Here is a 57,671-nt window from a genome sequence, read left to right as displayed (position 1 = left end):
CAGCGAACAGCTCAACCGCCTGGTCGAGGACTCGGGCCAGGCCGGTCTGCTGGAACCCGGCGAGCAGGAGCGCCTCGAAGACGCCCTGGAACTGGGCAGCCGCCCGATCACGGACGTCCTGCTGCGCAGGGCGACCCTGGTGACGGTCGACCCGTCGGTCACCCCGCGCCAGATCGAGGAGCTGACGGTCCGCACGGGCTACTCCCGCTTCCCGGTCTGCGCGAACGGACCCACCGGCGCCTTCATGGGGTACGTCCACGTCAAGGACGTCCTCGACCTGGACGAGGCCGAGCGGGCGGTGCCCCAGCAGGTGTGGCGCCCGATGACGACGCTGCGCGCCGAACTCCCGCTGGACGACGCCCTGTCGGTCATGCGCCGTGCGGCCACGCACCTCGCGCAGGTGGCGGACGCGACGGGCCGTGTGCTGGGGCTCGTCGCGCTGGAGGACGTACTGGAGATGCTGGTGGGAGAGGTACGGGACCCGGCGCACAGGGTCGCTGCGCCGGCTGCACCGGTGTCTGCTCGGCTTGCTCAGCCGAGGGTGGAGGCGGAGTCGGGGGTGCTGGCGGGGTAGCGGGGTGCTGGCGGGGTAGCGGGGTGCGGATGGGTGGCCGCGCCTGCGGCGGGCCGGGAGTCTTCGTGCGGGTTCGTTGTGGCTGGTCGCGCAGTTTCCCGCGCCCCTTGATGCCGGCCCCGTGCCCTTGACGGGGCACTTCAGCCCGTCCGGCGTTTGAGGGGAACCACGCCGCAGGCAACCCGCACCACCCACCGCCCGCACAGGCCGTCCCCCTACCCCTCCCCCTGCCCCCTCCCCACCGGCCCCCGCCCCGACAGCACCTCCCCGTACGCCTGCATCAGGTCCGGCAGTCGCAACGTCGACAGATCGTCCCGCGTCGGCGTCGACGCATAACCCGACAGCCGCAGGTCCCGATAGGCGCAGCTCTTCTCGTACAGCGTCCGCAGGAACCGTCCGTTCCCCAGCTCGTCGATCCATCCCTGGGCGACGACGTGCCCGCTGACGCTCCGCAGCTCCTCCAGGGACTCCTCGTCCCACACGTCCCCGTTGTCTCCGGCCAGCACCTCGCCGATGCTGGTCAGCTCCAGCGGCCGGTAGCTCGGGAAGTCGACCCTCGTCGTGAACCGCGACGACAATCCGGGGTTCGCCGCCAGCAGCCGGTCCATCCCCTCCGGATAGCCGGCCAGGATCACCACCAGGTGGTCCCGGTTGTCCTCGGCCCGCTTCAGCAGCACCTGCAGTGCCTCGTCGCCGTACGCGTCACCCTTGCTGTAGCCGGAGTTGGCGAGGCTGTACGCCTCGTCGACGAAGAGCACTCCGCCCATCGCCGAGTCGATCAGCTCATTCGCCTTCACCGCCGTCTGACCCAGGAACTCGCCCACCAGGTCCGCCCGTTGGGCCTCCACCAGGTGATCGCCGCCCAGCAGTCCGAGCGCGTAGAAGACCCGGCCCAGGATCCGCGCGACCGTGGTCTTGCCGGTGCCCGAGGGGCCCGAGAAGACAAAGTGACGTTTCGGCGGCTGGACCGGCAGTCCCTGCCCGGCCCGCAGCCTGGCCATGTTCAACTGGGCCGACAGCGCCCGGACCTGGCGCTTCACCGGCTCCATGCCGACCATCCGGTCCAGCTCCCCGAGCGCCTGCTCCAGGAGTGCCGGATCGGAAGGACCTGCCGGGAACGGCGGCAGTCCGGCCGGCAGCGGCGGCCCCGCCTTCTCCCGTACGCCCGTGGGCGGGCCCGGCGGCACCGCGCCCCCGAACGGCAGCTGGCCCTCGCTGCCCACCCGCAGCTCCCCGCCGCCCTCCACGGAGTCGAACTCGCCCTGGGACTCCACCGAATCCTGGCTGGTCATCGACACCGTCGCCAGCCCGGCCGCCGACTCGTCGTACCCGTCCAGGCCGTCGCCCTCGGAGATCGCCGCGAGCCGGGCCGCGGTGTCCATGAAGGCCGGGTCCACCCGGTGCACGGCCCGGTACAGGGGGAGTGCGGCGGCGGAGCGCCCGGTGCCCTCGTGTGCCCGGGCCAGCCAGTAGCGCAGTTCCTTGCGCTGCGGCTGTTCGCTGCGGCAGCGCATCAAAGAGGCGGAGAGCAGCGGCTCCGCCTGCCCGAACATCTCCAGCCTGACCCGCGCCATCCCGCCGAACAGGCCGGCCTCGATGCCGAGCAGCGGATCGTCGACGAGGGAGTCGGTGTGCCGGACCAGCTGGTCCCAGTCCTTGACCAGATACGCCCGGCACGCGTGCAGGAACCGCACCTGCTGGTCCGTGTCCACCGGCGGCAGACCCGCCAACGCCCGGTCCAGCTCCGGGACATGGCGACCGTCCAGCCAGTGCGAGGCGTGCGCGAGCAGCAGGTCCCGAGGGTTCTCCAGGACCGGCTGCACCCACCAGCCCAGCCAGTACCAGGAGTTGAGCGTCCTGCGGTGTCTGGCGCGCTGCTCGCCGAACCGCTCCTGGTGGCGGTACATGCGTAAGAGCGCCGTCGTCGTGTCGATGCGCAGGGCATGGAGGCCGAGCCAGCCGTCCGCCATCCCCGGATCGAGCCGTACCGCCGTCCGGAATTCCTCCTCCGCCTGCGGATACGCCCCCATGGTGTAGGCGTCCACGCCGCGCAGCCAGGCGAGGTCGGCCGGGGCGTGCGTGCCCTGCGTGCCGAAGTCCATCACGTCCCCCACAGACCGTGCCCCCCGTGATGTGCTGTCGGGCGTGTGCCAGTGGCCGTTTGCCGTTGGCACTTGCCCGAACCGCTGTGTCCCGGACGGGAATTGACCGCACCGAAGGGCATCGTACCTGGGCAGGGGGCAGGGAAATAAGGGTGCCGCAAGGCCTGCGCGAATGGTGACCCTGGGTGAGCGAATGGGGCCTCTGTGCGCCCCGGAACGACCGGTGAGGGCAGAACGAAGCCCCCGATCACGGGGGAACAACCGGGGGCTTCGTGTCTGCGGGCGGCTCCGGAAAGCCGCACATTGAGAACGTAAGACCTGTACGCCCCCCGGGTCAAGCGGAGTTGGGGCACTCGCGGGGAAGGTTTTCCGGCTGTTCCACAGGGTCGGGGCAGGTGGTCACGCTCGGTGACGGAACTGTCCTCTCATGCGGTCGCGGGGGTTCTCTGATGCCACTCGTAGCCCTCGCGCAACTGCCGTACCAGGGTGTCGGCGAACGGACGGGACGGGTCCGCCGAGAAATGTTCCGTCTCGGCCTCCGTCCAGCCGTCCCAGAATGCGGACTGCTCCGCTCCGTCCCGCTCCCGGCCGCGTTGCCAGGACCGCTCGGCGTCCAGATCCATCCAGAGGAGATGGGCGAGGAAGGGGCGCAGCGCGCGGCGCCCGGCCCCCACGCCCTCCATGAGGACGACGGGAGCGGGCGACAGCTCGCGCACCTCGGGTCCGAAGCGGCGGAGCGTCCAGTCGTACGGCGCGTACCGCGCGCTCTCGCCCCGTGCCAGCGACCCGGTCACCAGCGGGAGCAGCCGGTCCGTCCAGGCGAACAGCTCCGCGTGGCTCGCCAGGTCGTCCAGGTGCAGCACGGGCGCCCCGCCCAGCGCGTCCGCCAGACGCCCGGCGAAGGTGCTCTTGCCGGAGCCCGCGTGGCCGTCCACGGCGATCAGCCGCACCGGACCGCAGGACGGCGGCAGTGCGCGGAGCCGTGCGGCGAGAGGTGCGAGAGGTGCGAGAGGGGCGGTGCTGTTCATTCGAACCAGCCTATGAGGGGTGCGGTCCGCGCGCCTCAGCAGGCCACGGGTCCTGGCGGTCGCACTATGGGGCCTGGGCCCGGGCTCCGGCGGGTGCCGGACGCTCCGCCGGGGTAAGAGCCATACCGCCTGCCCGGACCGCGCTCGTCCGCACCCGCATCCGTATTCGCCTGCTCGTCCGCATTCGACTGCGATTCTTCGACTGGGGGTCCTCGACCGTGACCAGACCCGACCCGAACCCGAACAGACCCGATCTGCCGCCCGCCGCGCGCAGGACGGTACTGACCGCCGCGCTCGCCGCCGCCGCCGTTCCCGTGCTTCCGGCCGCCGCGTCCGCGTCCGTACCCGCGTCCGAGCCCGAGCCCGTTCCCGTGCCCGCCCCGGAGGAGGCCTGTTACGTCGACAACCGCTTCTGGACGACGTACACCGACTGGCGCTCCGGAGCGGGCCCCGGCACCCGCGTCGTCGGCGGCCGCCGCCCCGGCCTGGTCATCGGCGCCCCCGACGGGCTGACGACCTACCTCGACCCGCACACCGGGCGCACCGGCACCTACGAGTACGCCGTGTGGACCTCGCCGCTGCACTACAGCCGCGTGCCCGCCACCGAGATCGTCGCCTCCTGGAACGCCGACACCCCGCCCGGCACCTGGATCGCCGTCGAACTGTGCGCCGTGTACACCGACGGATCGCGCACCCCCTGGTACGTGATGGGCCGCTGGGCGGCCGGCGACGCCGACATCCGGCGCACCTCCGTCGACGACCAGAGCGACGGCCGCAGCAGCGTCTCCACCGACACCGTCGGGGTCACCGACCCGGCCACCGGCACCCGGCTCACCGGCTATCAGCTGCGGCTCGTCCTGCACCGGCTGCCGGGCAGCGGCGCGACGCCCAAGGTGTGGCGGCTCGGCGCGATGGCCTCCGACGTGCCGGACCGGTTCACCGTCCCGGCCTCCGAGCCCCGCCGCGCACGCGAGCTGCGGGTGCCGCGCCGCTCGCAGGAGATCCACGTCGGCCAGTATCCGGAGTACGACAACGGGGGAGAGGCGTGGTGCAGCCCCACCTCCGCCACGATGATCCTGGAGTACTGGGGGCGCGGGCCCACCCCCGAGGACCTGGCCTGGGTGAACCCCGCGTACGCCGACCCCCAGGTGTGCCACGCGGCCCGCCAGACGTACGACTACCAGTACGACGGCTGCGGCAACTGGCCCTTCAACACCGCGTACGCGGCGACGTACCGGGACATGAACGCGGTCGTCACCCGGCTGGGGTCGCTGGACGAGCTGACGCTCCTGATCCGTGCGGGCATCCCCGCCATAACGTCGCAGTCGTTCCTCAAGGAGGAGCTGACCGGCGCGGGCTACGGCACGTCCGGCCACCTGATGACCGTCATCGGCTTCACCGGCACGGGCGACGTGATCGCGAACGACCCGGCGTCCCCCACCAACGAAGCCGTCCGCCGCGTCTACAAGAGGCGCGAGTGGGAGAACATCTGGCTGCGCACCAAGCGGTACAACGCGAGCGGGAAAGTGGTCTCCGGCACAGGGGGCGTCTGCTACCTGTTCTGGCCGCTGAACGCGACACCCGCGCAGTGCAGGGCTCTTGAGGCCGTCGGCATCCGCTGAGACGCCCCTCCGGTCCCGGGGCAGTGACCAACGTCATCTGTTCCGGGACCGGGCCCGCTGGCAATGTGGAGGAAGCTGTTCCGCTTTCCTCTCCTGTTCCTCTCCTGCTCTGCGAGATCCGATGACTGCTGCTTCCGCCGCCCTCTCCGCCCGCTCGCGCGCCCGCACCGGCGGCCCCGACGACGACTTCGACGGGCCCAAGCTTCTGGAGCACGTCCTCGGCTGGGCGCTGGTCGTCGTCGTGGCGATGTTCGTCACCGGTGCCGGTCTGATGTGACCCCGTAGCTGTCCGACGGCGGCGCGGGCGGCCCGTGCGGGAGGTTCTCCTCCGCCCGCCAGTGCCGGTGCGGTACGCCCACCAGCCCGTACAGGAAACGCACCGGACTGCGCCTCGGCAGCAGCACCAGACCCGCCAGAACGGCGAACAGGGCGAGTCCCGGCAGCCACCCCAGCAGCCTGATCAGCACGCTCGCGCCGAGCGCGCCCACGAACGGCAGCCCGTACACCCCGGCCCCGGCGATCAGCACGGCGACGAACCGCCCCACCTTGCGGTCCTCGTCCGCGCCCGGCAGCCGCCACCCCTCGACGAGCCAGCCGATCTCGGTGCCCAGCATGGTCCCGACGACGGCGAGCCCGAGCACCAGCAGTGCCAGGAACGTCCCCGAGGTCAGGAAGTCCAGCACGTTGTTCACGAGGCTCTCGCGCGGCCAGTCGCGGTACGCGCGCGTGCTCGTGGTCAGCAGCCGCCGGTAGCCGTTCCCGTCCCAGCCGTGGATCAGCGTCCCGAAGAGCAGGAAGTACCCGCCGACGCTCTGCAGGTACGCCCAGTAGCCCGCGCCCACCAGGACGAGCAGCCGGGCCGCGAGATAGCCGAGGAGCGTGCCGACGACGATCCCTCCCGCGTGGAGGAGCACGAGTCCGGCCCACAGTCCGTCGTGCCCGTCCACCACGTGCATGGTCGCCCAGGACGGGTTCTGCCACAGCAGGAACAGCCCGGTCGGCACCAGCAGGACGGCGGCGAACAGCACGGTGAGCGCCATGTACGGATCGGCGGCGCGGCTTCTGGTGCGCACGCCCTCGCCCTGCACCGACCGTTCCCACCACTGGAGCTGGCGGCCCGCGGACACCGCGAAGGTCGCGCCGATCGCGTACGCCCAGAACAGCGCGGCCTGGATCTGGATCACGGAACCTCCTGCACGACTGGGGTGCGGCGGTCAGGACGCACCGAGCCGCAGTCCGTTCGTCACGATCGAGTCCGAGGTGACCATGGCCTGCTCGGCACTGACGTCGGTCATGTAGACGAAGGGCGGCACCACCGGCGGCACGGGCAGCCCGTCCGGGGTGAAGGTCAGACAGAGCAGCCCCTGCAGGCATCCGCTGAACTTGGTGAGGTAGAGGGTGACGTTGCCGCTGAGGTCCAGGCTGTCGGCGCCCAGGGAGAGTTCGTCCCTGCCGTCGCGGGTCCTGAGCTCGTAGTCGCTGAGGGACGCGGCCCTCATCTTGAGGACCATCACCTTGAGCGGGCCGTCCACGGTCCGCACCTCCTTCACCCCGGCGATCAGGAAGCCGTCGGGGGCGAAGCGCGTCGTGGTGACCGTGGGCGGTGTCCGCGGTGCCAGGGGCTCGGCCGCGGCCGCCTGGGCCCGCTGTACGGGAGCGCCGATCGCCACCAGCAGGACGACGGGCAGCGCCACCGCCAGGGTGCGCGGCCCCTGGTGCTCCCGTACCGTCGGCGCCCGGCGCTCCTCCTCGGCGGGCTCCGCCGCCGGTGTCCCGGGCTCCGCCGGTGTTCCGGGCCCGGTCACCGGAGTCCAGCCGAAGCCCATCGCGCTGCCCGCGATCCCCAGCAGCGTCCCCACCAGGAAACCGCCCAGGTTGGTCGCCGCGAACGAAAGCACCGACAGGATCAGCGCGTTGACGCTGACGTAGTGCCGGGTGTGCGGCAGGAACCACAGGAACAGCGCCGCCGCGATCAGCGCAAGCCCGATGCCGAGCGCCGCCAGCCCGCCGAGCCCCAGGCTCACCAGGATCGTCAGCGGCGACAGCGGTACGAGCAGCAGCTCGGCGCCCGCCAGCGCCAGCAACAGTCCCGCCCAGAACGGCCGCCGTCGCCGCCAGGAGCGGAACCGGCGCCGCCGCTCCGGCCACGGCAGCCTCGCCTCCAGACCCTCTTTGAGGAGACGGCGGACGGAACCCGCCGGGCCGGACCTAGGGTCCCGGTACTTCGGCCCCCGGTCCCCGCGGCCCCGGTCCACGAACCGGTTCAGAAGCACTTCTTGCCGTCCAGGCTCACATCGAGCTTCAGACCCTTCAGCCGGAAGTTCCCGCCGGTCGCCGACCAGGCGTGCGACCGCACCCCGGCGACCTCGATGTTCCCGGCCTGGAGGCCGAACTTGCCCGCCTCGCCCTTGACCCCCGGCACCGCGTCGAGCGTGGAGGCGTCCCGGCCGATCTGCGCCGTCCCGAAGGTGGCGTCACCTGTCAGGTCCTCGCCGTCGATGATCAGGTTGCTGGCGGTGACCTCGCCCGCTTCGCCGCCCGCCGTCAGCTTGAACACCACGGTGCCGACCGGGGTCTTGACCTCTGCCGACTGGCAGATGTCGGAGAGCCGGGCGTTGCCGATGCCGAGCAGGGCGACCGGATGCCCCTTGCCGTCCACGGACCGGTCGGTCTGCACGTACGACGACAGCCCGCTGCTGGTCAGCTTGGAGGAGCCGACCTGGAAGCTGGTGCCCGAGACGGCGAACGACGCGGCGAGCGCGCCCTGGCCCATCATCGCCGCCATCGCGCCGACCGCGAGGACGGCCGGCACGGCCATCACCGCGGTTCTGCGCCAGCCGGTTCTGCCCTCGGGGGACAGCTGCTTCGGCGGCCTCTTTGCTGCGCTCACCGGTTCCTCCCGTACGTCGCGAGATTGCGCAGGGGAAGTGCATGAGGAGCGGAGGGAAGCCCGTGGAATACTGCGGCCATCCTTCCGGACTGGGAGACTAGGGCTTAATTTGAATAAGAGTCAACAGCGCGGAACCAGCGGGAAATCCCTGGCGCGCAGAGCCGAACTCATCGCAACCGGGCGGAAGTTGTTCGCCGACACGTCCTACGACGCCCTGTCGATGGACGACATCGCACGCCATGCGGGCGTCGCCAAGGGGCTGATCTACTACTACTTCGCCAACAAGCGCGGCTACTACCTGGCCATCGTCGAGGAGTCCGTCACCGATCTGGTCGCCAGAGCGGGGAGCCACCCCGAACTCCCGCGCACACAGCGGGTCCGGCGCACCGTCGACGGCTATCTGCACTACGCCCGGTACCACCAGGCCGCGTACCGGACGATCGTCACCGGAGGCGTCGGCTTCGACGTCGAGGTCCAGTCGATCCGCGACGCCGTGCGCGAGCAGCTGATCGCCACCCTCGCGGAGGGTGCGTACGGGCGCGCCGACGTCCCCCCGACGGCCCGGCTCGCGCTGCTCGGCTGGATGACCGGGGTCGAGGGCATCACGCTCGACTGGATCGGCGATCCGGCGCTGCCTCAAGAGGCGGTCTGCGACCTCCTCGTCATGCTGCTGCGCGCCACCCTGGAGACCGTCGCCGTACTCGTACCGGAATGCCCGGCTCCACCTCTCGACGATGCGGCGGACGACAGCGGCGCCGGAGCGGCCGCCGACGGGGCGGTCGGCACCGTCGGCCGCGGGGCGGACGACACGGTCCCGTAACGCCGCCCCGACCTGCCCGGCCTGCGGCTTTTCGACCGGTGACGGAACGGACCCGATCGGGCATACTCAGCCGCCACGGCCCCGGACAGTCCACTTCCGTAACCCGGAGTGGTGCCGCAGGCTGGAGTTGAGACACCCGGCGGCGCCGCCACACCCGGTGCGTGCGCCCGTCGCCGCGCCCGACAGGGCCCGAGAAGTCAGGAGAGCGCCGCAATGTCCGACCGTGCCCCGCAGCCGGTGGAACGAGAGCTGCCCACCGAGGAGTCCCGCGACCTGCTCGCGCTCGTACGCGACATGGTCCAGCGGGAGATCGCTCCCCAGGCCGCAGCCGAGGAGGACGCCGGGCACTTCCCGCGCGAGGTCTTCTCGCTGCTCTCCGAATCCGGGCTGCTCGGTCTGCCGTACGACTCCGAGTACGGCGGCGGCGACCAGCCGTACGAGGTCTACCTCCAGGTCCTCGAAGAGCTCGCCGCGGCCCGCCTGACCGTCGGCCTGGGCGTCAGCGTGCACAGCCTCGCCTGCCACGCGCTCGCCGGCTACGGCACCAAGGAGCAGCAGGCCGCCCACCTGCCCGCGATGCTCGGCGGCGGTCTCCTCGGCGCCTACTGCCTCTCGGAGCCCGCCTCGGGCTCGGACGCGGCCTCGCTGCGCACCAAGGCGGTGCGTGAAGGCGACGACTGGGTGATCACCGGCACCAAGGCCTGGATCACCCACGGCGGCATCGCCGACTTCTACACGGTGCTGGCCCGGACGGGCGTCGAGGGCCCGCGCGGCATCACCGCCTTCCTCGTCCCGGGCGATGCGGAGGGCCTGAGCGCCGCAGCCCCCGAGAAGAAGATGGGCATGAAGGGCTCGCCCACCGCACAGCTGAACTTCGACGGTGTACGGGTGTCCGACGCGCGCCGCATCGGCGAGGAGGGGCAGGGCTTCGCCATCGCCCTGTCCGCCCTCGACTCGGGCCGCCTCGGCATCGCCGCCTGTGCGATCGGCGTCGCGCAGGCCGCGCTGGACGAGGCGCTCTCGTACGCCACCGGGAGGCAGCAGTTCGGCCGCCCCATCGCGGACTTCCAGGGCCTGCGCTTCATGCTGGCCGACATGGCCACCCAGATCGAGGCGGGCCGCGCGCTCTACCTGGCGGCGGCACGGCTGCGGGACGCCGGCCGCCCCTTCTCGCGCCAGGCGGCCATGGCGAAGCTCTTCTGCACGGACGCGGCGATGAAGGTCACCACGGACGCGGTGCAGGTGCTCGGCGGGTACGGCTACACGCTGGACTTCCCGGTCGAACGCCTCATGCGCGAGGCCAAGGTCCTCCAGATCGTCGAGGGCACGAACCAGATCCAGCGCATGGTGATCGCCCGGCACCTGGCGGGCCCGGAGACCCGCTGAGGACGGGGTCGGTGGGGGCGTGCCGCAGTGGGGGCCCGCCCCCTTGCCCACCCGTCCCGCCCCCTAGAGGGCCAAGGGGCAGGCATTCAGGGGCGCGGGGAACTGCGCGACCAGCCACGACGCACCCGCACGTACAACCCACCCGCCCCGCCCCGCACGCGCCCAGCGCCCCGCACTCTGGCTCCCACCCCACCCCCTGACGTACCGTCAGAAAGGTTGCCGGGGCCGCACCCTCCGCGCCGCACCCGTACGCCCCGTACCCGCCCGTACGCCGTACGCACGTACGCCCGCGCCCGCCCGCCAGGAGGAGACCGTGCCCGACGACCGCCCCATCGCGCTCGACGAATACCCCATCCACCAGGCCCCGTTGTCGATGAAGCACGTCGCCACCGGCGACCGGAACGCCTACGACCGCTGCATCTTCCACTTCGTGGACCACACCGGCCGCGCCCTCCTCGTCGCCGGCCTCGGCGTCTACCCCAACACCGGTGTCATCGACGCCTACGCGACCCTCCGCCTCGGCGACACGCTGCACGCGGTGCGCGCCTCCGACGCCCTCACCGACGACCGCATGAACCTCTCCGTCGGCCCCCTGCGCATCACCGTCGACGAACCGCTCCGCCGCTTCACCCTCACCTGCGAGGCCGACCCCGCCGACCCCGACTCGCTCTCGTACGAGATCAGTTGGACCGCCGACTTCCCGGCCGTCTGGGAACCCCACCACGTCCAGTACCGCGGCGACCGCCTGATGCTCGAAGGCCGCCGTTTCGTCCAGGCGGGCGGTTGCTCCGGCGTCGTCCGCGTCGGCGGCGAGCAGATCCTCCTCACCGCGGGGGAGTGGACCGGAACCCGCGACCGCAGCTGGGGGGTGCGCCCCATCCCCGGCGAGGAGGGCGGGCGGGCCGCCGACGAGCACCGCCCCGAGGGCTTCCACTGGCTCTGGATACCGGCCCGCTTCGACGACCGCTTCGTGATGGTGATCGCCCAGGAGGACGCCGAGGGACACCGCACCCTCAATGAGGCGTTGCTCGTCCGCAACGGCGACCGCGACGTCCAACTCGGCTGGCCCCACACCGACATCACCTACCGTTCCGGCACCCGCCACCCCGAACGCGCCGTCGTCCACCTCACGGACCAGGACCGCAAACCCCTCGAACTCGGCGTCGAGGTCCTCGCCTCCTCACCGCTCGCCGTCGGCGCGGGCTACCCGCCCGCCACCGACTGGCAGCACGGCAGCTGGCAGGGCCGCGGCTGGACCGACCGCCGCGCCTACGACCTGTCCGATCCCGCCGCCCACCCCATGGCGGCGTACGGCGTGATCGACCACGCGGCCCGCTTCACACTGGGCGGCCGTACCGGGTACGGCATCTTCGAGCACGGCACCTTCGGCCGCCACGACCCCAGCGGCTTCACCGGATACGACTCGACCGCGCCCTGAGAGCGCTCCCCCCACGGCTCGCCGGCGGATCGCAGATCTCGCAGATCTCGTAGAGGAGTACGGAAATGGCCACCGCACCGCGCCCCCGCACCACCACCCGCGACCCCGAGGACCTGGGCCGACGCCTCACCGCGTGGCTGGACACGCGCCTGCCGGGGGCACGTGTCACCGACGTCCGCGTCCCCGGCTCCAACGGAATGTCGAGCGAGACCCTGCTCTTCGACCTCGACCACCCCGACGCCCCTGTCACCGGCTGCGCGCTGAGACTGGCCGCCGACCCGGCGGCGTACAGCGTCTTCCCCGTGTACGACATGGCCCGCCAGCACCGCGTCATGAGCCTCGTCGGCGAGCACACCGACCTGCCGGTGCCGCGCGTCCTGTGGCTGGAGGAGGACCCCGCGCCACTCGGCGCGCCCTTCTTCGTGATGGCCCGCGCCGAGGGCCGGGTACCGCCCGACGTCATGCCCTACACGTACGAGGGGAACTGGCTGTACGCGGCGACCGACACCGAGCGCGCAGGACTCGAAGCCGCCAGCATCGGCATCCTCGCCCGTCTGCACGACCAGTTCCCGCCCAAGGAAGCGGAATTCCTGCTCCCGGACGTCGAAGGAACACCACTGCGCCGCCACGTGACGGCGCAGCAGACCTACTACGAATGGGTCGTCGACGGCCTGCCCCGCTCGCCCCTCATAGAGGAGGCCTTCGGCTGGCTCGACGCGCACTGGCCCGACGACGAGGGCGACCCGGTCCTGTGCTGGGGCGACGCCCGCATCGGCAACATCATCTACGACGGCTTCACCCCCGCCGCCGTGCTCGACTGGGAGATGGCCGCCCTGGGCCCCCGCGAACTCGACCTCGGCTGGACCGTCTACCTGCACCGCTTCTTCCAGGACCTCACGGTCTCGTTCGGGCAGAGCGGCCTGCCGGACTTCCTGCGCCGCGACGCGATCGAGAGCCGGTACGCACGGCTGACCGGCCACACCCCGCGCGACATGGAGTTCCACACCCTGTACGCCGCGCTGCGGCATGCGGTCGTCATGCTGCGCATCGCCTACCGGCAGGTGCACTTCGGCGAGGTCCGGATCCCGGAGGACCCGGACGCGCTCATCATGCACCGGCCGTCGCTGGAGGCCATGGTGCGCGGAACGTACTGGGCGGAACAGGGGTACGGAAGGAGCTGAGGGAAGGGGCCCGTTCGGGAACGGGCCGCCCGGCAGCGGGCGTTACGCGGCGCGCTGCTGCTCCACCACCTTGACCGGGCGCGACCCCGGGCCACCTACGTGCGAGAAGGGCTGCGTCCGCCAGTCGAGCCCCTGAGGGAGCGTCAGCAGCAGCGCGGTGTCCTGCTCCAGCACCTCCCGCGACTCGTCCGCCGGCTTCGCGTCGGCGGCGGGGCGCCCCGTACCGGCGCAGGCCGTCAGGCCGAACGGGTTCCACGGGGTGGGGCACTTCGCGTGCTCCGGAAGGACGTCCTCGTCCGCGAGCAGCGCGATCGGCTGCGCGCAGTCCGGGCAGATCACCCGGTACATCTCGAAGGTGTCGTACGAATCGGAACCGGGGTCCTCGCCGCCGTCGAAGGAATCGACGGAATCGGGCTCCGGTTCGGTACGTCCGGTGCGCTTCAGGCTCTGCATGGAGACTCTCCCCCTAGAGGTGGGCCGACAAGGCGCTGCGGCCTCGACCACAGCAAGCACTTCCCTGCGCGCCTGCGCGATAACCGCACAAGAGGAGAGGACACGGCCACAGCCATGTGGCATTCGTCACATGCCCGGCGCAGATGCGTGCCGGACACCTCGGGGGTGTGCCCGGTGCCGGCTGTTCCACCAGGCAAGACGCACGGCGCTCGGGTGCCCCGGGTGCCCCCGCGCCCTGTAGGTTCTTGGCCCATGGAGGAGTTGGATCGTCAGATCGTGGACCTGCTCGTCAAGGACGGGCGGATGAGCTACACCGACCTGGGCAAGGCCACGGGCCTGTCCACCTCGGCGGTGCACCAGCGCGTCCGCAGGCTCGAACAGCGCGGAGTGATCCGCGGGTACGCCGCGGTCGTGGACCCCGAGGCGGTCGGCCTGCCGCTCACCGCGTTCATCTCGGTGGCGCCCTTCGACCCCAGCGCCCCCGACGACATCGCGGAACGGCTCGCGGGCATCGACGAGATCGAGGCCTGCCACAGCGTCGCGGGCGACGAGAACTACATCCTCAAGGTGCGCGTCGCCACCCCCCTGGAGCTTGAGCACCTGCTCACCAGGATCCGCACGCTCGCGGGAGTATCCACCCGCACCACCGTGGTCCTCTCCACCCCGTACGAGGCACGCCCGCCCCGCGTCTAGGGGGCCTGCTCCGCGTCCGGGTCGCGGGGCGTGCGTGCCGGGGCACGCGACGGACGCCCCCCCGCACCTGGGGATGCCGCACCTGGGGATGCCGAACCTGGGGATGCCCGCACTCCGTCTCCCCCCGGTCCGGCGGTCGGCCCCTTGGTGCCACCCTGGTCGAGAGCGCCGTACGGGCTGCGCGAGACTGGTCCTCATGACCGAGCGCACCGTCCCCTCGTCCCCCGCCACCCCCTCCGACCGCACCGTGCTGCTGCGCGGCGGCGAGGTCCACAGTCCCGCCGACCCGTTCGCCACCGCGATGGTCGTCGAGCGCGGCCACGTCGCGTGGGTGGGTTCCGAAGGGGCGGCCGACGCCTTTGCGAGCGGCGTCGACGAGGTGCTCGACCTCGACGGCGCACTCGTCACCCCGGCGTTCACGGACGCACATGTGCACACCACCTCGACCGGCCTCGCCCTCACCGGCCTGGACCTGTCCGCCGCCCGCGGTCTGGACGAGGCACTCGCTCTCGTACGTACCCACGCAGCCGCCCGCCCGGAGGGCGAGGTCCTCATCGGCGGCGGCTGGGACGCCTCCCGCTGGCCCGAGCGGCGCCACCCCTCGCGCGCCGAACTCGACTCCGCGGCCGGCGGGCGCCCGCTCTACCTGCCCCGCATCGACGTCCACTCGGCGGTCGTCAGCACCGCCCTGCTCGATCTCGTCCCCGGTGTCACCGGGCTGACCGGGTATCACCCGGACGAACCGCTGACCGCCGCCGCCCACCACGCGGTGCGCGCCGCGGCCCACGGAGCCGTCGGCCCGGCCCAGCGCGCCGAGGCCCAGCGCGCCGCACTCGCACACGCCGCCTCGCTCGGCATCGGCACCGTCCACGAGTGCGGGGGCCCCGAGATCTCCGACGAGGAGGACTTCGCAGGCCTGCTGAAGCTGGCCGCTGACGAGCCGGGACCGCGCGTATTCGGCTACTGGGCCGAACAGGTCGCGAATGCGAAGGACGCCCGGCGCATCCGCGAACTCGGCGCCATCGGCGCGGCCGGAGACCTCTTCGTCGACGGCTCGCTCGGCTCGCACACCGCCTGCCTGCACCACCCCTACGCCGACGCCCCGCACACCGGCACCGCCCACCTCGACACCGCCGCGATCGCCGCCCATGTGGCCGCGTGCACCGGGGCGGGCCTGCAGGCCGGCTTCCACGCCATCGGCGACGCCGCCCTGACCGCGGTCGCCGACGGCGTCCGGGCCGCCGCCGACGAGGTCGGACTCGCGCGCGTACGCGCCGCCCGCCACCGCGTCGAGCACGCCGAGATGCTCACCCCCGCCACGATCGCCGCCTTCGCGGACCTCGGCCTCACCGCCTCCGTACAGCCCGCCTTCGACGCCGCCTGGGGTGGCGACGAGGGCATGTACGCCGCGCGCCTCGGCGCCGACCGGGCTCGCACCCTCAACCCGTACGCCGCCATGCTCAAGGCGGGGATTCCGCTGGCCTTCGGCTCCGACAGCCCGGTCACCCCGCTCGACCCGTGGGGCACCGTCCGCGCCGCCGCGTTCCACCGCACCCCCGAGCACCGGGTCTCCGTACGGGCCGCGTTCACCGCCCACACCCGCGGCGGCTGGCGGGCGATCGGCCGCGACGACGCGGGCACCCTGGTCCCCGGCGCACCCGCCGACTACGCGATCTGGCACACCGGCGACCTGGTGGTCCAGGCCCCCGACGACCGGGTCTCCCGCTGGTCCACCGACCCGCGCTCCGGCACGCCCGGTCTCCCCGACCTCACGCCCGGCGCCGAACTCCCCGTCTGCCTGCGCACCGTGGTCGCAGGGCACACCGTGTACGTACGGCCGAACGCGTGACGCGCGGCGGGTCGCGTACCGCCGATCGGTGATCCGAAGGCTGCCGGACGGTTCTCCGCCGTCTCGGCACTGACCTGGTGATTTGACGAACCGCCGGTAAACGCCGCAGGTCGCACGGGTGTTGACAGAGAGCGGCCAACGGCGGGTAGGTTCGGCCGGGTCCACCACGAAACGTCCGGCCGGAAATCCTCCACGCAGTCGTCGAACGCCGCTGGGTCATGGGAGGCGCGCCACACGGCGCACCCTCCCGGGAGCCAGGTTCAGCGCCCGCGCCTCGGGGGCGAGGGAAGGTTTTTTCGTCCGACGGTGCGACCCGGGTAGGGCCCCGGCGTTCAGTAGACAACGGCAAGGATGTCCGCAGCCGGCGGGCACCTGGTCGGCCCGAAGGACGCCGGGCCCCCATCCGCAGATCGCAGGGACCTTCCCGGACGGGCCCTCGGCCTCTTGTCCGTACACGCTCGCTATGGTGGGTCCTCTGTGTACGGGCGTGAAAAGGGGCATCAGTGAACGACGGCGGTCAGAAGCGTTACGGCCCGCTCGGCAGTGTTTTGGTGATCATTCCGACCTACAACGAGGCCGAGAACATCAAGCCGATCGTCGCGCGGGTGCGGGAGTCCGTCCCCGAAGCGCACGTCCTCGTCGCCGACGACAACAGCCCCGACGGCACCGGCAAGCTCGCCGACGAGCTCGCCGCGGCCGACGACCAGGTTCACGTCATGCACCGCAAGGGCAAGGAAGGCCTGGGCGCCGCCTACATGGCCGGCTTCCGCTGGGGCATCGACCACGGCTACGGCGTCCTCGTCGAGATGGACGCCGACGGCTCCCACCAGCCCGAGGAACTGCCCCGCCTGCTCACCGCCCTCAAGGGCGCCGACCTGGTGCTCGGCTCGCGCTGGGTGCCGGGCGGCCGGATCGTCAACTGGCCCAAGTCCCGCGAGTTCATCTCGCGCGGCGGCAGCCTGTACTCCCGCATGCTGCTGGGCGTGCCGCTGCGCGACGTCACCGGCGGCTACCGTGCCTTCCGCGCGGAGACCCTGGAGGGCCTGGGCCTCGACGAGGTCGCCTCGCAGGGCTACTGCTTCCAGGTCGACCTGGCCCGGCGTGCCGTCGAGTCCGGCTTCCACGTGGTCGAGGTGCCGATCACCTTCGTCGAGCGTGAGATCGGCGAGTCGAAGATGAGCAACGACATCCTGGTCGAGGCCCTGTGGCGGGTCACCGCCTGGGGCGTCGGCACGCGCGCCAACAAGCTCCTCGGCCGCAAGCCCCTGTAACGCTCCGCTGCGGGCCCTGTGCTCCTCCCGCGGGCCCCCTTGCTCCTCCGCGGGCCTCTGCGGGGCCCAGGGCCTCTGCCGGGCCCAGCCTCCGCCTTCCCCGTACTCACGCCCTCTTTACGCCGTTCAGGCGCCCTTCCAGGCACACTGGGGGGCATGACGACCGGCACCCCGCCCCCGCCCGCCCCGACGACCGCCCGCAAGCGCTCCCGCGCCCGTACGTTCGTACCTCTCGGCATCGCCGCCTGGCTGGTGCTGGAGATCTGGCTGCTGACCCTCGTGGCCGGCGCGGCCGGAGGGCTCACCGTCTTCCTGCTGCTGGTCGGCGGGGTCGTTCTCGGTGGAGCCGTCATCAAGAGGGCGGGGCGCCGCGCCTTCAAGAACCTGAGCGAGACGATCCAGCGCCAGCAGCAGAGCGGCGGCGCCTACGACCCGGCCGACGACCAGGGCCGCAAGGGCTCCGGCAACGGCTTCGTGATGCTGGGCGGCCTGCTGCTGATCCTGCCCGGCCTCGTCTCCGACGTCCTCGGCCTGCTGATCCTGGTGCCGCCGGTGCGCGCGGCGCTCGGGCGGTACGCGGAGAAGTCCCTGGAGCGCCGGATGAACGCCGTGCAGCAGCCCGGCAGCCTCGGCGACATGTTCCAGCAGGCACGGATGCACCAGCCGGACGGCAAGGTCGTCCAGGGCGAGGTGATCCGCGACGACTCGCCGTCGCAGTCCTACCCGCCGCGCCGCGACGAGGGCGGCCCCAGGACCCCGCTCACGTCCTGAACGGCTCGCATCCTGAACGGCTCGGGCCCTGGAGCCCAGGGCGAACCCGTAGCGACCGACAAAAGCCGCGGGGCTCCGGCACACACTCGGTGTGCCGGAGCCCCGCGGCTCTTGCGCTGTACTTCTCCAGTGGCCTTTCGTCCTGAGACGTCAGGCGGACTTGCGGCTGTCCCGCGGATGCACCGCGATGTTCATGGCGCCGGAACGCAGTACCGCGAGCCTTTCGGCCAGGACCTCTTCGAGTTCCTCGCGGGTGCGTCGCTCCATGAGCATGTCCCAGTGCGTGCGCGCGGGCTTGCCCTTCTTCTCCTCCGGCCCATCGCCGTCCACCAGGAGTGCCTGGGTCCCGCAGACCTTGCACTCCCACTCCGGCGGAATTTCCGCTTCCACGGAGAAGGGCATCTCAAAGCGATGACCCTTCTCACATGCGTACTCCACCGCCTGGCGCGGGGCCAGATCGATGCCGCGGTCCGTCTCGTAGCTGGTAACCACGAGCCGCGTACCGCGGAGAGCTCGCTCACTCATGAATCGTGCCTCCCGGGCTTGTCGCCCACAGGACAGGTATTTGTCGCTGTCGTCGTCATCCGGTCAACGTCCGGTCGGCGGTAAAGATTCCCGTTGCGGGTCAGTGCGTCGCCCGTCGTGCCGCCCCTTGTTGTACCCACCAGTGACCGCTTTGTCACATCTGACAGCAGATGTCACCCAGTCTTTTTCCTGCGCAAGTGCGCAGTAACGGTCCGCCTGGCAGGCCAAAGGCGTACACTACCGGCCTTTTACTTCAAGGTCTAAATTCTTTCCGGTACGGGGTTTCCCGCCGCCGCCACAGCCTCCCTCACAGGTACCCGCGCGAGCAGGATGAATCCCACCGCGAAGAAGACCACAAGAGAGACGATCGCGTCCCGGTAACTGCCGGTGAGCTGGAAGGCCAGGCCGAACACCAGCGGTCCCAGCCAGCTCATCCCGCGGTCGCTCATCTCGTACGCGGAGAAGTACTCGGCCTCCTTGCCGCGCGGCACCATGTGCGAGAACAGTGACCGGGACAGCGCCTGGCTGCCGCCGAGGACCAGCCCGATCGCGGCGGCGAGCAGGAAGAAACCGACGGGTGCGCCGGCCGGCAGGAAGAAACCCACGCCGATCGTCCCCGTCCACGCGACGAGCGACCCGAGAATGGTCCGCTTCGCGCCGTACCGTTGGGCCAGACGCCCCATTCCCAGCGCCCCGAAGACCGCCAGCACCTGGACCAGCAGGATGGCGACGATGAGGGTCGTCTGGTCGAGCTCCAGCTCCTGCGAGCCGTAGACCGACGCCTGCGAGATCACCGTCTGGACGCCGTCGTTGTAGACCAGATAGGCGAGCAGGAACGACAGCGTGAGCGGATGCCGGCGCATGTCCTTGAGCGTGGCGACCAGCTGCCGCCAGCCCTGCCCCATGGTGGGCCGGGCGCCGTCCGTGGCCACCGCGCGGTCGCGCAGCCGCCGAAGCGGGACGATGGCGAAGGCGCCCCACCAAAGCCCCGCCGACGCCAGACAGATCCGTACCGCCGTCGCCTCGCTCACGCCGAAGCTGTCGTGCCCGGTGTAGAGCACCAGATTCAGTACGAGGACCAGCGCACCCGAGGTGTAGCCGAAGGCCCATCCTCTTGAGGAGACCCTGTCGCGCTCCTCCGGCTCGGCGATCTGCGGCAGATAGGCGTTGTAGAGCGCCATCGAGACGGACAGCGAGGCGTTGGCGACGATCAGCAGCAGGGCGCCCAGCACATAGCGGTCGCCGTCCAGGAAGAACATGCCCGCCGTCGCGGTCGCCCCCAGGTACGCGGCCGCGGCGAGCAGCGGCTTCTTGCGCCCCGTCCGGTCGGCGACGGCACCCACCATGGGCATCAGGACGACGGCGACGATCACCGACAGGGACACCGCGTACGCGAACACGGAGCCCGCCCGGACCGGGATGCCCAGCGGGTGGACGAAGCCCTCCGCGTCGGCGGCGGCCTTCGCGACCGTCGTCAGATAGGGGCCGAGGAAGACGGTCACCACGCTCGTCGAGTAGACCGAGCACGCGAAGTCGTAGAAGTACCAGCCCCGCTGTTCGCGCCTGCGCTCCGCGGGCGTCGCCGCCGGCGGTTCTGCTGTCCCGGACGCCACGTGCGCTCCCTGCCTCGGTCCCCGTGTCGACGCGGGAACGGGCGGAAGGGGTCGGGGTCAGGCCCAGGCCCCCCGCTCGGTCAGCACCGACCGCAGCGTCGCGATCTGGTCCGTCATGATGCCATCCACACCGAGATCGACAAGGGCGGCCATCCGACCGGGGTCGTTGACCGTCCAGACGTGAACCTGGAGACCGAGCGCGTGCGCCGTCGACACGAAGCGGCGGTCCACCACCCGCACGCCGTTCTGCGACTCGGGCACCTGTGCGCACACCGCGCCGCGCCGCAACGGCGCGGGGACGCCCAGCGAGCGCAGCCGCAGCGCCAGCACGCCCCGGACGCCGTACGACGTCGCCAGGCGCGGCCCCGCGAGCCGCTGCGCGCGGGCGACCCGGCTCTCGCTGAACGAACCGACGCAGATCCGGTCCCAGGAGTTCGTGCGGCGCACCAGGTCGACCAGGGGGAGCAGGGCGGGCTCCGCCTTGATGTCGACGTTCCAGCGGGCGTCGGGGAACTCCTCCAGCAGCTCCTCAAAGAGGGGGAGGGGCTCGGCGCCCGCCACGCGTGCCTCGCGCACCCGGCTCCAGGGCAGTTCGGCGATGCGGCCCCCCGCGTCCGTCACCCTGTCCAGGGTCGGGTCGTGGAAGGCCACCAGCGCGCCGTCGGCCGTGGCGTGCACATCGGTCTCGAAGTACCGGTAGCCCTCCTCGGCGGCCCTCCGGAAGGCGGACGCGGTGTTCTCCAGACCGTCGGCCGCCCCGCCGCGGTGGGCGAACGGGAGGACCGGACCGGGGTGGTTCAGATAGCTGTGCCGGAGTGCGTGGTTCACCCCGGAAGTATCGCCCGGGCGTGCTCGTCGTCGGCGACCGGCTCGGGTGCGGGGCACGGCTCGGATCCGGCGTGCGGCTTCACCGGCGGTACGGCGAACACGCGCAGGAAGAACTGGGTGAGGGGGCCGATCGAGAGGGCGTACAGGACGGTGCCGACGCCGACCGAGCCGCCCAGCGCGAATCCCGTCGCGACGACCGCGATCTCGATGCCCGTACGGACCAGCCGGATCGACCGGCCGGTCGTCCGGTGCAGCCCGGTCATCAGCCCGTCGCGCGGACCGGGCCCGAACCGGGCGGCGATGTACAGGCCGCCGGCGGCGCCGTTCAGCGCGATGCCGCCGAGCATCAGTGCGATCCGTCCGCCGAGCGAGTGGACCTCGGGCAGCAGGGCCAGCGTGGCGTCCATCGCGAGGCCGATCACCACCACGTTCGAGACCGTGCCGAGGCCCGGCCGCTGGCGCATGGGGATCCACAGCAGCAGGACGACCGCCCCGACGATGATCGAGACCACTCCGATGGCGAGTCCGGAGCGCTCCGCCACGCCCTGGTGCAGGACGCCCCAGGGCTCCAGGCCGAGACCCGCGCGCACCAGCACCGCCGAACTCACCCCGTACAGCGCCAGGCCGACGTACAGCTGGCCCAGCCGCCGGAAGAGTTGAGTGGTTGACCGTGATGAACCGGACACGCTGCGCCCCTTGTGTAGTGGTGGTGGACCGATGCATGACACTCTGTGGCCCGTAAGGACGAGCCATCCATGGCCAATCCGGGGAAGGTGGACTGATTTCATGGCGCAGTGGACTTCGGCGGTGGGGGCGGCGCAGCTCGCCCGCCAGCTCAACTCACAGTCCCGCCCCACGGGCCCCGGCGTCCGCAAGCCGCCGGCCTACCGGTCGCTGGCCGACGGGATCCGGCTGCTCGTCCTGGAGGGGCGCGTCCCGGTCGCCGCGCGGCTGCCCGCGGAGCGCGAGCTCGCGGTGGCCCTCGCGGTGAGCCGCACCACCGTCGCCGCCGCGTACGAGGCCCTCCGTGCGGAAGGGTTCCTGGAGTCCCGCAGGGGAGCGGGCAGCTGGACGGCGGTCCCGGCGGGCAATCCGCTGCCCGCGCGCGGCCTGGAGCCGCTCCCGCCCGAATCCCTCGGCTCCGTCATCGACCTCGGCACGGCGGCCCTGCCCGCCCCCGAACCCTGGCTCACCCGCGCCGTACAGGGTGCGCTGGAGGAGCTGCCGCCGTACGCCCACACCCACGGCGACTACCCGGCGGGACTGCCCGCCCTGCGGCAGATGCTCGCCGACCGCTACACCGCGCAGGGCATCCCCACCATGCCCGAGCAGATCATGGTCACCACCGGTGCGATGGGCGCCATGGACGCGATCTGCCACCTCTTCGCGGGGCGCGGCGAGCGGATCGCCGTCGAGTCCCCTTCGTACGCCAACATCCTCCAGCTCATGCGCGAGGGGGGCGCCCGTCTGGTGCCCGTCGCCATGGCGGAGGGGCTGACCGGCTGGGACCTGCCGCGCTGGCGGCAGGTGCTGCGCGACGCGGCGCCCCGGCTCGCGTACGTCGTCGCGGACTTCCACAACCCGACGGGTGCCCTGGCGGGCGAGGACCAGCGCCGCGCCCTCGTCGAGGCGGCCCGCTCGGCGGGCACCGTCCTGGTCGTCGACGAGACTATGACCGAACTCCACCTGGACGACGACCTCTTGATGCCGCGTCCGGTCTGCTCCTTCGACCCGGCGGGCAGCACCGTCCTCACGGTCGGCTCGGCGAGCAAGGCCTTCTGGGCGGGCATGCGCATCGGCTGGGTGCGGGCCGCCCCCGAAGTGATCCGCAGCCTGGTCTCGGCACGCGCGTACGCCGACCTCGGCACGCCCGTCCTTGAGCAGCTCGCCATCAACTGGCTGATGAGCACGGGCGGCTGGGAACAGGCCGTCGCCGTCCGCCGCGGCCAGGCCAGGGAGAACCGGGACGCGCTGGTCGCCGCGGTGCGCAGGGAGCTGCCCGACTGGGAGTTCGACGTGCCGGGCGGCGGGCTCACCCTGTGGGTGCGCACCGGCGGACTGTCGGGGTCGCGGATCGCCGCGGTGGGCGAGCGGGTGGGCGTACGGGTTCCCTCGGGGCCCAGGTTCGGCGTGGACGGGGCCTTCGAGGGCTATGTCCGGCTGCCGTTCACGGTGGGCGGGCCGGTGGCGGAGGAGGCCGCGGTGCGCCTCGCGGCCGCCGCGCGGCTCGTGGAGACCGGGGCGGCGTCGGGCGCCGAGGTGCCGCGGACCTCGGTGGCCTAGCGGGGCCGACGACAGAGCCCGTGTCCCCCGTCGAGCGGGGGGCACGGGCTCTGTCGTCGTCGTGCTCGTCAGCCCTCGGCGGGCACCGGGTCCGCGTTCCGGTCCCCCAGGTCCTCCAGGGGTACGGAACGCTCCGGCAGAAGCTCCAGCACCGCCTGCCGGTGCGGCTCGCTCGTGGCGTCGTCGTACGGGTCGGGGGTGGCGGGCACCTGGAGACGCATCACCGGGCCCGCGCCGAGCCGGGCGTAGCCGCGCCCCGGCGGAACGTCCGGCGTCGGAGTGGTGTGCGGCGGGGCGCCGAGGACGGCCTCCACCTCGGCGGGTGCGGCCGGGCCGAGCACCGCACGCGCGCGCGTGTGGGCGCGTACCGAGTCGCTGAGGGTGTCCACCGCGTCGAACTGCTCGGCCACCACCACCGTCACGTTCGCCGCCCGGCCGTGCCGCAGCGGCACCTGCAGCAGTTGCTGGGGGTCGGTGCGACCGTCGGCGGCCGCCAGATGACCGAAGACGCTCGGCCGGTCCAGCAGGATCCACAGCGGCCGTCTGGTGTCGTCGGGGGCGGCGCGGCCCACCTGCCTGGCCAGGTTGGCGGAGATCAGCCGGCGCTCGGTCTCGGACGCGGCCCACTCCAGGCTCGCCAGGGCGCCGGAGAGACCGCACTCGACGGCCAGGACGCCGCTGCGGCCGGTGAGGCACGCGTACTCGCCGGTGCCGCTGCCCTCGGCGATCAGTACGTCGCCGTCCTCCAGCGCCTGCAGGGCGATCGACCGCAGCAGGCTGGTCGTACCGCTGCCGGGCTGGCCGACGACCAGCAGATGGGGCTCGGTGGAGCGCGGTCCGGTCCGCCAGATCACCGGGGTCGCGTCGTACGGCTCGTCGCCGCCCTGGACGGGGACCGTGCGGGGCACGGCGTCGGCGTCGGTGAAGCCGAGGACGGTCTCGCCGGGAGCGGTGACGAAGCGCTGGGCGGCGATCGTCGTGGGGAGCGCGTCCAGCACCGTCATGACGAGCTGGTTGCCCTCCTCGTCCCAGTCGAAGCGGTACTCGCGGCCACGCCCGGACTTGGCGTGCAGCAGTTGCTCGATGCGGGCCCGGGAGGAGGCCTCGCCGTCGGGGAAGTACGCGGGATAGCGGATCAGCAGCCGCTGGGGCCGGCCGCTGTCGTCGAACTCGTACTCGCTGAAGGCCTTGTCCCACTCGCCGCCGTGCGCGAAGAGCGGGTCGGGGTCCTCGGGCACGGAGAAGTACGGCACCAGCGCCTCATAGAGGGACTGGAGCCGCTCCGTCTGCTCCGGGGCGGGGCCGGTCTGCACGGGTGCGCGTTCATGGCCCTTCCAGGCGGCCGCGGCCATCACCGTGATCAGGGCGAGCAGCGGCCCGTACGGGATGAGCGCGACCACCAGGACGACGGCACCCACCAGGAACAGCGCGGGACCGCGCTTCTCCTTGGGGGTGCCGGACCATCTGGCCCGACCGGCCGCGGCGAGCTTGCGCAGGCCGCGGCTGATCGTGATGAGCGGATGGAGTACGTCCGTGGCGCTGTCGGCGGCAGTGCGCGCCAGCTCGCGGCTGCGGGCCACCGAGACACTGCTGCTGCTCAGAATGCGGGGGAGGGGACGCCGGGCCACGTCGGACTCCTGAAAGTGGGGGTGGGTGAACGCGGGGTCAGAACTTGATCCCGCCCAAGAGGCTGGCGAGGCTCGCTCCTCCGGCCTTGATGCTCGGGGCGATGGCGGTGCCCGCGAGGTAGAAGCCGAAGAGTGCGCAGACCAGGGCGTGGGACGCCTTGAGTCCGTCCTTCCGGAAGAACAGGAAGACGATGATGCCGAGCAGCACGACACCTGAGATGGACAGGATCATGAGTGTTCTCCTGGTTGATGGGGACAGTCACCATGAGTCCTTCCAGGCTCACAGAAAGTATCCGTGCCGCAAATCGTGCAATCGGGTTATTTTTCGTCTTTTTCACTGGACTGGCAGAGCCTGCTGCCCTCGTGGTGATCTTTGCCGTCGGGAACCCGGGTCATGTCGCGCGACGGGCAGTACCCTGACGATTCACTCGTACGGCTCCCACGCCGTGCACCCCTGGTCACGGCATGAGAAAGGCAGGCTTTCCGCGATGAGCGAAGCTCCGGACCCCGAGGTCGTCGAACTGGCGGCCAAGATTTTCGATCTTGCCCGGCAGGGCGGGACCGAGGCGCTCGCTGCGTATGTCGACGCGGGGGTCTCGCCGAACCTCACCAACGAGCAGGGCCAGACCCTGGTGATGCTCGCTGCGTACCACGGGCACGCGGGTGCCGTGGAGGCCCTGCTGGCCCGCGGGGCGGACGCGAACCGGGCGAATGACCGGGGACAGACGCCGCTCGCCGGCGCGGTCTTCAAGGGCGAGGACGAGGTGGTCCGGGTGCTGGTCGCGGGCGGGGCCGACCCGGCGGCCGGAACGCCGTCCGCCGTCGACACCGCCCGGATGTTCGACAAGAAGGACCTGCTGGAGCTGTTCGGCGCGCAGTGAAAGCCTCCTGGTGAGGGAGGACCGGGGGAGGTCGTAAATGTGGTCGCGGTGGCGAAATCGCTGGGCCATCATGACGACGGATTCACAAACACCAGGTGCGGGCATGAGTCGCCGCATTACGGATATGTGGAACGGGCCCACTCCGGGCCACCGACGAGAGGCAGAGGAAGATGGTCTACATCAAGCGGAAGACTGTGACGGGCGGCCGGGCATGTTGGCGCACCGCGTAGGAACGGCACGTTTCCCGGTTGCGTCGACAGCTTGATATGAGGCTTTTTCCCATGTTTGAACCATTCATAGCGCCGAGCGGCACACTGCTCGGCCTCCTGCAGAGGGGCCGGGGTGACGGCACGCTCCACGCGCTCGCCGCACCCCGTCCGGAAGCCCTCGCGGCCCTGCACCACTGCGTCCTGAACGACCCCCGCCACGACTGGCAGGTCGAGAACCGGTCGCTCTACTACGCCCGCCTGTACCTGGATCTCGACGGCGGCCTCGACGAGATCGAGAGCCACCTCTTTGATGCCGAGGACTTCCTCGACACGGACGAGAACCGGACCGGGCTCGCGCTCGCCGTCCTCGGGCACCTCGCCTCGTACGGCAGGGACGACGCCCTGGTGCTGCTGCGCAAGTACGCCAGGACCGGCACCAACTGGACCTGGGCGCTCGACGAGCTCGCGCTGCGCGACGACGACAGCGGGCTGCGGTCGCTGGCCGGCCCGGTGCTCTCGCGGTTCGCCGCCTCCCCCGAGGGGGACGCGGAGCTGGCCGCCGCCGTGCGCGACGCCTTCGAGCCCAGGCCCTGGCGGCTGTGGGCGGAGGATCCGCGCGAGTCGGTGGGCGGCCGGGTGCGGTCGGCGCAGGAGCAGGGGTCCTTCGACCGCTGGCAGCGCCAGATGCGACCGGCCGGGCCCCGTCCCGGGTGGAGCGTGGCAGCCGTCTTCGACTGGGCCCAGCAGGGCCTGGAACGGGGCGCGGCACTGCACGTGCCGGCCGCCCGCTGCCTGTCGGCCGTCGCGGGACCCGAGGACCGGCCTGAGATCCTCCGGGCGGCGCGCGACGCGGCCGAAGGAGCGCGCTGTGCGGCGTTGCACTACCTCGCGGAGTCCCGTGATCCCGCCGTGCTCGACCTGATCGAAGCCGCGGCGCAGAGCCCGTCACGGACCGTCTCCGAGGCTGCCGTCGCCGCCTTCGAGCGGATGTGCGGACCCGAAGCGGTGGACCGGGCCCGGGGCTGGGTCCACCGGCCCGACGCACTGGGGGCTTCGGCCGCGGGCGTGCTCGCCTGCCGCGGAGTGGCGCAGGACGCGCCGCTCGTCCTCGGAGCGCTGCGCGAAGCCGTACGGGCCGACGGCCCCGACGCACCGCTGCTGTGGACCCTGGTGGACGGCACCGGCCGCCTCGGGATCTGTGCGGCGGCGCCCGTACTGCGGCACATCTACCGGGAGACCACCTCCTCGCACCTGCGGCAGCGCGCGGCAGGCGCCCTGGCCGCCACCGATCCGTCCTTCGCCTCCGGCTTCGCCGTCGAGTGCCTGTGGGACTGCGAGGAGACGACGCGGGAAGTCGCCGCACGGCACGCCGAGACCGGCGACGCGCGAGTGGCCGACCGGCTGCGCAGGCTGGCCGCGGACCCGGCCGAGGAGGCCGAGGTACAGACCGCCGTACGCAGCAGGATCGGCCCGGACGCCACCGCCGTCTGAGCGGTCGGCACCGAAGGGGACGGGGGCGGTGTGCGCGGAAGCACACCGCCCCACCAGTGCACCCGCAGGGAATCGTTGAACAGTCCGACGACGGTCTTGTGGGTGCGCACCGTGCTTCTACGATGGCGGCACAGCCGGACGCGCGGGCCGGGCCGAGGAGTTGGGGTGCTGTGGTGACGACGGAGTCCGAAGGCGGCGCCCTGGCGGACGACCGCCCGCTGCTGGGACGCACCAGCACGGCGGAACGGGTCGCGGACATCCTGCGCACCCGCATCGCCGAGGGCTTCTTCCCGCCCGGGGAACGGCTCTCCGAGGACAGCATCGGCAAGGCGCTCGGCGTCTCCCGCAACACCCTGCGCGAGTCGTTCCGGCTGCTCACCCACGAGCGACTGCTGGTCCACGAGCTCAACCGGGGCGTCTTCGTCCGGGTCCTCGCCGTGGCGGACGTCGAGGACATCTACCGCACCCGCCGCCTCGTCGAGTGCGCGGTCGTACGCAACCTCGGCAGGCCCCCCTTCACGGTCGAGGGGCTCGACGCCGCGGTCACCGAGGGCGAGAAGGGCGCCGCCGCCGACGACTGGCCGCGCGTGTCCACGGCCAACATCCACTTCCACCGCGAGCTGGTCGCCCTCGCCGGCAGCCCCCGCACCGACGAGCTGATGCGCGGCGTCCTCGCCGAACTGCGGCTGGCCTTCCACGTGGTGTCCGACCCGCGCAGGCTGCACCAGCCCTATCTCGTACGGAACCGGGAGATCGTGACCGCCCTGGCACTCGGCGACCGTGTGGGCGGCGAGAGGCTCCTCGCGGCCTACCTCGACGACTCGCGCACCCAGCTCGTCGACCTCTACGCCGCGCGCATCGAGAGCGGCGACTGGGCCACCTGAGCGTCCTCCCCGGTCCGGTCCCGGCATCCCCCGGCCGGATCCGGGAGGCCTCCGGGAGCGCCCGGCCACCCCCGGGGCAAGCGTTCCCATCTGGGCCGTTTCGACCGTTGTCAGTGCGAGGACCTAATCTGTGCCACGTGACTTCGCCTGCCTCGACGGAATTCGTTCCGCCCCAGCTCAGCGCGGGGCCGCGGCCCGCCCAGGGCCCGGCCGCCGACGAAGGGCTCGCGCGGCGCCTTCGTGCGCTCGCCTGCACCGCTCCGCTGCACGACCTCGACGTGCGCAAGGCGAACCTCGCGGGCGAGTACACGGTCTACGCGATGGCTGAGGTCGCCCTCGCCTCGATCGACCTGATCACGCTCAACATGGACTTCGACACCGGCGCCGACCACGAGCAGATCGTCGCCCGGCTGCTGCCGCGCGTGGCCGCCCAGGCCCCCCGCCGCCCGGCCGCCGAGCACGAGCGCGTCGCCCGCTGGGTGCTGGAGAACCTGATCAACGTCGGCAGCGTCGACCGAGGCTTCCGCGCCGTCTACGGCACCTTCTCCGCCGACGGCGTCTACACCCGCCGCGACTACGACTTCAAGCTCGTCGAAGAGGTCGCCGGATACGGCGGCGGAGTCTTCCTGCGCACCACCGACGAAGCCGTCAACGTACTGGTCGGCGCCCTCGACACCGACGTCACCAGCGCCCAGATCGCCGCCGAGGTCAAGCTGGAGGTCCTGATCAACCGGGGCCGCCTCGCCGACGCCCAGCTCGCCGCCGAGCAGGCCCGCTACCGCACCGTCCAGTACGCCGAGATACTGCGCCGCACTCTTGAGGCCACCCGGCGCAACGTCCGCGCGGTCGACTGGCTCAACGCCGTCCCCGACATGATCGCCGAGGCCCTCGACCACGTCGCCGACCGCTACCGCCACGAGAACGCGATCCTCACCAACATCCGCAAGGCCCGGGACGAGTCCGAGGACCCCGAGCAGAAGCGCCGCGCCGCCGAACTCGTCGACATCGTCAAGGACTGCATCCGCCGCCACACCCAGCTCCAGTCCCGCCTCCTGGAGGCCGGACCGCTGTTCCGTGCCGAGCAGGACCGCCAGGCGTTCGCGCCGATGTCCGCGCACTCCGGACTCGACCTGTACGGACAGCTCGTCGCGCCGATACTGCCGCTGCCTCTGGAGCAGGCGATCCGGGTCACCGACGCCTTCTTCGCCCACGGCGCGGGCCTGCGCACCCCCGTCTCGGTGCGGGTCGGCGACCTCGTCGACATACTGCTCACCCCGCCCCTGGAGCGCGAGCACCTGGGCGCCGAGATGCCCGAGCCCGACCTCATCGCCACCCCGGACGACAGCCGCTTCAGCGAGGAGCAGCTCGCCGACGCCATGGAGCTGCTCGACCTGCCGCACGACGCCCCCCGCAGGCTGTCCGGGCTGCTCGCCGAGGCCCGCCGCCGCGACGCCGACCTGCCCTACCTGGTCGCACTGCTCGCCGTGCACGCGGCGAGCCCGCCCGTCGGCACGGCGTACCGGCAGGGCGAGGAGCGCCTGCTGTTCGCCGTCGACGACGGCACCCAGCTGGACGACCCCGAATTCGGCGGCGCCGACCTCATCGTGGGCACCGCCCTGCTGGACGCGGCGGGCATGGCCTCCGGCCGGGCGGAGGCGTCATGAGTTCCCGTAGCCCTCTTGGGCGGCTCACCCCTCGACGCCCCAGCCCCCTTGGGCGGCGGGGCCGCCCCCCGGGGGCGAGTGGGGTCTCCCCTGCTCGAGCGAAGCCGAGAGCTTGGGGAAGGGCGGGCAAGGGGGCGGCCCCCGGCGGACGCCGCACCCCCACCCCGGCCCCTCCCGGCCCCCTGGATCTGGCCCACCCCACCCTCGTACTCCCCAAGGAGCAGCACCCGTGATCGACCCCCACGCCGAACCCCCCGCGTGGAGCAGCGACCCCGTCGACACGGCTCCCCTCGCTCCCGCCCCCCTCACCCCCGCCGACGCCGCCGACGCCGCCCGGCTCGTCTCCTTCGGACTCCAGCCCAAGCTGCTGCCCGCCCGCGACGCCGAGTACGCCGAACTCCTGCGCCGCTACCGCGAGGAGGCCTCCTTCGCCCGGCTCGCCGACGCCGTCGCCACCGGCCTCGGCCTCGTCGTGCTCGAAGTCTCCACGCGCGCCGGAATGGCCGTCTCCGCCGACGAGGACTCCGTCTTCGCCGTCCGCATGGGCGACTACGCCCGCCGGGCGTCGGCCGAGTCCGCCGACCGCTTCCTGCACGGCCTCGCCCACCTCGCCGTCGCCGCCATGGCCTTCCCGCGCCCCGAGGACCTCGCCGACGACGGGTACATCGGCCGCCTCACCGTCAACGGCGTCGACGCCTTCGTCCGGCAGGCCTGCCGCCGTCTGGAGGAGCGTGCCGAGGAGGCCGGGGAGAACACCGACCCCGCCACCGAGGCCCCAGGGCTGGAGTCCGCCTGGCGGATCTACTCCCGGCGCAGCGCCACCGGCGCCACCAAGGACGCCCGCCGCCTCGCCGGTTCCACCACCGGCATCGTCGGCAAGGCCGTCGCCTTCCTCACCGACTCCGGCTTCCTCCAGCGCACCGGCGACGACGCGGGCGGCGCCTACCGCACCACCGCCCGCTACCAGTTGCAGGTCCGCGACATGGCGGGCAGCGCCGCCATGGCCGAACTGCTCGAACTCGGCGTCGTCCCCGTGACGGACGGCACGGCGACACTGGTGCCGCCGTCCGACGCCGACGACCTCGACCTGGCAGCCGACGCCGGTCTGCCCTTCCACGCGTAACCGCACCACCGTTCAGACGCACCACCGCGCCACCGTTCCAGAGCGCAACCGTTCCAGACGACTGAGAGTCCGCCGCCATGTACGAGTTGTCCCGGGTCCGCCTCTACTCCATCGGGCCCGCAGGTGCGCGCTACGCCGACACCGTGCTCGACCTGCGCGGGGTCGGCGCCCCCGTGCCCCACCCCGCCCCCACCCAGGCGGAGTTCTTCGAGGACGAGCCCGTCGGACCGCCCCGGCGCCCGGCCCCCGCGGGCGTGCTCTTCCTGGAGAACGGCGGCGGCAAGTCCGTCCTCCTCAAGCTGATCTTCTCGGTCATGCTCCCCGGCCACCGCAACACCCTGGGCGGCGCCAGCTCCGGCGTGCTCCGCAAGTTCCTGCTCGCCGACGACTGCGGGCACGTCGCCCTGGAGTGGCAGCACACCCTCACCGGCGAGTGCGTCGTCGTCGGCAAGGTGAGCGAGTGGCGCGGCCGCCAGGTCTCCAACGACCCCCGCAAGTTCGCCGAGGCCTGGTACTCCTTCCGACCCGGGCCCGGGCTGAGCCTCGACTCTCTGCCGGTCGCCGAGTCCACCGCCGTACGGCGCCCTCTTGAGGGTGCGTCGGGCGCCCAGGGCCGCCGCCGCACCATGAAGGGCTTCCGGGACGCGATCACCGAGGCCGGCAAGTCGTACCCGCACCTCGACATCCACTGGGAAGAGATCCACGACCGCTGGAACGAGCACCTCGGAGAGCTCGGCCTCGACCCCGAACTCTTCCGCTACCAGCGCGAGATGAACGCCGACGAGGGCGAGGCCGCCGGCCTCTTCGCGGTGAAGAAGGACTCCGACTTCACCGACCTGCTGCTGCGCGCCGTCACCGACACCCGCGACACCGACGGCCTCGCCGACCTGGTCCACGGCTTCGGCAACAAGCTGGGCCGCCGCGCCGAGCTGATGGCCGAGCGCGACTTCACCGCCGGGTCCGTCGACCTCCTCGGCCGCATCGTCGACGCCGCCTCCACGCGGGCGCGTGCCCGCGACATCCACAGCGGCGCCGAGCGGCGCACCCGCACCCTGTCCCGGCGGCTGTCCGCCCGCGCCGCCGAGGAACGCGGGCGTACGGCAGAACTCGCCCAGCAGGTCGCCTCCGCCGCACACACCGTCACCGAGGCCGAGACCGCACGCGGGCACAGCGCGCTGATCTCCGCCGAACTCGCCTACCGGCACGCCTCGCTGGCGCTGGCCGCCGCCGAGAAGAGCGCCGCCACCCAGCGCCGCGAGCTCGCCGACGCCCGCACCCTGCACTCCGCCTGGCAGGCCGCCGAAGCCGTGCTGCGGCACCGCGCCGCCGCCGACCGCTCCGCGCGCGTGGCCGTCGCCATCCGCGACGCCGAGCGCGACGCGGCCCCCGCGCTCGCCGCCCGGGCGACCGCCGCCGTCGACCTCGTACGCGCCCTGCACAGCGCGGCGGAGGACGGCGAGCGGGTCGCGGCCGAGCAGGAGGAGCGGTCCGCCGCACTCCAGGAGACGGGTGAGGCCGCGCACCGCGACGCCACCGCCGCCGCCACCGAGGCGCAGCGCGCCCGCAGCGAGATCGGCCACCTGCGCCAGCGCCTCACCGAGGTCGAGCAGGAGACGGGCGAAGCGGTACGGGCCGGCTGGCTCGACGACACCGCACCCGACGCCGACCCGGCGCGCGCCGCACTGGCCGCGACGGACGCCGAGAAGACCGCCGTCGCCGCCTGGGACGTGGCCCGCGAGGCCGCCCGTACGACAGCGGACAAAGCCCGCGAGGCCGCCGCGGACGACGCCCGTGCCGAACTGACCGCCGCACGCGCGGCGGACGCGGCGCAGGCCGCCACCTCCGCGTACGAGGCGGAGCACCGCGCGGCGGCGTCCATCGCCGCCGAGGAGCGCCTCGCGGAACTGCTCAGCCTGCCCGCGGCCGCCGCCTCCGGATTCCCCCAGCCCCGCAGCGGCGACGGCGCGGACGAGCAGGACACCGACCACGTCGGCGGTACGCACCGCACCTCCCTCGGTGTCCAGCGGAACGCCGCCGTCCAGGCCGCCTCCGACAGCGCCCGCCGCGGCGTCACCGCCACCGCGACGCACACCCGCCGCACCCCGCGCCCCGCCGCCGAAGGCCCGCTCACCGTCGAGGAGCTGGACCGGGGCGCCGACGACCTCCTGGCCCTCCTGGAACAGGGCGTCACCGCCGCCGAACGTCAGCTCTTCGAGCTGCGCACCGCCGCAGCCGACGACTCCCGCATCCTCGGCGCCCTCGGCGACGGCGGCCTGCTGCCGGCCGGCCCCGACGTCCTCGCGACCGTGGAGTACCTCGGCGAGCACGGCATCCCGGCGCTGCCCGGCTGGCGCTACCTCGCCCAGGCCGTCGACCCCGCCGACCACGCCGCCGTGCTCGCCGCCCGGCCCGAGCTCGTCGACGGCGTCGTCATCACCGACCCCGACTCGCACGCCCGCGCGCGCGAAGTCCTCGCGGGCGCCGCCCTGCTGCCGCGCTCCGCCGTCGCCGTCGGTACGGCGTCCGCGCTGCTCGCACCCGTACCCGGAGCGGGCAGCGGGAGCACCGAGCAGAGCGCCGTCTTCCTCGTACCGCCGAACCCGGCCATGCACGACGAGCACGCCGCCGACGAGGAGCGGCAGGCGCTGCGCGCGCGTGCCACCGCCCGGGACGAGGAGATCCGCACCCTCGCCGCCCGGCTGACCGGGGACCGCACCCTCGCCGCCCGGCTCGGTTCCTGGCGCGAGGACTGCCCGCCCGGCATGCTCGCCGAACTGGCGGAGGCCGCCGCGGGCGCCCGGGAGGCGGCCGAAGCCGCCGAGGCCGTCCTCGCGGAGGCCCGTACGGTACGGGCCGAGGCCGACGAAGCGGCAGCCGACGCGGCCCGGGTCCGCGACGACCGGCAGGAAGCCGCCCAGCGCGCCCGCCGGGTCGCCGACGCCCTCGCGGGCCTCGCCTACCGGCTGCGCGAACGGGCCGGCTGGCAGGTCAAGCTGCGTGAACTCGCCGACGAGGCAGCCGAGTCGGAGGCCCGCGCCGCCACCCTCCTGGAGCGCGCCAAGGCCGCCGACGAGGACCGCCGCACCGCCCAGCGCACGGCCGACGACGCACACCGCACCTCCCGCGCCCTGCGCGCCGAACGGGCGGAGATCGCGGGCGCCCCCGAGACGCTGCCGGAGCCCGACCCGGACGCGCCGCGCGCCGCGCTGCCCGCCCTGCGCGAGGCGTACCGTGCCGCGTCCCAGCTGTACGAGAAGGTCGGTGTCGGCGCCGACCTGCGCGCCGAACAGGCCCGCGCGGAGAGCGACGAGAGCGCCGCCCTCGCCGAGCTCAACCGCCTCACCAACAAGGTCCGCAACCGGGCAGGACAGCTCCTGGAGAGCAACGACGGAGCCGACGGCCCGTCCCGGCAGGCCGCCGCCGCCCGCGCCGAATCCCTCGTCCAGACCCTCGAAACCCGGGCGTCCACCGCGAGCGAGCAGCTCGGCCGGCTGCGCGGCGAGGCCGAACGGCTGGCCCCCGAGGACGGCGACGCGCACACGGAGCTCGCCGAAGGACTCGTACCGTCCGACGCCGAGCACGCGCAGAGCCTGCTGCGCACCGCCACCGCCGAACTGGCCACCCGCAGCGACGCGTTGGAAGGCGCCCGCGCCGCGCACGGCGAACTGCTGCACGCGCACCGGGCCGCCGAGGACGCGGCGGGCGGTTTCGACGAGACGGCCGCGCTGCTGCGGGACCTGCTCCGCGACCACCAGGACGAGGAGGGTCAGGAGGACCCCGAGCCCTACCCCGGCACCCTGGAGGAGGCCCGCAACTCGGCGGCGGAGGCCCGCCGTTCGCTGCGCGGCTGCGCGGGCGACCTGTCCGCCGCGGAGGCCGCTGTGCGCGAGGCGAGCGACGTGCTCGTACGGCACGCCAACTCGACCCGGTACGAGCAGGTGCGCACCCCGGCCCGCCAGCAGATCCGGGAACTGCCCGCCGCCGCACTGCCCGAGCACGCGGCGGCCTGGGCGGCGGCCTTCGCGCCCCGGCTGCGCGTACTGACCGACGAGCTGGCGCAGCTGGAGCGCAACCGCGACAGCATCGTCGACCGGCTGCGCGGCCTCGTGGAGTCCGCACTGGCCACGCTGCGTTCGGCGCAGAGGCTGTCGCAGCTGCCGGAAGGGCTGGGGGAGTGGTCCGGGCAGGAGTTCCTGCGCATCCGCTTCGACGAGCCCGACCAGGCGACGCTCGTCGAGCGGCTCGGCGAGGTCGTCGACGAGGCGACCAGGGCAGCCGTGAAGAAGAACTCCGACATGCGGCGCGACGGGATGTCCCTGCTGCTGCGCGGTGTGCAGGCGGCACTGGAACCCAAGGGCATCGCGGTCGAGATCCTCAAGCCGGACGCGGTGCTGCGCGCCGAGCGGGTGCCGGTCGGGCAGATGGGCGACGTCTTCTCCGGCGGCCAGCTGCTGACCGCGGCGATCGCCCTGTACTGCACGATGGCGGCGCTGCGCAGCAACGACAGGGGCCGCGACAAGCACCGGCACGCGGGGACGCTCTTCCTCGACAACCCGATCGGGCGCGCCAACGCCACGTACCTGCTGGAGCTCCAGCGGGCGGTCTCCGACGCGCTCGGCGTCCAGCTCCTCTACACGACCGGCCTGTTCGACACGACCGCGCTCGCCGAGTTCCCGCTGGTCATCCGGTTGCGGAACGACGCGGACCTCAGGGCGGGCCTGAAGTACATCAGCGTGGAGGAGCACCTGCGGCCCGGGCTGCCGCAGCAGAGCACCGAGGGCGAGACCATCCACGGCGAGATCACCGCGACGCGGATGTTCAAGCGGACGCCGTTGGAAGAGGCCCCGGCCGAAACGACCCTGGCGGGACCGGCTCCGGTGGGACCGGCTCCGGCGGGATCGGCTGCCGTGGGACCGGCTCCCGTGGACGAGGCGCAGGCCGAGTAGCAGCGGGGCTCGCCGGGGCCGGGGCAGGGGCAGGGACAAGGGGCAAGGGCAGGGACAAGGGGCAAGGGCAGGACCCCGAGGGTCGGGGACCCCGAGGGTCGGGGACCCCGAGGGTCAGGGCCCGGCTCAGGCCCAGAGCAACGCCCAGTGGCCGGCGGGCCCGGCGGTGCGCGCGTACCGCCGGGCCCGGCTCACGCCTCCGACAGCTGCCCCGCGCCCCCGCGGCCCCGGCCCCGGTCCCGTATTCGTGCGTCCTTTCGGGCCGTCCGCCGTGCCCGGCGGCGCTCCCGCCGCAGCTGCCGCGCCGTACTGCTCGGGACGGACACCACGCCATTGCGCTGGTTCCACACCTGGCGGGTGATCCACACGTCCAGGACGCCCCACGTCGCAGCCACCGTGCTCGCCACGCTGCTCAGGGTCATCGGGAAGGCGAGCCAGGAACCCGCCAGGGTGCACAGGTAGGCCACCATCGCCTGGATCAGCGTCAGCGAAATTATGATCACGGCCCGCACCGCGGACGTACGGACCGGATCGGGCAGCCGCCACCTCAGGGCCGGCTCCTCCACCCACAACTGCCGCACGGCCGGGCCCGCTTCTTCCCGCCCCGCCGCCGTGTCGCTGCCCGTGCCCCTGCCCGCGTCCGTCCGCCTCGCCGCCGTGCCCGCCCCCGCCGGAAGCTGCTGCGCCCTCATGACCCACTCCCCACCGTTCAACCCAGGCCCGTAATACGCGCCTTCAGGAGTGACTGCCCGGCTTGTGCCGCTTTACGCAGCCACTGCTGGTCCCCTTGGCTCTCCCCGTACACAAGGACGAACAATCAGCCCGAAAGATTCCCGCGGTACGGACACGGAACGAACACTTCCAGCCATCCCCCGAGGTGCGGAAGGGCGTGATCTGCCGGGTGTCCTGTGCCACAGGTCCAGTATCCAACTCCCTTGATTCCGGGACAAGTCATGATCGGTTCTTGAGGCATCGGCTGAAAACTGACCGGACGTCCCTTCGAGTTGCCAGTGGGTCAGTAGTAGGCTCACGCCGCTTGTTGACGTATGCGTTGACGTATCGCGTTGACGAATGCGCTGATGGATCAAGTGGATCGACTAGACGGAACACCACCCCCGCCGCGCGGGGTTGAGCTGGGGGAGGCCATGCGCTTTCGCGGGAAGTCCATCCGCCGGAAGATCGTGGCGTTGTTGCTGGTGCCGCTCGTCTCCCTCACCGCGCTCTGGGGATTCGCGACCGTGCTGACCGGCCGCGAAGCGAGCGAGCTGCTCGACATCGCCTACGTCGTCGAGAAGATCGGGTCACCGGTCGAGGACGCCGTCCAGATCGTCCAGGAGGAGCGCCGCCAGACCCTGGTCTACCTCGCGGACGAGCGGGGCTCCGAAGCGCTCACGGCGCTGCGCGCCCAGCGCGACAGGACCGACGAGGCCGTCGCGAAGATCCGCGGGAACTCCCAGGACCCGGACGTCACCGACGAGTTGAACCCGCAGGCCGCACAGCGCCTGACCTCGCTCCTGGAGGCCTTCGACGGCATCGCCGCCCTGCGCCGCTCCGTCGAGAACAGCACGCTCTCCCGCAGCCAGGCCCTGGAGCTCTACAACCGGCTCGTCGACCCCTGCCACACCTTCCTGGCGAACCTGCACGTGGTGCGCGACGTCGAGATGGACAAGCAGGGCCGCGCCCTCGTCGGCACCACCCGCGCCCGCGAGCTCCTCTCCCGCGAGGACGCGCTGGTCGCCTCCGCACTCGTCGCCCGCGAGATCACCGCCGAAGAACTCCGTGACCTCACCGGGCTGATAGCCGGCCGCAAGATCCTCTACGACACCAGCCTGGAGCAGCTCCCCGCCTCCGACCGGCAGGACTACGAGCAGATCTGGAACGGCCCCGACACCGGCGCCCTGATCGCCGCCGAGAAGATCCTCCTCGAACAGGGACCGAAACGCCGCCCCACCGCCGTCTCGACCGTCACCTGGAAGGACGCCGCACCGCCGGTCCTCGAACGGCTCGCCAGGCAGGGCGCCGAGACCAGCGACAACTACCAGGCCCGCGTCGAACCCGTCGCCTTCGGCGTCCTCCTCAAAGCGGGTGCCGCCGGCGTCCTCGGATTCCTCGCCCTGATCGTCTCCGTCGTGGTGTCGGTACGCATCGGCCGTGAACTCGTCCGCGACCTGAACCGCCTCCGCAAAGAGGCGCACGAGGCCTCCGGCGTACGCCTCCCGGCCGTCATGCGCCGTCTCGCCGCGGGGGAGACCGTCGACGTGGAGGCCGAGGCCCCGCGCCTGCGGTACGAGAAGGACGAGATGGGCCAGGTCGGCCAGGCCCTCAACACCCTCCAGCGGGCCGCCGTCGAGTCGGCCGTGCGCCAGGCCGACATGCGGCGCGGTGTCTCCGAGGTGTTCGTCAACCTCGCCCGCCGCAACCAGGTGCTGCTGCACCGCCAGCTCACGCTCCTGGACACCATGGAGCGCCGCACCGAGGACACCGACGAACTCGCCGACCTCTTCCGCCTCGACCACCTCACCACCCGCATGCGCCGCCACGCCGAGGGCCTGGTGATCCTCTCCGGAGCCGCCCCCTCCCGTCAGTGGCGCAAGCCCGTACAGCTGATGGACGTCGTACGGGCGGCCGTCGCCGAGGTCGAGGACTACGAGCGCATCGAGGTACGACGGCTGCCGCGGATCGGCGTCGGAGGCCCCGCCGTCGCCGACCTCACGCACCTGATCGCCGAACTCCTGGAGAACGCCACGGTGTTCTCGCCCCCGCACACCGCGGTCCAGGTGCTCGGTGAACGCGTCGCCAACGGCTTCACCCTGGAGATCCACGACCGGGGCCTCGGCATGCCCGCGGACGTTCTCCTCGACGCGAACCTGCGGCTCGCCGAGACCCCCGAGTTCGAGCTGTCCGACACCGACCGCCTCGGCCTCTTCGTGGTCAGCCGGCTGGCCCAGCGGCAGAACGTACGGGTCTCCCTCCAGCAGTCCCCGTACGGCGGCACCACGGCCGTCGTCTTCATCCCGGCCGCGCTCCTCACCGAGGCCCCGGACACCGAAGGCAGCGGCTTCCGCGTCGACCGCGAGCCGGACCGGGCACAGGTGGGCGAGCCCGCCGCGGCCGGTCAGGGCCGCCGCCGGGACATGGCGGCCGTCGGCCGTACCGCGCCGGGCCGGCCGGTGCTGGACGGCCCCGTCGAGCTGGAACCGCCGCTGGGATCGCTGGGTCTGGAACCCGCGCCCGTCCTCGGCTCCGCGTCGCCCGGCAGCCCGCTCGGCGACCTGGACGACAGCGAGAGCGAGCGCGGCGGCATCTTCCGGGCCAGGAGCCTGGACAAGCCGCGGGGGCGCGACACGCTCCGCCGCGGTCCGGGCAACGGCAAGGGCGCAGGCCGCGGCGGCGGCCCCCGGGGCCGCATCGCGGACGCGGCCCGGGTACAGCACCAGCAGGCGGCCGATCTGACCCAGGACGGTGCCGACACGGCCCGCCCCGGCGGCCCGGTCCCGCTGCCCCGGCGCAAGCCGGCCCTCGTCGCCGAGCACGGCCGGCGCATCGGACCGCAGCAGTCCAAGGAACCGCAGCAGTCCAAGGATTCGCGGCAGCCCAAGGAATCCAGGCAGCCCAAGGAATCCCGGCAGTCCTGGGAATCCCGGCAGCCCGGCACGACCCCGCTGTCCCGCGCGGCGGACCTGCCGGAGAACGGGCACGAGGCCGAGGCCGAGCCCGGGACCGGCCGCGACACCGCGGCAGCTCCGGGAGCCGGAGCCGCCGCCCTGGGCGGCCTCCCGCGCCGGGTGCGCCAGGCGAGCCTCGCCCCGCAGCTCAAGAAGGAAGCCGAAGCGGCCCGTACCGCCGAGACCGCCCGCCCGATCCCCGAGGAGGATCCCGAGCGCGACGCCGAAGAGGTACGCAACCGGATGGCCTCGCTCCAGCGCGGCTGGCAGCGCGGTCGCCGCCAGAACGAGGCCGACACCGACAGGACCGACACGACTGCCCCGGCCGGTACGACTGCCCCGGCCGACACCGCCGGAACGGCCGGGACAGCATCAGGAACGACAGCAGAGGGGGACGGTCGATGACCGCACCGAACGCCGCAGCACACAATGCCTCGGGCCGGGGTTCCGGCGAGCTCAACTGGCTCCTCGACGAACTCGTCGAGCGCGTCGGAAGCATCCGCAAGGCGCTGGTGCTCTCCAGCGACGGGCTCCCCACCGGCGCCTCGAAGAGCCTGACCCGGGAGGACGGTGAGCACCTCGCCGCCGTCGCCTCCGGGTTCCACAGCCTCGCCAAGGGCGTCGGCCGGCACTTCGAGGCGGGCCGGGTCCGGCAGACCGTCGTCGAGCTCGACGACGCGTTCCTCTTCGTCACCGCGGCGGGCGACGGCAGTTGCCTCGCGGTCCTCTCCGACGCCGATTCCGACGTCGGCCAGGTCGCGTACGAGATGACGCTGATGGTCAAGCGTGTCGGCGCCCACCTCCGGACGGCGCCACGGACCGGTCTGCCCACCGGAGGGTGAGCGGACCCGGGATGAACGACGCAGGTACGGAGACGGGTCGGCCCTGGCCGACGGACGCAGCCGCGCGGACGGCCCCCGGCGTGCCCACGGAGCCGGTCGGCTCCACGGGGCCCGTCGGCTCCACGGGCCACGGCAGGCATCCGGGCCACGGCAGGTATCCGGATACCGGTGCGGACCGGGGCATCGGCGCGGACCGGGGCAGTGGCACGGACCCGGCCGCCAGGGCAGCCGCGGCAGCACGTGCCGCCGCGGCACACCGTCCGGACTCCCGCACCGATCCGGGCAGGCGGCAGCAGGCCCCGCACTGGTTCGACGACGACGCGGGCCCTGTCGTACGCCCGTACGCGATGACCAGAGGCCGTACCAGCAGCGCGACCAGGCACCGTCTCGACCTCATCGCGATCGTCATCCCGGAACCCGCGGCGGACGACCCGGGCCGGGACCAGACGCTCGCCCCCGAGCATGTCGAGATCGTCGAACTGTGCAACGAGAGCCCGCAGTCGATCGCCGAACTGGCCGCGACCCTCGACCTGCCGGTCGGCGTCGTCCGGGTCCTGGTCGGTGACCTGGTCGAGGAGCAGCTCGTCCACGTCACCCGGCCGGTGGAGCCCGCCGAGCTGCCGGACGAGAGCCTGCTGCGCGAAGTGATCGACGGCCTCAGAGCGCTCTGAGGCCACCGCCCAGTACCGCAACACCGCCCAGTACCCGCAACACCGCCCAGTACCGCGCGGATCCAACCGTCCGCGCAGCGAGATCGGGAGAACCCAAACGATGGTCTTCGGGCGTTCCAGCCGCAAGAAGCGGCCCGTGGAACCGGTGACGCTGAAGATTCTGGTCGCCGGCGGATTCGGGGTGGGCAAGACCACCCTGGTCGGCGCGGTCAGCGAGATCAGACCGCTGCGCACCGAGGAGACCCTCAGCGAGGCGGGCCGGCCGGTCGACGACACCCACGGTGTCGAGACCAAGACGACCACCACCGTCGCCATGGACTTCGGGCGCATCACCCTGCGCGAGGACCTCGTCCTCTACCTCTTCGGAACACCGGGCCAGGACCGGTTCTGGTTCCTCTGGGACGAGCTGGCACAAGGCTCGCTCGGCGCGGTCGTGCTCGCCGACACCCGCAGGCTTGAGGACTGCTTCGCGGCCGTCGACTACTTCGAGCGCCGCAGCATCCCCTTCACTGTCGCGGTCAACTGCTTCGACGGTGCGGACCGGCATCCCGCGGAGACGATCGCCGCCGCGCTCGACCTGGACCCGGACGTCCCCGTCATGCTGTGCGACGCCCGTGACCGCGAGTCCGTGAAGGACGTCCTCATCGCGGTCGTGGAGCACGCGCTGGAGGTCTCCGCGAGCCGCCGCAGGGCCGCCGCGGCCGTCACCTCATAGAGGCGTCTCCCGGGGTGTCTCCATGAGGCACATCTATGAGGTGACGCCACGAGGCGTCTCCACGAGGTGCCGCCACGAGGTGCCGCCACGGAGGCGTCTCCACGAGGAATCTCCATGAGGCATCGACGCTCGCAGCGCCGAAGGACCGCGACCGCGAAGCGGCCCGCACCCCCGCCGACTGGGGTGCGGACCGCGGCAGTTGCCCCTCCCGCGCGACGCGCACGACACCACGCGACGCAGCTCGATCGTAGTGCCGTTAGTCCTGTCCGTCCTCCTGCCAGCCGAAGCTGCGTTCCACCGCTTTGCGCCAGTTCCGGTACTCGCGGTCGCGCTCCGGCGCACCCATCCGCGGCGTCCACTCCACGTCGCGTTGCCAGTGCGCCTTCAGCTCGTCCAGGTCCGACCACACCCCGGTCGCCAGACCGGCGGCGTACGCGGCTCCCAGGCAGGTCGTCTCCGACACCTTCGGCCTGATCACGGGCACGTCCAGCACATCCGCCTGATGCTGCATCAGCAGGTTGTTCACCGTCATGCCGCCGTCCACCTTGAGCGTGGTGATCCGTACCCCGGAGTCCTGGTACATGGCGTCGACGACCTCACGGGTCTGCCAGCTCGTCGCCTCCAGGACCGCCCGCGCGAGATGCGCCTTGGTGACGTACCGGGTCAGCCCGGTCACCACCCCGCGCGCGTCCGAGCGCCAGTAGGGCGCGTACAGGCCGGAGAACGCGGGGACGATGTACGCCCCGCCGTTGTCGTCCACGCTCGCCGCGAGAGGCTCGATCTCGTCCGCGCCGCGGATGATGCCGAGCTGGTCGCGGAACCACTGCACCAGCGCTCCCGTGATCGCGATCGAGCCTTCCAGGCAGTAGACCGGCGCGTCGCTGCCGATCTTGTAGCCCATGGTGGTGAGCAGCCCGTTCTTCGACGGAACCGGCCGGTTGCCGGTGTTCAGGAGCAGGAAGCTGCCCGTCCCGTACGTGTTCTTGGCCGTCCCCGTGTCGTAACAGGCCTGCCCGAACACCGCTGCCTGCTGATCACCCAGCGCGGACGCCACCGGCACCCCGGCGAGCTGTCCGACGGCCGTCCCGTACACCTCGGCGGACGACTTGATCTCCGGCAGTACGGCCTCGGGGACCCGCATCGCGGAGAGTATCTCCGGATCCCACTGGAGGGTCTGGAGATTCATCAGCATGGTCCGCCCGGCGTTGGTCACGTCCGTGACGTGCACACCGCCCTGGGTGCCGCCGGTGAGGTTCCAGATCAGCCACGAGTCGATCGTGCCGAAGGCGATCTCGCCCCGCTCGGCCCGGTTCCGCAGCCCGGGTACGTTGTCGAGCAGCCAGGCCGCCTTCGGCCCGGAGAAGTAGCTCGCCAGCGGCAGCCCCGTCCTGTCGCGGAACCGGTCCTGCCCGTCCGCCCCGCCCAGCTCGGTGCAGAGCGCCGAGGTACGGGTGTCCTGCCAGACGATCGCGTTGTGCACGGGCTTTCCGGTCGCGCGGTCCCACAGCACGGTCGTCTCGCGCTGGTTGGTGATGCCCAGCGCGCTCAACTGGTCCGCGCGCATGCCCGCCTTGGCGAGCGCCCCCGCGACGACCGCCTGGACCTTGGACCAGATCTCGGTCGCGTCGTGCTCGACCCAGCCGGGCTTGGGGAAGATCTGACGGTGTTCGCGCTGGTCGACGGCGACGATCCGGCCGCCGTGGTCGAAGATGATGCAGCGGCTGGACGTGGTGCCCTGGTCGATCGCCGCGACGTACTTCTCGCTGCTGTCGGTCATGAGGTCCCCTCGGTCGGAAGCTGCGGGTGGACTGCCGTGTGCAGTGCGCCTGTCAGAAGGCCAGGTTGTAGACGAGACCGCCGAGTGCGCCGCCGATCAGTGGACCGGCCACCGGGATCCAGGCGTAACCCCAGTCGGAAGTCCCCTTGTTGGGGATCGGCAGCACGGCGTGCGCGAGCCGCGGGCCGAGGTCGCGGGCCGGGTTGATGGCGTATCCCGTGGGCCCGCCGAGCGACAGGCCGATGCCGACGACGAGGAAGGAGACGATCAGCGTCTGGCTTCCGGATGTGCCCAGCCCCTTCGTCATACCGAAGGCCAGCAGGGGCAGCACCAGCGCGAACGTCGCGATGGCCTCGGTGAGGAGGTTGGCGACCGGGTTCCGGATCTCCGGGATGGTGGAGAAGATGCCCAGCGTCGGCAGGGCCGCCTCCTTCTCCCGGTTGGCGTTGAACTGCGCGTAGTAGACCAGCCAGGTCAGCACGGCACCGATCACGGCGCCGACCATCTGCCCGAGTACGTACACCCAGACCTGGCTCCACTTGCCGGTGTCGACGGCGATGCCGAGGGTCACCGCCGGATTGAGGTGGCCGCCGGACAGCGGCGCCGCGGTGTATGCCCCGGCCATCACGCCGAAGCCCCAGCCGAACGCGATGACCACCCAGCCGGCGGCCTTCGCCTTGGAGAACCTGAGGTTGACGGCGGCGCACACACCCGCGCCGAAGAGGATGAGGATCGCGGTGCCGATCAACTCACCGCGGAAGACTTCCCAGTTGCTCCAGATACTCATGAGGTGGGCTCCTAGGCTTCGCCCGGGACGGGCCCCGGTCCTGAGGGTGCAGGGGGAGTACCCGGCGGCGGAGGCTGTGACCGCGGAGTCGGAAGCAGGGAGTCCCGTTCCCCCACCGGTGTCCGCCGTACGCGCCGAGCATGCTGCCGGGCCGGTCGGGACCGCCGGTGGGGGAGGGCACGGCGCGGCAGGGTCCCGCGCACGCCGGGCCGGTGGTGCAGGCGACGCCGACTGACAACGGGAAGTGTTCACCTGCGCTGATGGAGCGTCAAGGAGGTGGACAGCACTGGGTGTTGGGCCTGAACCGGGCTTCCGCCCGTGGTTGCTCAGCGGTTCTCGGCGAGCCACTTCGCGGCGGTGTCGGCCAGTTCCCGGTCCCGCCCCGCCAGCATCATCCGGATCATCTGCGCGTCGCCGCGCAGTGACCAGGCGGGGTTGCCGAAGGTGGCGGGGTTGTTCTTCTCGATCAGGAAGTGGGCGGGCCAGGCCGTGCCGTACCCGATGAGCGGCAGCGCGGCCGCGTACCGTCTCCGGCCGCGCGCCAGGCCGTACGCGGCGACGGCGAGTCCGGTCAGGGTGCCGGTCAGATGGATCCAGCGGGTGGCGGCCCGGGAGTGCATGGCGACGTAGAAGGGCCAGAAGTCCTCGTACGAATCAAAGGTGCGTCCCTCGGCCTGCGCGACGGGGATCTGTGCCGTGGAGGACCGTGCCGTGGAGGTCTGCGTCATGGGGGCACCGTATTCGTTCACCGGAAAACGCGAAACGGAGAACCGGATATGGGAATTCGGCGTCCGGTAGGAGAGAGCGGGCTGCCGGGGTCGACGGGGGTGGTCCTGGCGGCCCGCTCGGTTGCACAGCCCGCTCGGTTGCACCGGACGCCGAACTGCTCAATTCAATGGCCGAGCGAATGGCCGAGCGAATGACCGGCCGAATGACCGGCCGAACGGCCGACTCGACGTCGGACTCAATGCCCGGCGACGGACCGCCGCGAGACCGGGAAGTCGAAGTAGGTGTCGGGGAAGAGCTCGGGCTTGTGCGTGAAGTGCCACCACTCCTCCGGCAGGTTGGTGAACCCCTGCGCGGCGAGCGTGCTCTTCAGCAGTTGCCTGTTCGACCGCTGTACGCCCTGGATGCGCGGGTCGTCGGTGTGCGACAGGGTGTCGAAGCAGTCGTAACCGGTCCCCATGTCAATGGAGTTGTCACGAAAGCGCTCACTCTGCGGCGCAAAGCAGGGCTTCAGCTTCTCGCCCGGTACGTACGGCCTGGTGGGCCGGGTCGGCAGCCGGACGATCGTCAGGTCGACCGTGCTGCCCCGGCTGTGCCCGGACTTCTCGGCGATGTAACCGTCCGCGAACAGCCGCGACTTGTCGACCCGTGGATAGAACTCCCCCTTCATCGCCGTGTCGTCGAGGTCCTTGGCCCACCGTACGAAGTGGTCGACGGCGCGCTGCGGGCGGTAGCAGTCGTACACCTTGAGGGTGTAGCCGGAGCGGAGCAGCGTGCGCTGGGCCTTCTTCAGGGCCTGCGCGGCGGGACGCGTGAGGATGCACACCGGCTGGCGGTATCCGTCCACGGCCTCACCCATGAAGTTGTGCTCGGTGGTGTACCGCATGTCCTGGAGGATCGTCGGGTCCACGGACCGCAGCGACACGAACGCCTCGGGGGCCTTGTCAGGCCTCGACCGCTGGGCCTCGGGCGCTGCGGGGGAGGGGAAGGGGGCGGCAGGGGCAAGGGCAGGCGCAGGCGCGGGGGCGGCCGCGACGGTCAGGAAGGCGAGCGCGGCGGTGCCGAAGGCGCACAGGGCGGAACCAAGTCGTCGTCTCATGCGCCCCGTCTACCACCTCGCACCCCCGAGGGAAACCCCCGCTGACCCCCATGGGCCCCCACTGAGGAGCAGAGGAGCAGAGGAGCAGGGGAGCAGGGGGCAGGGGGGCAGGAGAGGGGAAAGCCCCCATGCGCCCCGATCCGCCGGACAGACCCGCCGGACAGAACCACTGGACAACCCTTGCTGGACAGGCCCGTTGACCAGACCCGATGAGCAGTCCCTCCGGACGGACCTGCCGTACAGGCCCTAAAGTCTGCGCCGTGAACCACTCCCACTGTGCCCACTGCGGTGCGCCGTACGCCGAGACCGCAGGATGGCCCCGCACCTGCGCCGCGTGCGGCGAAACGGCCTACCGCAACCCGCTGCCGGTGGCGGTCGCGCTGCTCCCCGTGCAGTCGTCCGAGGGAACCGGCCTGGTGGTGATCACCCGCACCATCGAACCGTGCCGCGGCGGTGTCGCCCTGCCCGGCGGCTTCATCGACCACGGCGAGGACTGGCGGGACGCGGTCGTGCGCGAACTCCGCGAGGAGACCGGAATCGAGGCCCCGGCCGCGAAAGTCCGCCTCGCTGACGCCCTGAGCTCCCCGGCCGGCCACCTGCTCCTCTTCGGCCTTCTCCCCACCCGCGAAGTCTCCGACCTCCCACCACCGGCCCCCACCCCCGAAACCACGGGCTGGCACCTCCTGCACACCCCGAAGCCCCTGGCCTTCCCCCTCCACACCCAGGCCGCCCGCTCGTGGTTCACCGGCACGTACACCTGACCTGCGGCCTCGCCCGACCCGCCTGACCCGCCCGACCTGACCGCCTCGCCCGGCCTTGCTCCACCGGTCCGTATATCTGGCCTGCCGCCACAGGCGCGCCGTACGCCACTCGTCCTTGTGCGGGCTGCGGGCTGCTTGTCGTGCCCGTGCAGGCTGCCAGGCCATGTCCACCGGTACGTACCCCCGACCTGCCGCCACGCCAGCGCCGCAGGCCATTCCTCCCGGCTCACCCGCCCCGCCCCTTGCCAGGAGCCAGCAGTTGCCAGGAGCCAGGAGGAGCCAGGGCTGCGAACCGCTGAACCGCTGCCCGCGCCCGGCCGCCCACCGTTGCCGCACTGCCACCGCTGCCGCACTGCCCCAGCGGCCCGGGGCGGGCCACCGATCCGGGCCGCTGAGGCAGTAGCGGCGCCCGCACCGTCGCCGCCTGTGCAGGCGTTGCTGCCCGCACCACCCGCTGGCGTGCTGCCCCGTCCCGAAGTATCACCCTGAACCAGCCGGTCGCGGACGCGTCTCCCCGCCGCCCGCCTCCGGTCCCCAACTCCGAGGTGCTACCTCCCCCCGTCGGCTCGGGCGTCTTCCTCCCGCCCAGCCCGGCCCATCGTCCCCCCGTCGCTCACCCCCTCACCTCACCCCACGACACCCCTCACCCGAACCTCCATGCCCACCTCGCCTCCCCCTTCCCGCTCCACCACAACCCGCCCCTCCCGCACATGCGAGGTGAACCGCTCGACCTGCGGCTGCTCCCACCCCTCACCGGCATCCCGCACCACCAGCCCGCTCCCGGTACGCCCAGGAGCTGGAGCCCACACCTCCAGTACGGTCCCGCCCTTCTCGCCCCGCACCGGAATCACCGCTCCGCCCCTCGCCAGCACGGGAATGCGGGACTCCACTCCGCCAGGCCCCATCGCCCCGGCCACTCCGCCCGGTCCTCTCCCGCAGGCCCCCGCCGCACCAGACCCCTCACCGCCGACTCCCGGCGCATCCAGCAGCACCTGTCCCGGCCCCTCGTACACCTCTTCCGTCACGGTGTCGTACCACCGCCCCCGCGGCAGCCGCACCGCCCGCCTGCACGCCTCCGGCTCCAGCACCGGTGCCACCAACAAGGAGTCCCCCAGAAGGAACGCGTCCTCACAGTCCCGCAACGACCGATCGTCGGGCGCACCCCACCACACGGGCCGCACATAGGGCGCACCGGTGAGCCGCGCCAGATGCGACAGCGTCACAAAGTACGGCCGCAGCCGCTCCCGTTCGGCCAGCGCAGCCCGCGCGTGCTCCAGCACCCGCGGCCCGAACTCCCAAGGCTCCCGCCGCCCCGCGTCGATCGCCGCATGCGTACGGAACAGTGGCAGATACGCCCCCAACTGGAACCACCGCAGATACAGCTCTGCCCCCGGGCTTCCGTCGAACCCGCCCACATCCGGCCCGGAATACGGAACTCCGCACAGCCCGAGCCCCAGCACCAGCGACAACGACGCCCGCAACCCGGGCCACCCGGTCGCCACGTCCCCCGACCAGGTACCTCCGTACCGCTGCATCCCCACCCACCCGGACCGGGAGAACAGAAACGGCCGCTCGTCTGGCCGCAGCCGTCGCAAGCCCTCGTAACCGGCCCGGGCCATCGCCAGCCCGTACACGTTGTGCGCCTCGCGATGGTCGCCGCCCCGACCCTCCAGCGCGTGGCGCGCGGACCGGGGCAGCGTCGGATCCCCGAACGCGGAGAACGACACCGGCTCGTTCATGTCGTGCCACACACCGGAGAACCCCTGAGCCAGGCGCTCCGCGTACAACTCTCCCCACCAGTCCCGCACCTGCGGATCGGTGAAGTCCGGGAAGGCGCACTCCCCGGGCCACACCTCGCCCCGCACCTCCTGCCCCTGCGCGTCGTGTACGAAGGCCCCGGCCTCGACCCCGCTGTCGTATACGGCGTTCCCGCGCTCCGCCCGTACCGCCGGATCCACGATCGACACCAGCCGTACCCCCTCGTCCCCCAACTCCCGTGCCAGTCCGGGCAGATCGGGAAACGCCTCCCGGTCCACGCTGAAAACCCGATGCCGGTCGTAGTGGTCGATGTCCAGGTGCAGGGCGGACAGCGGAAGCCCTCGGTCCCGGTACCCGGTGGCCACCCGCCGTACTTCCTCCGCGCTTCCGAACCCCCACCTGGCGTGCTGCGGCCCGAGCGCCCAGGACGGTGGCAGCGCGGGCCGGCCGGTCAACGCCGTCCATCCGTGCAGCACACGTGCGGGCGTGCCGACCACGACCCAGCACCTCAACGGGCCGCCCGTCATGCGTACTTCACTGCACCCCCACCGGTCGTGCCCCGAGCCGTCGCCCTCCTCGCCCTCGCGGAGCACGACGCGGCCGTCCCAGGTGTTGTCGTAGAAGGCGAGGTGCGTCCCCGCGTCGGACACCACGAACTGCACCGGCATCGTGAGATACAGCGGATCGTCCCCCGGCCCGAACCGCCCGCCGGGGTCGGTGTTCCACAGCCGGTACGTCCCGTCCCGCAACCGGGGCCCGCCGGCCCGCCCACCGAGCCCGAAGAACCGCGCGTCCGCAGGCACCTCGGACCGCTGCAACCACCGGCCCACCGACCCCACACCAACAGTCCCCCCACCACTTCGCCCCCCACCGTCCACCCCGACCCCGACCCCGACCCCGACCCCGGACTCGGCCCTGGCCCCGGCCCCGGCCTCAGACCTGGCCCCGGCCTCAGACCTGGCCCCGGCCTCAGACCTGGCCCCGGCCTCAGACCTGGCCCCGGGCCCGTCCTCAACCGCAACCCTGGCTCCTACCCCTGCGGAGCCCCCGACCTCCCCTGCGGCTCCGCCCCCGACCTCGGCTGCGGCCCCCGCTCCGGCCCCGCCGCCGGTCCCGGCTGCGGCCCCCGCTTCGACCCCGACCCTGGCTGCGGCTCCGACCCCCGCTCCGAATCCGCCCCCGACCCCCGCTCCGATCCCAGCCCCCGCTGCGGCCCCGGCTTCGACTACGCCCGCTTCCCCGACCCCGGCCCCTTCGACACCCCCGACGCCCTCGCCCCCGCCTTCGCTCCCGTCCCCGCCGCCACCCGTCACCGGCTCCCACCACCGCGGCGGCAATTCCCGCCGCAGCAACACCCCGCCCGGCGTCCGGACCTCGATCGTGCCGTGCCGGGAAACCGCGACCGTCACCCGTTCCGACACGACCTGCCACCCGCCCTCCTTGTCCGGTTCCAGTACGACCCGGACATCGGCATCGGGACACAACCCGGCCAACGCGTACGAAGGCTCCGGCCCGGCCCCGTCCCACCCCCAGAACACCGCGCCGCCCGCAGCGACCAGAATCCGCAGCTCGGACCGCGCGAACCGGACGATCCCGCCCCCGGGAAGCGCCTCCGCCCCCGTCACCGCCCCCGGCACACGAGCCCGCTCGGCCGTACGCGGGGGCAACCCCCAAGCGTCCGTACGCCGCCGTCGCCAAGCAGCCCGCACGGACCGCAGCCCCTGCACGGAACCGACCATCTTCACCAAACGCACCAGGTCATGACCGTCCATACCTCTCACCCTGCCACCCGCCCTCCCGCCCACGCCCCCCGTTCAACTTCCGTTCACCCACCCCGCTTCCGCTCACCCACCCCGCAACTCATGCTGCCGACCCTGCGGACGCGGACCCCTGCTCGGGCGAAGCGAAGCGCTTGGGGAAGGGCCGGCACAGGGCAGCCCCTGCGCGGAGCCGCGCCCCTCACCCCCTCACCTCTGCCCAGACCCGCCCCACCCACCCTGGTGCGGAAGTCGATCACATGGCATCGTCCCCTCCAGTCCGCCCTCGCCCCGTCCCCGCCCAACCGCAGAGCCGAAGAACCCCGGGAGCCACCCCCATGACGTCAACCCCAGCGACGAACCCCGCGTCCCAGCCCGCCCCCCTCTGGCAGCCGGGCCCCGACCGCATCGCCGAGGCAGCGGTCACCCGCTTCCAGGCCTGGGCGGCCGACCGCTACGGCGCCCCCGCAGAAGGTGGCTACGACGCTCTCCACCGCTGGTCCGTCACCGAACTCGACACGTTCTGGAAAGCCGTCGCCGACTGGTTCGACATCCGCTTCTCCACCCCGTACGAGACGGTCCTCGGCGACCGCACCATGCCCGGCGCCCAATGGTTCCCCGGCGCCACCCTCAATTACGCCGAGCATGCCCTGCGCACCGCCGAGGATCCGGCCCGCGCCGACGACCCCGCCCTGCTGCACGTCGACGAGTCCCAGATCCCCGAGACCGTCACCTGGTCCGAACTCCGCCGCCAGGTCGGTTCCCTGGCCGCCGAGCTCCGCGCCCTCGGCGTGCAACCGGGAGACCGCGTCAGCGGCTATCTGCCCAACATCCCCCAAGCGATCACCGCTCTCCTCGCCACCGCCGCGGTCGGCGCCGTATGGACCTCCTGCGCCCCCGACTTCGGCGCCCGCAGCGTCCTCGACCGCTTCCAGCAGGTCGAGCCGGTCGTGCTGTTCGCCGTCGACGGATACCGCTACGGCGGCAAGACCCACGACCGCACGGACACCGTCGCCGAACTCCGCCGCGAACTCCCCACCCTGCGTGCGGTCGTCCACATCCCCCTGCTCAATACACCCGCCCCCTCCGGCACTCTCGAATGGTCTTCCCTTACTGAGAGTGACAACGAGCCGGTCTTCGAGCAAGTTCCCTTCGACCACCCCCTCTGGGTTCTTTATTCGTCCGGCACCACCGGCCTCCCCAAAGCCATCGTCCAGTCCCAGGGCGGCATCCTGCTCGAACACTTCAAGCAGATCGGCCTGCACTGCGACCTGGGCCCCGACGACCGGTTCTTCTGGTACACCTCCACCGGCTGGATGATGTGGAACTTCCTCGTCTCCGGCCTGCTGACGGGCACCACGATCGTTCTGTACGACGGCAGCCCCGGCTTCCCCGACACCGGAGCCCAGTGGGCGATCGCGGAGCGCACCGGCGCCACCCTCTTCGGCACCTCCGCCGCGTACGTCATGGCCTGCCGCAAAGCAGACGTGCACCCGGCAGCCGACCACGATCTCTCCCGCATCACCTGCGTGGCCACGACAGGCTCCCCGCTCCCGCCCGACGGTTTCCGCTGGCTGCACGACGAGTTCGCCGAGTCCGGCCACGACCTGTGGATCGCCTCCGTCAGCGGCGGCACCGACGTCTGCAGCTGCTTCGCCGGCGCCGTGCCCACCCTCCCGGTGCACATCGGCGAGCTCCAGGCGGCCTGCCTCGGTACGGACCTCCAGGCGTGGGACCCCCAGGGCAAGCCCCTCACCGCCGAAGTCGGCGAACTCGTCGTCACCCGTCCCATGCCGTCCATGCCGATCCGCTTCTGGAACGACCCCAACGGCACCCGCTACCACGACAGCTACTTCGACACGTACCCCGGTGTCTGGCGCCACGGCGACTGGATCACGATCACCGACCGCAACTCCGTGGTCATTCACGGCCGTTCGGACTCCACCCTCAACCGCGGCGGTGTCCGCATGGGATCCGCCGACATCTATGAGGCCGTCGAACGGCTCCCCGAGATCCGCGAATCCCTCGTCATCGGCCTCGAAGAGCCCAACGGCGGCTACTGGATGCCGCTCTTCGTCCACCTCGCCGAAGGCGCCGTACTGAACGACGATCTGCGCACCCGCATCAAGAACACCATCCGCGCCGAACTCTCCCCGCGCCACGTCCCCGACGAGGTCATCGAGGTCCCCGCCGTTCCGCACACCCTCACCGGCAAGCGCATCGAGGTCCCGGTGAAGCGACTCCTCCAGGGCACCCCTCTCGCGAAGGCGGTCAACCCGGGTTCCGTCGACAACATCGACCTCCTTCACTTCTACGAGGAGCTCGCCCGCACCCGCCGCTGACATGACGCGTTGAGCGATCGCTCAACGCCATGCAGCGACCGCTCAGCCCCCGTACGTGGCCTCGGACTCGCCCAGCACCTCAGCGAAGTCCGAGGCCAGCCGCACCGCGTCCGCGACTTCGAGCCCTGCGGATCCAGCGTCCCCTGATCCGTCATCAGCCCCAGCACCGTCTCCTGCAGCACATGGCTCACCCACCCCGACGTGAGCAGCATCTGCCCGTCGTGCCGCGCCAACGTCTTCGCATCGCACGCCACAGCGGCCCATCGCAGGTCGACACCCAGATGCTTGGACACCGTCCGTACGTGTGCCCACCGGGGGAGCCCGCCGCTCGACAAGGTGTGCAACGGGACCTCGGCGATGTCGGCGTTGTGGTCGTCCTCCACCACCAGCACTTCGGGGAACTCCCGCACCACCGCGAGCAGTTCCTCCCGGCGCTCCGCCGTGAAGCAGCCTCCCGCCGCGATCGTCACGCGCTGCACCGAACCCGCCGGCCCCTCCCGCGTCGTCGCCACCTCCGACGACGACAAACCCACCGGCGCCACGGCACGCTCCAACCCCTGGCGAGACCGCACCTATCTCCTCTACACCGCCACCGAAGCAGTCCTCTTCCTCGACGACGTGATCTTCTCCGTTGGCCTTCCGCTCTGGATAGTCCACGCCACCGACGCCCCGCACGGCCTCGCCCCACTCCTCCTGGTCCTCAACAACGTGCTGGTCGTGGTCCTCCAGGTCCCGATGGCCAAGCTCGCGCCCACCACACACGCCGCCCGCAGGCTCCTCCTGCCACTGGCCGGAAGCTTCGTCGTGGGCACCGTCGCGCTCGCGGCCTCCGCCGCGGCAGGGACCTGGTCGGCCGTGGCCGCCCTGCTCCTCGCGGCGGCGGCCCTCACCTTCGCCGAGATGATCCACGCGACCCTCTCCTGCTGATCCGCGAGCGTCTCGCCGAACGGCATTGTCAGACCCCGCGGTTACTGTGAGTGAGTAATGATCGACCGCGCTCAGGGGGAGCAATGGAGCACACCAGGAACGACCGGAAGCAGAACCGCACCACCAAGTCCATGCGCCGCACCCTGCGCCGCGAAGTACCCAGCACCGTGGGCCTGCTGGCCGACGCCGAGGACTTCGCGGCCATGGCGGAGTACCGCACCTTCACCTTCCAGGACCACCCCACCTACCTTCAGCAGGTCGACGCCCTGCTCAGAACCCTGGCCGCCCAGGGCCTGCACACCAGCGTCACCCTCTTCGACCCGGAAGAATTCGCCGAGTTCTGTACGACGGCGGGGCTCGACCCCGACCGGCCGGAGACCCGTGCCCGCTTCACCGCGCACGCGGCAGCCCACGGAGCCTGCGTCGCGTACGAGGGGCAGCCGCTCGACAGCCTCGTGCCCACCCTCGTCAACGAAGCGCTCCGGCAGGCCACTTGGGACTGCGCGACCCTGCTCCTGGCCGACCTCGGCAACTGCGCCGAATGCGGCCAGGACATCGGCCGCGAAGCCTTCGAGCGCTCCTCGCACCTCCTCGTCGCCCTGCTGAAGGGAGCGGGCACAGGCCTCCACCACCTCGTGTGCAGCGTCCCCGCCGAGGCGGAACAACTCCTCGCCGTTCTGCACGTAGAAGTGGCCGAGGACGGGATCCCCGAACTCGAAGACGACGAGGGCGCCGAATTCGTGACGGTCCTCGCCGCAGGGGTCGCCCTCGAAAGCCCCGGCGGAATCGTCCTGCGGACCACCCGCGACGGCGAACCCGACCGGGTGCACGGCTGGCGCCTCGACCGGGGCAGCCTCGCCGTCCTGACCGCGGGCGAAGTCTTCAGCGCCTACTGCACGGACGCCGAGACCGGCGACCCGGTGTCCCCGGAACCAGGCGTCGAGTACTGCGCGGGCTACGCCCTCGACGACACCCCCGGCAGCCGCCACTGAATCGGAAGAAGCCGAAAAGCCCGAGGGGCTGCCGGCACTGACCGGCAGCCCCTCGGGACCAGGAGAGAACGTCAACGCTGTCGGGTCACTCCCCGGACAGCACCGCCTGCGCGGCCACCCGGGCCTCTTCGGCGGTGTCCACCGCACGCGCCGCGGCAGCCGCACGCTCGCACTGCGCCAGCGTGTACTTCGCCAGCGTCGCGCGTACGTACGGAATGGCCTTCGCACCCATCGACAGGGAGGTGACACCCAGACCGGTCAGCACGCAGGCCAGCAGCGGATCGGCAGCGGCCTCGCCACACACGCCACAGCTCTTGCCCTCGGCCTTGGCGGCATCGGCCGAAGCCGCCACCAGGTCGAGCAGCGCCGGCTGCCACGGGTCCTGCAGCCGCGACACCGCACCGACCTGACGGTCGGCCGCAAAGGTGTACTGGGCCAGGTCGTTGGTCCCCAGCGACAGGAACTCGACCTCCTGCAAGATGGACCGAGCCCGCAGCGCGGCGGACGGAATCTCCACCATCGCACCGAACTTCGCCTGCAGCCCGGCCTCACGGCACGCGTCCGCGAACGCCTTGGCGTCCGTACGGTCCGCCACCATCGGCGCCATGACCTCCAGGTACACGGGCAGACCCTCGACGGCCTTGGCCAGCGCGGTCAGCTGCGTCCGCAGCACCTCCGGGTGGTCGAGCAGCGACCGCAGACCACGCACGCCCAGAGCCGGGTTCGGCTCCTCGGCGGGCGTCAGGAAGTCGAGCGGCTTGTCCGCACCCGCATCCAGCACACGCACGACCACACGGCCCTCGGGGAAGGCCTCCAGCACCTTGCGGTACGCCTCGACCTGCGACTCCTCCGAAGGAGCCTGCTTGCTGTCGTCGAGGAAGAGGAACTCGGTCCGGAACAGACCGACACCCTCGGCACCCGCCTCCACCGCAGCCGGCACGTCCGCCGGACCACCGATGTTGGCGAGCAGCGGCACCTTGTGACCGTCGGACGTGGCACCGGGACCGGTCGACGCGGCCAGCGCCGCCTTGCGCGCGGCGGCAGCGGCCTCCAGCTCGGCGCGCTTCTCGGCACTCGGCTCGACGAAGACGTCGCCCGTGCTGCCGTCGACGGCCACGACCGTGCCCTCGGCCAGTTCACCGGCACCGGGCAGCGCCACCACGGCAGGAACACCGAGCGCCCGCGCGAGAATCGCGCTGTGGCTGGTCGGCCCGCCCTCTTCGGTCACGAAACCGAGCACCAGCGCCGGGTCGAGCAGAGCGGTGTCCGCAGGCGCGAGGTCCCGCGCGATCAGCACATACGGCTCGTCACTGTCCGGCACACCCGGCATCGGAACGCCCAGCAGACGGGCGACGATACGATTCCGCACGTCGTCGAGGTCGGCCACCCGGCCGGCCAGGTACTCCCCGGCACCGGCGAGCAGCGCACGGTACGCGGCGAACGCGTCGTACACACCGCGCTCGGCCGTGCTGCCGACGGCGATCCGACGGTCCACATCGGCCATCAGCTCGGGGTCCTGAGCCATCAGCGCCTGAGCCTCAAGAACGGCCTGAGCCTCACCGCCCGCCAGGTTGCCACGCGCCATCAGATCGGCCGCCACAGCGTCCACGGCCTGACGGGCACGCCCCTGTTCGCGCTCCGCCTCCTCCGCGGGAATCTGCTTGGCCGGCGGTTCGAGAACCGCCGTACCCATGTGCCGAACTTCGCCGATCGCCACACCGTGGCTCACGCCGACGCCTCGCAGCGTTGTCTCCATTTCACCGTCTCCGCTAGTTGCGACGGACCGTGCCGCCGCGTTGGATGTACTACCCGCCGTCACTCCGGCGCTGACGTCTACTTCCAGCTGAAGAGAACGTCGCCGACCTTGACGTCGCCGTCCTCGGCCAGCTCCGAGAGCGCGTCGGCAGTGGCTTCGAGCGCCACCACCGGGCACACGGGCGACTTGCCGGCAGCCTCGACCGCGGCCGGGTTCCAGCGCACGATCTCCTGTCCGCGCGTCACGGTGTCACCCTTGTTCACGAGGAGCTCGAAGCCCTCGCCGTTCAGCTGCACAGTGTCGATACCGAGGTGGGTGAGCACACCGTGGCCCTCGGCGTCGACGACGACGAACGCGTGCGGGTGCAGGGAGACGACAACACCGTCGACGGGCGACACGGCCGCGGAGGGCTCGCGCACGGGGTCAATAGCGGTGCCGGGACCGACCATCGCTCCGGAGAACACGGGGTCGGGGACTGCGGCGAGTCCGATGGCGCGACCTTCAAGAGGGGACGTCACGCTGGTCATGGGGGCCTCCCAGGGGCGGAGTTTGTGCGGCGCCGTCACTACCTGTCCTGGACGGCATACCTGCTTCAGAGGGTAAGTCATAAGAAGTCCCGGTTCCGCACGAGAGGTGCCACTTGGACGACCTTGGGATGCACCGGAAACGATTTGCCTCAACAACCGGTGCCATGTACTGTCGTACTCCTGCCTGACCCCAACACGCACTCGCTCTCTTGCGGGTCGTTGCGTCGGCAGCGCCTCTTGAATGTCGATCCTATCCCGGATCCCTCTTTCTGCATGCCGCAGAATGAATGGTCAGGGAAACGGAAAAGCCCTGATAGAGTTGGAACCGCCGGAAAGGGAAAACGCGAAAGCGAAGAACCTGGAAAGCACCGAGGAAGTCGGAACGGAAACGGTCTGATAGAGTCGGAAACGCAAGA

Annotated in this window: 47 protein-coding genes (1 of these 47 running past the window's edge); 26 read left to right on the top strand and 21 right to left on the bottom strand. The window is 72.0% G+C overall.

The window, feature by feature from the left end; genetic code table 11:
• A protein-coding gene (locus ACH4SP_RS39845) for a hemolysin family protein (RefSeq protein WP_398422938.1) crosses the window boundary here: on the top strand, positions 1–574 show its 3' portion. 539 nt of this gene lie to the left of the window's left edge; the window shows 574 of its 1,113 coding nt (coding positions 540–1,113); its start codon lies beyond the left edge, outside the window; it ends in the stop codon at positions 572–574.
• A 215-nt stretch (positions 575–789) separates the two neighbouring features.
• Here ACH4SP_RS39845 and ACH4SP_RS39840 read toward each other — a convergent pair whose 3' ends face one another.
• Positions 790–2,676 (bottom strand): AAA family ATPase, encoded by a 1,887-nt coding sequence (locus ACH4SP_RS39840; protein WP_398422937.1) that lies wholly within the window; start codon positions 2,674–2,676, stop codon positions 790–792.
• A 425-nt stretch (positions 2,677–3,101) separates the two neighbouring features.
• Complete coding sequence (locus ACH4SP_RS39835; RefSeq protein ID WP_398422935.1) at positions 3,102–3,704, bottom strand: uridine kinase; 603 nt, start codon at positions 3,702–3,704, stop codon at positions 3,102–3,104.
• Between the two features lie 218 nt (positions 3,705–3,922).
• Here ACH4SP_RS39835 and ACH4SP_RS39830 point away from each other — a divergent pair, with 218 nt between their 5' ends.
• Complete coding sequence (locus tag ACH4SP_RS39830) at positions 3,923–5,326, top strand: peptidase C39 family protein (RefSeq protein WP_398422933.1); 1,404 nt, start codon at positions 3,923–3,925, stop codon at positions 5,324–5,326.
• A 121-nt stretch (positions 5,327–5,447) separates the two neighbouring features.
• On the top strand, positions 5,448–5,603 hold the full coding sequence (locus tag ACH4SP_RS39825; protein ID WP_398422931.1) for an SCO1431 family membrane protein: 156 nt from the start codon (positions 5,448–5,450) through the stop codon (positions 5,601–5,603).
• Here ACH4SP_RS39825 and ACH4SP_RS39820 read toward each other — a convergent pair.
• The 3 genes from ACH4SP_RS39820 to ACH4SP_RS39810 form a co-directional block, all read right to left on the bottom strand.
• A complete protein-coding gene (locus ACH4SP_RS39820) occupies positions 5,581–6,510 on the bottom strand; it encodes a hypothetical protein (RefSeq protein ID WP_398422929.1) in 930 nt (309 codons plus the stop codon). The genes ACH4SP_RS39825 and ACH4SP_RS39820 overlap by 23 nt on opposite strands.
• A gap of 30 nt (positions 6,511–6,540) precedes the next feature.
• Positions 6,541–7,491, bottom strand: a complete 951-nt coding sequence (locus ACH4SP_RS39815; protein ID WP_398423144.1) for a DUF6114 domain-containing protein — start codon at positions 7,489–7,491, stop codon at positions 6,541–6,543.
• A 98-nt stretch (positions 7,492–7,589) separates the two neighbouring features.
• The gene (locus ACH4SP_RS39810) at positions 7,590–8,144 is read right to left on the bottom strand and encodes a DUF6230 family protein (protein ID WP_398423142.1); all 555 of its coding nucleotides are present in this window, start codon (positions 8,142–8,144) and stop codon (positions 7,590–7,592) included.
• Between the two features lie 181 nt (positions 8,145–8,325).
• Here ACH4SP_RS39810 and ACH4SP_RS39805 point away from each other — a divergent pair, with 181 nt between their 5' ends.
• From ACH4SP_RS39805 to ACH4SP_RS39790, 4 genes are all read left to right on the top strand, one after another.
• Positions 8,326–9,036 carry a TetR/AcrR family transcriptional regulator gene (locus ACH4SP_RS39805; protein ID WP_398422927.1) on the top strand — a complete coding sequence of 237 codons (711 nt, stop codon included), beginning with the start codon at positions 8,326–8,328 and terminating at the stop codon, positions 9,034–9,036.
• 213 nt (positions 9,037–9,249) lie between these two features.
• The gene (locus tag ACH4SP_RS39800) at positions 9,250–10,422 is read left to right on the top strand and encodes an acyl-CoA dehydrogenase family protein (protein WP_398422925.1); all 1,173 of its coding nucleotides are present in this window, start codon (positions 9,250–9,252) and stop codon (positions 10,420–10,422) included.
• A gap of 313 nt (positions 10,423–10,735) precedes the next feature.
• Positions 10,736–11,860 (top strand): hypothetical protein, encoded by a 1,125-nt coding sequence (locus ACH4SP_RS39795; protein ID WP_398422923.1) that lies wholly within the window; start codon positions 10,736–10,738, stop codon positions 11,858–11,860.
• A 65-nt stretch (positions 11,861–11,925) separates the two neighbouring features.
• Positions 11,926–13,041, top strand: a complete 1,116-nt coding sequence (locus tag ACH4SP_RS39790; protein WP_398422921.1) for a phosphotransferase family protein — start codon at positions 11,926–11,928, stop codon at positions 13,039–13,041.
• A gap of 42 nt (positions 13,042–13,083) precedes the next feature.
• Here ACH4SP_RS39790 and ACH4SP_RS39785 read toward each other — a convergent pair whose 3' ends face one another.
• Positions 13,084–13,494 (bottom strand): hypothetical protein, encoded by a 411-nt coding sequence (locus ACH4SP_RS39785; RefSeq protein ID WP_398422919.1) that lies wholly within the window; start codon positions 13,492–13,494, stop codon positions 13,084–13,086.
• A gap of 252 nt (positions 13,495–13,746) precedes the next feature.
• Between ACH4SP_RS39785 and ACH4SP_RS39780 the strand changes: the two genes are divergently transcribed.
• The 4 genes from ACH4SP_RS39780 to fxsA all read left to right on the top strand — a co-directional run bounded on the left by ACH4SP_RS39780 (position 13,747) and on the right by fxsA (position 18,078).
• The gene (locus tag ACH4SP_RS39780; protein ID WP_398422917.1) at positions 13,747–14,187 is read left to right on the top strand and encodes an Lrp/AsnC family transcriptional regulator; all 441 of its coding nucleotides are present in this window, start codon (positions 13,747–13,749) and stop codon (positions 14,185–14,187) included.
• Positions 14,188–14,383: 196 nt separating this feature from the next.
• Positions 14,384–16,036: an amidohydrolase gene (locus ACH4SP_RS39775; protein WP_398422915.1), complete on the top strand. Its 1,653-nt coding sequence runs from the start codon at positions 14,384–14,386 to the stop codon at positions 16,034–16,036.
• Positions 16,037–16,539: 503 nt separating this feature from the next.
• Positions 16,540–17,307 carry a polyprenol monophosphomannose synthase gene (locus ACH4SP_RS39770; RefSeq protein ID WP_398422913.1) on the top strand — a complete coding sequence of 256 codons (768 nt, stop codon included), beginning with the start codon at positions 16,540–16,542 and terminating at the stop codon, positions 17,305–17,307.
• A 156-nt stretch (positions 17,308–17,463) separates the two neighbouring features.
• Positions 17,464–18,078, top strand: coding sequence for an FxsA family membrane protein (fxsA, locus tag ACH4SP_RS39765; RefSeq protein WP_398422912.1), 615 nt, complete (start codon positions 17,464–17,466; stop codon positions 18,076–18,078).
• A 150-nt stretch (positions 18,079–18,228) separates the two neighbouring features.
• Here the strand turns inward: fxsA and ACH4SP_RS39760 are convergent, their stop codons facing one another.
• The 4 genes from ACH4SP_RS39760 to ACH4SP_RS39745 all read right to left on the bottom strand — a co-directional run bounded on the left by ACH4SP_RS39760 (position 18,229) and on the right by ACH4SP_RS39745 (position 21,730).
• Positions 18,229–18,603: an RNA polymerase-binding protein RbpA gene (locus ACH4SP_RS39760; protein ID WP_142215978.1), complete on the bottom strand. Its 375-nt coding sequence runs from the start codon at positions 18,601–18,603 to the stop codon at positions 18,229–18,231.
• 260 nt (positions 18,604–18,863) lie between these two features.
• Positions 18,864–20,216 (bottom strand): MFS transporter, encoded by a 1,353-nt coding sequence (locus ACH4SP_RS39755; protein ID WP_398422910.1) that lies wholly within the window; start codon positions 20,214–20,216, stop codon positions 18,864–18,866.
• Positions 20,217–20,273: 57 nt separating this feature from the next.
• Entirely contained in the window at positions 20,274–21,044 is a 771-nt protein-coding gene (locus tag ACH4SP_RS39750; protein ID WP_398422908.1) for a glycerophosphodiester phosphodiesterase family protein, read from the bottom strand.
• On the bottom strand, positions 21,041–21,730 hold the full coding sequence (locus tag ACH4SP_RS39745; protein ID WP_398422906.1) for a YitT family protein: 690 nt from the start codon (positions 21,728–21,730) through the stop codon (positions 21,041–21,043). The genes ACH4SP_RS39750 and ACH4SP_RS39745 overlap by 4 nt, the downstream gene beginning before the upstream one ends.
• 100 nt (positions 21,731–21,830) lie before the next feature.
• On the opposite strand from ACH4SP_RS39745, the gene ACH4SP_RS39740 reads away from it, so the two are divergent.
• On the top strand, positions 21,831–23,327 hold the full coding sequence (locus tag ACH4SP_RS39740) for a PLP-dependent aminotransferase family protein (RefSeq protein ID WP_398422904.1): 1,497 nt from the start codon (positions 21,831–21,833) through the stop codon (positions 23,325–23,327).
• A gap of 68 nt (positions 23,328–23,395) precedes the next feature.
• Here the strand turns inward: ACH4SP_RS39740 and ACH4SP_RS39735 are convergent, their stop codons facing one another.
• Positions 23,396–24,955: an ABC transporter ATP-binding protein gene (locus ACH4SP_RS39735; protein ID WP_398422903.1), complete on the bottom strand. Its 1,560-nt coding sequence runs from the start codon at positions 24,953–24,955 to the stop codon at positions 23,396–23,398.
• 37 nt (positions 24,956–24,992) lie between these two features.
• The gene (locus ACH4SP_RS39730) at positions 24,993–25,187 is read right to left on the bottom strand and encodes a hypothetical protein (protein ID WP_018534760.1); all 195 of its coding nucleotides are present in this window, start codon (positions 25,185–25,187) and stop codon (positions 24,993–24,995) included.
• A gap of 256 nt (positions 25,188–25,443) precedes the next feature.
• Here ACH4SP_RS39730 and ACH4SP_RS39725 point away from each other — a divergent pair, with 256 nt between their 5' ends.
• The 6 genes from ACH4SP_RS39725 to ACH4SP_RS39700 all read left to right on the top strand — a co-directional run bounded on the left by ACH4SP_RS39725 (position 25,444) and on the right by ACH4SP_RS39700 (position 36,153).
• The gene (locus tag ACH4SP_RS39725) at positions 25,444–25,836 is read left to right on the top strand and encodes an ankyrin repeat domain-containing protein (RefSeq protein ID WP_398422901.1); all 393 of its coding nucleotides are present in this window, start codon (positions 25,444–25,446) and stop codon (positions 25,834–25,836) included.
• Positions 25,837–26,117: 281 nt separating this feature from the next.
• Positions 26,118–27,536, top strand: coding sequence for a HEAT repeat domain-containing protein (locus tag ACH4SP_RS39720; protein ID WP_398422899.1), 1,419 nt, complete (start codon positions 26,118–26,120; stop codon positions 27,534–27,536).
• A gap of 170 nt (positions 27,537–27,706) precedes the next feature.
• A complete protein-coding gene (locus ACH4SP_RS39715; RefSeq protein WP_398422897.1) occupies positions 27,707–28,420 on the top strand; it encodes a GntR family transcriptional regulator in 714 nt (237 codons plus the stop codon).
• A gap of 137 nt (positions 28,421–28,557) precedes the next feature.
• Positions 28,558–30,084, top strand: a complete 1,527-nt coding sequence (locus ACH4SP_RS39710) for a hypothetical protein (RefSeq protein WP_398422895.1) — start codon at positions 28,558–28,560, stop codon at positions 30,082–30,084.
• A 229-nt stretch (positions 30,085–30,313) separates the two neighbouring features.
• Positions 30,314–31,207, top strand: a complete 894-nt coding sequence (locus tag ACH4SP_RS39705) for a hypothetical protein (protein ID WP_398422893.1) — start codon at positions 30,314–30,316, stop codon at positions 31,205–31,207.
• A gap of 77 nt (positions 31,208–31,284) precedes the next feature.
• Positions 31,285–36,153, top strand: a complete 4,869-nt coding sequence (locus ACH4SP_RS39700; protein WP_398422891.1) for a hypothetical protein — start codon at positions 31,285–31,287, stop codon at positions 36,151–36,153.
• 191 nt (positions 36,154–36,344) lie between these two features.
• Here ACH4SP_RS39700 and ACH4SP_RS39695 read toward each other — a convergent pair whose 3' ends face one another.
• Positions 36,345–36,845, bottom strand: coding sequence for a hypothetical protein (locus ACH4SP_RS39695; RefSeq protein ID WP_398422889.1), 501 nt, complete (start codon positions 36,843–36,845; stop codon positions 36,345–36,347).
• Positions 36,846–37,298: 453 nt separating this feature from the next.
• On the opposite strand from ACH4SP_RS39695, the gene ACH4SP_RS39690 reads away from it, so the two are divergent.
• The 4 genes from ACH4SP_RS39690 to ACH4SP_RS39675 all read left to right on the top strand — a co-directional run bounded on the left by ACH4SP_RS39690 (position 37,299) and on the right by ACH4SP_RS39675 (position 42,046).
• The gene (locus ACH4SP_RS39690) at positions 37,299–40,223 is read left to right on the top strand and encodes a nitrate- and nitrite sensing domain-containing protein (RefSeq protein WP_398422887.1); all 2,925 of its coding nucleotides are present in this window, start codon (positions 37,299–37,301) and stop codon (positions 40,221–40,223) included.
• Complete coding sequence (locus tag ACH4SP_RS39685; protein WP_398422885.1) at positions 40,220–40,660, top strand: roadblock/LC7 domain-containing protein; 441 nt, start codon at positions 40,220–40,222, stop codon at positions 40,658–40,660. Before ACH4SP_RS39690 ends, ACH4SP_RS39685 begins: the two co-directional genes overlap by 4 nt.
• Before the next feature lie 182 nt (positions 40,661–40,842).
• Positions 40,843–41,331, top strand: coding sequence for a DUF742 domain-containing protein (locus tag ACH4SP_RS39680; protein ID WP_398423140.1), 489 nt, complete (start codon positions 40,843–40,845; stop codon positions 41,329–41,331).
• Between the two features lie 100 nt (positions 41,332–41,431).
• Positions 41,432–42,046 carry a GTP-binding protein gene (locus ACH4SP_RS39675; RefSeq protein ID WP_398422884.1) on the top strand — a complete coding sequence of 205 codons (615 nt, stop codon included), beginning with the start codon at positions 41,432–41,434 and terminating at the stop codon, positions 42,044–42,046.
• Positions 42,047–42,302: 256 nt separating this feature from the next.
• Here ACH4SP_RS39675 and glpK read toward each other — a convergent pair whose 3' ends face one another.
• The 4 genes from glpK to ACH4SP_RS39655 form a co-directional block, all read right to left on the bottom strand.
• Complete coding sequence (glpK, locus tag ACH4SP_RS39670) at positions 42,303–43,823, bottom strand: glycerol kinase GlpK (RefSeq protein WP_398422883.1); 1,521 nt, start codon at positions 43,821–43,823, stop codon at positions 42,303–42,305.
• A 52-nt stretch (positions 43,824–43,875) separates the two neighbouring features.
• Positions 43,876–44,610, bottom strand: a complete 735-nt coding sequence (locus ACH4SP_RS39665; protein ID WP_398422881.1) for an MIP/aquaporin family protein — start codon at positions 44,608–44,610, stop codon at positions 43,876–43,878.
• A 326-nt stretch (positions 44,611–44,936) separates the two neighbouring features.
• Positions 44,937–45,338, bottom strand: coding sequence for an Mpo1-like protein (locus ACH4SP_RS39660; protein WP_398422879.1), 402 nt, complete (start codon positions 45,336–45,338; stop codon positions 44,937–44,939).
• 236 nt (positions 45,339–45,574) lie between these two features.
• Positions 45,575–46,435, bottom strand: coding sequence for a M15 family metallopeptidase (locus tag ACH4SP_RS39655; protein ID WP_398422877.1), 861 nt, complete (start codon positions 46,433–46,435; stop codon positions 45,575–45,577).
• A 209-nt stretch (positions 46,436–46,644) separates the two neighbouring features.
• Here ACH4SP_RS39655 and ACH4SP_RS39650 point away from each other — a divergent pair, with 209 nt between their 5' ends.
• On the top strand, positions 46,645–47,196 hold the full coding sequence (locus ACH4SP_RS39650) for an NUDIX domain-containing protein (protein WP_398422875.1): 552 nt from the start codon (positions 46,645–46,647) through the stop codon (positions 47,194–47,196).
• 626 nt (positions 47,197–47,822) lie between these two features.
• On the opposite strand, the gene ACH4SP_RS39645 is transcribed toward ACH4SP_RS39650, so the two are convergent.
• Positions 47,823–50,726 (bottom strand): TIM-barrel domain-containing protein, encoded by a 2,904-nt coding sequence (locus tag ACH4SP_RS39645; RefSeq protein ID WP_398422873.1) that lies wholly within the window; start codon positions 50,724–50,726, stop codon positions 47,823–47,825.
• 323 nt (positions 50,727–51,049) lie between these two features.
• Between ACH4SP_RS39645 and ACH4SP_RS39640 the strand changes: the two genes are divergently transcribed.
• The gene (locus tag ACH4SP_RS39640) at positions 51,050–53,053 is read left to right on the top strand and encodes an acetoacetate--CoA ligase (protein ID WP_398422871.1); all 2,004 of its coding nucleotides are present in this window, start codon (positions 51,050–51,052) and stop codon (positions 53,051–53,053) included.
• Here the strand turns inward: ACH4SP_RS39640 and ACH4SP_RS39635 are convergent.
• Positions 53,023–53,523 (bottom strand): hypothetical protein, encoded by a 501-nt coding sequence (locus ACH4SP_RS39635; RefSeq protein ID WP_398422869.1) that lies wholly within the window; start codon positions 53,521–53,523, stop codon positions 53,023–53,025. The two genes, ACH4SP_RS39640 and ACH4SP_RS39635, sit on opposite strands and share 31 nt — an antisense overlap.
• Here ACH4SP_RS39635 and ACH4SP_RS39630 point away from each other — a divergent pair.
• A complete protein-coding gene (locus ACH4SP_RS39630) occupies positions 53,495–53,980 on the top strand; it encodes a hypothetical protein (RefSeq protein WP_398422867.1) in 486 nt (161 codons plus the stop codon). The genes ACH4SP_RS39635 and ACH4SP_RS39630 overlap by 29 nt on opposite strands.
• 83 nt (positions 53,981–54,063) lie before the next feature.
• Positions 54,064–54,972 (top strand): hypothetical protein, encoded by a 909-nt coding sequence (locus ACH4SP_RS39625; protein WP_398422865.1) that lies wholly within the window; start codon positions 54,064–54,066, stop codon positions 54,970–54,972.
• Positions 54,973–55,057: 85 nt separating this feature from the next.
• Here ACH4SP_RS39625 and ptsP read toward each other — a convergent pair whose 3' ends face one another.
• Entirely contained in the window at positions 55,058–56,728 is a 1,671-nt protein-coding gene (gene ptsP, locus ACH4SP_RS39620; RefSeq protein WP_398422863.1) for a phosphoenolpyruvate--protein phosphotransferase, read from the bottom strand.
• A gap of 77 nt (positions 56,729–56,805) precedes the next feature.
• Positions 56,806–57,255: a PTS glucose transporter subunit IIA gene (locus ACH4SP_RS39615; protein ID WP_398422861.1), complete on the bottom strand. Its 450-nt coding sequence runs from the start codon at positions 57,253–57,255 to the stop codon at positions 56,806–56,808.
• Positions 57,256–57,671 lie beyond the last annotated feature (416 nt).

It is taken from the genome of Streptomyces sp. NPDC021093 (assembly GCF_044333135.1).
Lineage (GTDB): Bacteria > Actinomycetota > Actinomycetes > Streptomycetales > Streptomycetaceae > Streptomyces.
The sequence above is the reverse complement of the archived record's forward strand: the minus strand, read 5'-3'. Positions and strand labels throughout refer to the sequence as shown.

Coding starts and splice junctions, on each gene's coding strand:
- ACH4SP_RS39840 (WP_398422937.1), bottom strand. CDS start 2,676: ATGGACTTCGGCACGCAGGGCACGCACGCCCCGGCCGACCTCGCCTGG.
- ACH4SP_RS39835 (WP_398422935.1), bottom strand. CDS start 3,704: ATGAACAGCACCGCCCCTCTCGCACCTCTCGCACCTCTCGCCGCACGG.
- ACH4SP_RS39825 (WP_398422931.1), top strand. CDS start 5,448: ATGACTGCTGCTTCCGCCGCCCTCTCCGCCCGCTCGCGCGCCCGCACC.
- ACH4SP_RS39810 (WP_398423142.1), bottom strand. CDS start 8,144: ATGGCCGTGCCGGCCGTCCTCGCGGTCGGCGCGATGGCGGCGATGATG.
- ACH4SP_RS39800 (WP_398422925.1), top strand. CDS start 9,250: ATGTCCGACCGTGCCCCGCAGCCGGTGGAACGAGAGCTGCCCACCGAG.
- ACH4SP_RS39790 (WP_398422921.1), top strand. CDS start 11,926: ATGGCCACCGCACCGCGCCCCCGCACCACCACCCGCGACCCCGAGGAC.
- ACH4SP_RS39785 (WP_398422919.1), bottom strand. CDS start 13,494: ATGCAGAGCCTGAAGCGCACCGGACGTACCGAACCGGAGCCCGATTCC.
- ACH4SP_RS39780 (WP_398422917.1), top strand. CDS start 13,747: ATGGAGGAGTTGGATCGTCAGATCGTGGACCTGCTCGTCAAGGACGGG.
- ACH4SP_RS39775 (WP_398422915.1), top strand. CDS start 14,384: ATGACCGAGCGCACCGTCCCCTCGTCCCCCGCCACCCCCTCCGACCGC.
- fxsA (WP_398422912.1), top strand. CDS start 17,464: ATGACGACCGGCACCCCGCCCCCGCCCGCCCCGACGACCGCCCGCAAG.
- ACH4SP_RS39760 (WP_142215978.1), bottom strand. CDS start 18,603: ATGAGTGAGCGAGCTCTCCGCGGTACGCGGCTCGTGGTTACCAGCTAC.
- ACH4SP_RS39740 (WP_398422904.1), top strand. CDS start 21,831: ATGGCGCAGTGGACTTCGGCGGTGGGGGCGGCGCAGCTCGCCCGCCAG.
- ACH4SP_RS39730 (WP_018534760.1), bottom strand. CDS start 25,187: ATGATCCTGTCCATCTCAGGTGTCGTGCTGCTCGGCATCATCGTCTTC.
- ACH4SP_RS39725 (WP_398422901.1), top strand. CDS start 25,444: ATGAGCGAAGCTCCGGACCCCGAGGTCGTCGAACTGGCGGCCAAGATT.
- ACH4SP_RS39720 (WP_398422899.1), top strand. CDS start 26,118: ATGTTTGAACCATTCATAGCGCCGAGCGGCACACTGCTCGGCCTCCTG.
- ACH4SP_RS39700 (WP_398422891.1), top strand. CDS start 31,285: ATGTACGAGTTGTCCCGGGTCCGCCTCTACTCCATCGGGCCCGCAGGT.
- ACH4SP_RS39695 (WP_398422889.1), bottom strand. CDS start 36,845: ATGAGGGCGCAGCAGCTTCCGGCGGGGGCGGGCACGGCGGCGAGGCGG.
- ACH4SP_RS39690 (WP_398422887.1), top strand. CDS start 37,299: ATGCGCTTTCGCGGGAAGTCCATCCGCCGGAAGATCGTGGCGTTGTTG.
- ACH4SP_RS39685 (WP_398422885.1), top strand. CDS start 40,220: ATGACCGCACCGAACGCCGCAGCACACAATGCCTCGGGCCGGGGTTCC.
- ACH4SP_RS39675 (WP_398422884.1), top strand. CDS start 41,432: ATGGTCTTCGGGCGTTCCAGCCGCAAGAAGCGGCCCGTGGAACCGGTG.
- glpK (WP_398422883.1), bottom strand. CDS start 43,823: ATGACCGACAGCAGCGAGAAGTACGTCGCGGCGATCGACCAGGGCACC.
- ACH4SP_RS39665 (WP_398422881.1), bottom strand. CDS start 44,610: ATGAGTATCTGGAGCAACTGGGAAGTCTTCCGCGGTGAGTTGATCGGC.
- ACH4SP_RS39660 (WP_398422879.1), bottom strand. CDS start 45,338: ATGACGCAGACCTCCACGGCACGGTCCTCCACGGCACAGATCCCCGTC.
- ACH4SP_RS39655 (WP_398422877.1), bottom strand. CDS start 46,435: ATGAGACGACGACTTGGTTCCGCCCTGTGCGCCTTCGGCACCGCCGCG.
- ACH4SP_RS39650 (WP_398422875.1), top strand. CDS start 46,645: ATGAGCAGTCCCTCCGGACGGACCTGCCGTACAGGCCCTAAAGTCTGC.
- ACH4SP_RS39645 (WP_398422873.1), bottom strand. CDS start 50,726: ATGGACGGTCATGACCTGGTGCGTTTGGTGAAGATGGTCGGTTCCGTG.
- ACH4SP_RS39640 (WP_398422871.1), top strand. CDS start 51,050: ATGACGTCAACCCCAGCGACGAACCCCGCGTCCCAGCCCGCCCCCCTC.
- ACH4SP_RS39625 (WP_398422865.1), top strand. CDS start 54,064: ATGGAGCACACCAGGAACGACCGGAAGCAGAACCGCACCACCAAGTCC.
- ptsP (WP_398422863.1), bottom strand. CDS start 56,728: ATGGAGACAACGCTGCGAGGCGTCGGCGTGAGCCACGGTGTGGCGATC.
- ACH4SP_RS39615 (WP_398422861.1), bottom strand. CDS start 57,255: ATGACCAGCGTGACGTCCCCTCTTGAAGGTCGCGCCATCGGACTCGCC.